The sequence below is a fragment of the Dyadobacter fermentans DSM 18053 genome (assembly GCF_000023125.1).
Lineage (GTDB): Bacteria > Bacteroidota > Bacteroidia > Cytophagales > Spirosomataceae > Dyadobacter > Dyadobacter fermentans.
Window position 1 is genome coordinate 3,806,321 of the sequence record NC_013037.1, and the last position, 57,671, is coordinate 3,863,991.

Here is a 57,671-nt window from a genome sequence, read left to right on the forward strand (position 1 = left end):
TCGGTGAGGACTGGGACGTTGGTTTTGGATACTGCGCCGTAGCCGCCTTCGATATTGACTACGTCGTCGATGCCGCGTGATTTGAGGATGGAGGCGGCGACCATCGACCGGTAGCCTCCGGCGCAATGGATGTGCAGCTTCCGGTCTTTCGGGAATTCGGGCATGAGGTCGTTGATATAGTCCAGCGGCAGGTTTCGCGCGCCTTGAATGTGCCCCGAGGCAAACTCGTCGGGCTTGCGGACGTCGATCACTTCCAGGTCACCCGCAGGGTACCGGTCGGCAAATTCTTCCGCACTGACGGACTCGACCTGATCAATTTCCTTACCGGCTTTTTTCCAGGCTTCAAACCCGCCATTGAGATAGCCGATTGTATAATCATAACCCACCCGCGCGAGCCGCGTCACTACTTCTTCTTCCCTGCCCGGCTCGGTCACGATGAGCAGCTGCTGTTTCAGATCGGGGATCAATGCCCCTACCCAGGGCGCGAAACTGCCTTCAATACCGATGTTGATAGAATTTGGGATAAAACCTTCGGCAAAATCGCCTGGCTTGCGGGTATCGAGGATCAATGCGCCGGTATTGTTGGCCTTCGCCTCAAATGCCTCCGGCGAAAATGCCTGATGCCCCCGTTCGAGCACGTCGTCGATGCTCTCGTAGCCGTCGCGGTTCATTTTTACGTTTTCAGGGAAATATTGCGGCGGTTCTGTAAGGCCGGCGGTGACTTCGTGGATGAACTCTTCCTTCGTCATATCGGCCCGCAATGCGTAATTGAAGCGCTTTTGATTACCCAGCGTGTCGGAAGTTTCCTTGCTCATATTCTTCCCGCACGCCGAACCGGCACCGTGTGCCGGGTAAACGATCACATCGTCGGGTAACGGCATGATTTTCGAGCGGAGGCTGTCGAAGAGGATACCGGCGAGGTCGTCCATGGTGAGGTCGCCCTTTTGAGCAAGATCCGGACGGCCTACATCGCCGATAAACAATGTATCGCCGGAAAACAGCGCTACCGGCCTGCCCGATTCATCCAGCAACAAATAACTGGTGGATTCCATCGTGTGCCCCGGTGTATGCAAGGCGCGAATCACGACGTCGCCGAGTTTGAACTCTTCCCCGTCGGTGGCAATATGCGCCTTAAAACCGGTTTGTGCGCCGGGGCCATACACGATTTCCGCGCCCGTTTTTTCGGCCAGGTCAAGGTGGCCCGACACAAAGTCTGCATGAAAATGCGTCTCAAATACATACTTGATCTGCGCCCCGGTTTTTTCGGCTTTCTGAATGTATGGCGCCACTTCACGCAATGGGTCGATGACAGCGGCTTCGCCGTTTGAAACAATAAAGTAAGCGCCCTGCGCCAGGCATCCGGTATATATTTGCTCTATTTTCATGTTGCTGATGTTTTATCGTGGTAAGGTAATGACGGGTAGTCGCCAGGTGTGATCAATAATAGTCAAGTTTTGCCACATATGAGTGGATTTTGGCTTAAAACATAGACCACACCCGACGTCTCCCTACTTGCGCCTCAGCATTTCGAGGCAATAACGTATCGCGATCAGACTATGCCTGAACATTGCTATTACAAAAAGACTTCCCCGAATAATTCCCGGCATAATCAGACTTTAACGACCTTCCATCCCCCAAGGCGGAACCGCCAGATGCCCAGCATCGCCAGCACCGACTCCGCAATAGGTACCGCAGCAAAAACGCCCACCGGCCCGAAATCCAGGATAACGGCCAGTACATACGCAGTCGGGATCTGTACCGTCCAGAATGCGATCAGGTTGAGAACCGTTGGGGTTTGGGTATCGCCCGCGCCATTCAGCGACTGGATCACCACCATCCCGTAGGCATAAAACCCGTAGCCCAAGCAAAGCACCCGCAATGCCAGTTTCCCGGTTTCGACCACCTGGGGCTGCGAGCTGAACAATCCGACAATCGCTTCGGCGCCGATAAACATGACCACCGCCAGCCCCGCCAGGAACATCAGGTTAAACGAAGCACATTTCCACACCGAAGCCTCTGCCCGGTCGGGCTTGTTTGCACCGAGATTCTGGCCCACCAGCGTAGCCGCCGCATTGGCAAGCCCCCACGCCGGCAGCAACGTGAACATGATCACGCGGATGGCAATGGTGTAACCCGCCACCACATCGCTACCGAATTCGGACAGAATGCGCGTAAGGAAAATCCAGCTCGCGGAGCCGATCAGGAACTGTACAGTGCCCCCAGTGGCTACCTTGACGATCGCCGTGATGGTTTCCATATTTGGTTTAAGATCCTCCCACAACAAACCCAGCGCCCGATTTCCCTTTACGAGCGAAAACAGCTGATAACCCACACCGATCGTCCGCCCGGTGGCCGTAGCCAATGCCGCGCCGGTTACGCCCAGCTCGGGAAACGGCCCGACGCCAAAAATGAGGAGCGGCCCTAAAAGCATGTTGAAACCATTGGCGATCATCAGCGAGCGCATGGCCGTTGCCGCCGCACCCGCGCCCCGCAAAGCGCCGCTCAGTGAATACAAAAGCACCACCACCGGACTGCTCAGAAACTGAATGCGCGCAAAATTGGTACCCGTTTCGATCACCTTCTGATCGGCGCCCATCATGCGCAGGATATCACCGGCCAGCCAGAAACCGATCAGCGCCGTGACAGAAGAAACCGCCAGCGAAATGAAAATGACCTGGCCTACCGCATGTCGGGCTTGTGCGGTGTTGCCCTCGCCGGTCCGGCGTGCAATGGTAGCCGTAGCGGCGGTACTCAAACCAATGGCTACGGAATAAACCAGCGTAATCACCGACTCGGTAAGGCCCACCGTAGCGACGGCCTCGGTACTTACTTTTGAAACAAAGAAAATATCGACCACCGCGAACAGCGACTCCATGACCATTTCAAGGATCATGGGTACTGACAGCAGGAATATGGCGCGGTTGATGCTTCCTTCGGTAAAACTTTCTTCGGAGCCACGAATAGCCTCACGAAGCAGTGTAAACCACTTTTTCATGGATAATAAAATTTTGCAATAATGGATAAAATAGAAATTGCACGACCGGCTATGGGGGTCGCAAAAGAGTGCCTGCTAAGCGGCGGAGAATGAGTGGTGGCTAAGTATTAGCCGAAGATGAGCACCAACATAGGCTTAAAGAATTTCGGCAAAGATACAAAACACTTTTTCGAAGAATCAAATAAAAAAATGGATTTGTTAAATGGTAAATGTAATTTCACGAATCCCTGCCGTGAACTTTTGCGCCGGACAAACCGTTGCAACTCTGCCCCTTTTCCGGCATGTGGGCATTGCTATTGCAGGATTGAAGGCCGGAACAAGTCATAAAAACACCAGTGCATGATTGATAAGAAAAAATTATATTCCACAGCCGCCAAAAAGGAAACCGCCGTACTGGTGGCTGTAAGTACTCAGAAACAAAACGCCGAAAAGACAAAGGAATACCTGGAAGAACTCGCGTTCCTGGCTACCACGCTGGGCGTGGAGACGGTCCAGACCTTTACGCAAAATCTCGAACGGACCGACATCCGGACGTACACCGGGAAAGGCAAGCTCGAAGAAATCCTGATTTACGTCACCGCCAATCCGGTGGACATGATCATTTACGACGACGACCTTACCCCGTCGCAGGTCCGCAACCTCGAGGCCGTTTTCAAGGACATCAAGGTGATCGACCGCAGCTTGCTCATCCTCGCCATTTTCGCGATGCGCGCCCAAACGGCCCAGGCGAAATTGCAGGTAGAACTCGCTCAGTACCAGTACATGTACCCGCGACTAACCCGCTTGTGGACGCACCTTAGCCGCCAGTCGGGCGCGGGTGTGGGGATGCGCGGACCAGGTGAAACCGAGCTCGAAACCGACCGCCGGATCGTGAAGGACCGGATTGCGTTCCTGAAAGAAAAGCTCGAAAAAGTGGACAAACAGAGCGTAACCCGCCGAAAAGAGCGCGACCGCCTCGTGCGCGTGGCCATAGTGGGCTACACCAACGTGGGTAAATCGACCCTAATGCGTAACCTTTCGAAAGCCGACGTCTTCGCCGAAAACAAACTCTTCGCAACCGTTGATTCAACCGTGCGGAAAGTGAACATGGAGAATATCCCTTTCCTGCTCACGGACACCGTCGGGTTCATCCGCAAGTTGCCCACGACGCTCATCGAATCCTTCAAATCGACCCTCGACGAGGTGCGCGAGGCGGATATCCTGATGCACGTGGTCGACATTTCGCACGCATCGTTTGAAGAGCACCTGGACGTTGTGAACAAAACACTCGAAGAGATCGGCGCAGCCAACAAACCTTCAATATTGGTTTTCAACAAGATAGACCTTTATAAACCTTCGTACAACGACGAAGAAGAGGAACAAGCCGCCGCGCCATCGACCCAGGAAATACTCGATCAGCTGAAACGCAGCTACATCGCCGAAAAAGCCGACCACGTCGTTTTTATTTCCGCGCAAGAGAAAGAAAACATCGACGAATTGAAGCGGACGCTATTCTCGCTGGTGAAAGAAAAACACTTCTCGATCTACCCGAACTGGCTCGACCTCGGTTACACACCAGTAGAAACGGAGGAATAATCATTTGTAATTCAAATGATTTTTTCCCAGTTTTGCACCCCGAAAACCTCGTTTTCGGGGTAAAATATGACTGCGTAGTTCAACGGATAGAATAGGAGTTTCCTAAACTCTAGATATGGGTTCGATTCCCGTCGCGGTCACGAAGCCAGGCATTTTGCCTGGCTTTTTTGCTGCCCACAAAGAATAGGAGTTTGTCGAATGCGACTCCTACCAAACTCTAGATATGGCCGGGGTCGCGGGCGACTTCGATTCCCATTGCGGTCACAAGCCATGCATTTTTTCTGCTTTTATGTGAGAGAAACATCGCCAGAGCGTGTAGCATATTCTTTTTGTTAATTCACGTAATTCAAGTTCAGGTCGACTTCACTCTGTAAGTATCCCGAAACGACAGACAGTTTGAAATTAGAGATTAAACCTTAATTTTAAACTGATGAAAAAGACCAGATTCACAGAGACGCAGATCGTTTCGATCCTCAAGCAGCAGGAAGCAGGCATCCCAACCAAGGAGATTTGTCGGCAGCATGGCATTTCTGAGGCCACTTTTTACAATTGGAAGAGTCGGTATGGAGGCATGGAAGCTTCCGACGTCAAAAGGCTTAAGGATTTGGAGGAAGAGAATTCCCGGCTCAAAAAGATGTTCGCGGACCTGAGCCTGGATAACCAAATACTCAAAGAGATTTTCGTAAAAAAGGGCTGGGCTCTGCCGCAAAAAGGGAATTGACAGAGGAGATTGTTCGCGAGCACGATATCGCTGTGAGCAGAGCCTGTAAAATCGTTAGCCTTGTTCGCTCTCAATATTATTACAGCAGTAAGAAGGATGATTCTGAGGTAATTGAGTCGTTGCAGGACTTGGCATTCAAACACCCTTCATACGGGTTTAGAAAGCTGTTTGCCTACCTGCGAAGATCAGGTAAGCCATGGAATCATAAGCGAGTTCACCGCATTTATCAAGTTTTGAAGCTGAATAAGAGGCGAAAGGGGAAGCGGCGATTACCCGATCGGGTTAGGCAACCTTTAGCTCAGCCAGCGCAGGTGAATGAAGTTTGGAGTGTCGATTTTATGAGCGACAGTATGGTCGGCAACCGCAAATTCCGAACGTTCAACGTCATTGACGACTGCTCACGTGAGGCATTGGCCATAGAAATCGATACTTCACTTTCCGCGAAGCGGATCATTAGGACTTTGAACCGTATTGGAGAAAGCAGAGGATTCCCAATGGCGATCAGATCGGACAACGGACCGGAATTCACTTCCGGAAATTTCACGATCTGGTGTGAGGAAAAAGGCATTGAAGCCAAATTTATACAGCCAGGCAAGCCAACGCAAAATGGCTATATCGAACGATTTAATCGACTGTACAGAGAAGCTGTATTAGACGCTTATTTGTTCTTCGACCTGGATCAGGTCAGGCAATTAACCGCGGAATGGATTGAAGAATATAACCAGCGACGACCACATGAAGGACTGGGCAATTTGACACCATTTGAATGGAAGGAATCGCTGGTGAAAAAGAAAATTCACCACCAAATGACTGTCTGAGAAACGGGGTACTTACAACTCCTCTTTGAGGGATCTTCTCCCAATCTCTTTCGATGCCGAATAATAAACTAGTGGTATCACACGAGTTTTATTTCAGTAGAAATTATCAAACTATTTCTTGGAGTGTTATCGTCAAACCACTCTTCACAGTAAAATAATCACTATTCAAATGGACTTTAAAGATCAAATTAAACAGTTCAGTGAGCGCGTAAGTAAACTAAGGGACAGCATCCATACGGAAGAGGCCACGAAGAACGCATTCATAATGCCATTCCTTCAAATTTTGGGGTACGATGTATTTAATCCATTAGAAGTGGTTCCCGAATTCATATGCGATATCGGCATTAAGAAGGGTGAGAAAATTGACTATGCGATTTTTAGAGACGGATCTCCCATAATTCTTGTTGAATGCAAGCACTGGAAGCAAAAACTGGATGTTCATGACGGTCAGCTACTAAGGTACTTTCATGTTTCCAAAGCGAAATTTTCAATACTAACTAATGGTACAGTCTTTCGATTTTACACTGACTTAGTAGAACCAAACAAAATGGACGAAAAGCCATTTCTTGAATTCAATATTGAAGAAATCAAGGATGGACAAATTGAGCAACTTAAAGAATTTCACAAAGCATACTTCGACGTCGACAATATCTATCAGTCTGCTAGTGAATTAAAATACATAAATGAAATTCGCCACCTAGTCACACAGGAGTTCAACGAACCTAATGACGAATTTGTGAAATATTTTGCGAGACAGGTGTATCCGTCCGTAATGACGTCGAAAGTTGTAGATGCGTTCAGAGCACTCGTAAAAAGGACAATCACAAACATAATCAACGATACAATTAACGAACGACTGAAATCTGCCATTGCGAAACACGATGCACCAATCCAGGAAGAGCCCGCGCCAGGAACAATGACCGTGGCAAATAGCAGCCCAGGCAATCAGGATAAGGAAATCGTCACTACCGACGAAGAGCTTGAAGGTTTTTACATCGTCCGCTCAATCCTGCGCCCTAAGATTCCAGCGGCTCGGATTACTCATCGGGATGCACTTTCGTATTTTGCTATTTTTGTTGACGACAATAATCGGAAGCCTGTTTGTCGACTATATTTGAACAGTCCAACCAAAAGGCACATTGGCGTTTTCGACTCCGACAAAAAAGAGACGAAATTCGAGATCAAAACAATTGACGATATCTACAATCACTCAGAATCGCTAACTAAAATTGTCGAATTGTATTTGGACACTAAGAAATGAGTATTACGCTAGCTCGCAAAAGCCAGGTATGTTTGCCTGGCTTTTAGCGCTCTGCCAGTCGATATGCTAACAACGCACTTACCTAAATCCGCTAAATCCAACCGGTAGATCATCTACCAACTAAACCATTTCTCAGAAACACTTAGTGCAAAGCACGCTTCAAGTATTGCGATCGTATTTCAGCAACAAACAGCTTTCCAATGAAAAAGCATTACGATGTCATCATCATGATGACTTCATTCTTCCTCATCTTCGTGTTTTTCTTCACTGGCGTTTGGGCGTTTTCAGAGAAGATCGGCGATGGGTCATGGAACGAGCAGATATTCATCGGAAGTGGAATCGGCGTTGTAGTTGCCATTGTTACATTTATCGTCTCGCTAATCTGGACATTTGTGAGAGGATGGAAATAATTGCAACTCTCTAAATACAAAGCAAGTAACCTCCCCCACCCGGCGACTTATTAGGACGCTTAACATTTTCCAGCGCCTAATTCCATGAAAATAAAACTCTTATCTACGCTACTTCTCATCACATTCGCGAGCGCGTTTGCGCAGCAGGCCGCGAACCGCCCGACGGTGGTAGCGGGCTTTCCCGTCAATTACAATGAAGATTCCGTCGGAACGTACACATTGCCGGAGTTGCTCAAAACGGCCGATGGTAAGCCCGTGACGACGGCCAGGCAATGGACCGAGAAGCGCCGGCCTGAACTGCTGCGGCTGGCGGAAGAGAATCAATTCGGGAAAATGCCGCCCAAGCCGAAGGATTTGTCATTCCATGCGTTCGATGACGGCACGCCGGCTTTCGATGGGAAGGCCATTCGCAAGCAGGTGACGGTGTATTTTACCAAGGACACGTCGGAGCATAGGATGAACCTGCTGATCTATACCCCCGCAAAGGCCGTGAAACCCGTGCCGCTGCTGATGAACATTTCATTTACAGCCTACAACCAGATTATTGACGATCCCGGCTTACGCGTGGGCGAGATTTGGAACAAGGAGGGCAAAAAAGTGAAGGCCGACAAGCCGACGCCATTTGGAAAACTGAATGTGGAGCAGTTTATCGACGCCGGGATCGGCTTTGCGACCGTGTATTACGGCGACATCGAACCCGATTTTAAAGACGGGCTGACGCATGGCATCCGCAAAACATACCTCAAACCCGGCCAAACGGAGCCGGCCGCCGACGAATGGGGCGCCATTTCCGCCTGGGCCTGGGGACTAAGCCGGGCGATGGACTATTTCGAGACCGACCGGCAGATCGACACCAAACGCATTGCATTGCAGGGCGCGTCGCGGCTCGGGAAGACGGTGCTGTGGGCCGGCATTCGCGATCCGCGGTTCAAAATGGTGATCGCCAGCATTTCCGGCGAGGGCGGGGCGGCATTGGCCCGGCGGAATTACGGCGAGACGATCCGTCACATTTCCGACCCGTCGCGGTACTTGTATCAATTTGCGCCCAATTACCACGGCTGGGCCGGGCGCGTGAACGACATGCCGATCGACGCGCACATGCTCGTGGCGCTCATGGCCCCCCGACCGCTGCTGCTGCAAACCGGGAGTACGGATTACTGGTCCGATCCGAAAGGAGAATTTCTGTCCGCCGTCGCGGCAGCGCCTGTTTACCGCCTTTTCGGAGAAACGGCACCGTCGACTTCTGCGACAATGCCCGCAGCTGGCGACACCGCTTTGCTCATGAACCGCCTCGGATATTTCATGCACGAAGGCGGGCATACCGTGCTGCCCGAGGACTGGCAGCTCTTCATACGCTACATGCAAAAGTATTTGTAAAAAGTCTTTGCAGGCTACTCAAAGCCGCGAAGCGTCGCCGGGCAGGCCGCTGGTTGCACGAATGATTCTTCGTGTAGCTCCGTGGGCCGTCCTACTATACTTCGTGGCTTTTTGATATATCTAAAATCAAACGAACGTGGTTCAATGCAAACGTTTGCATAAACTTGCATTTATAGTTGCTTTATCGGATTTAAATATTTTATTTTGGCTCAAATTCAGTCATTTCATATTTATTAAAATATTTTAAAATAATATTTTCATCATAAACTCAGATTATTAGAAATGTCAAATATTGATCAAAAGATAAAAGTGGCGATCGTGGGCGTAGGCAACTGTGCAAGTTCGCTCGTGCAGGGGGTTGAATACTATACACGCTATGCAGATAAAACCTCTGGCCTGATGGCCGACAACATCGGCGGCTACCACGCGGAAAACATCGAATTCGTCTGCGGATTTGATGTCGATGAACGCAAAATCGGGCTGGAATTGAAGGATGCCATTTTCACCAAACCCAACTGCGCGATCGAGCTCTATACTGATATTAAAAGTGAAGCGCCTATCTACCGCTCGCCAGTTCTGGACGGTGTTTCGCCACAAATGCGCTCCTACCCCGCCGAAAACCGCTTTGTGGTGAAGGATGAGTTAAAAGAAACCGATTTGCTCACCAGCGGTGAACGGTACAATGCGGAACTCACAGCCGGCATTCGCGAAGAAATCGTCGCCCGCCTGCAAGCGCATGAGGCGGAAGTGCTGATCAATTACCTGCCCGTCGGCTCGCAGCTGGCTACGGAATTTTACGCCGGAATTTGCCTCGAACTAGGCATTTCGCTTGTGAACTGCATTCCGGTTTTCATCGCCTCGGACCCGGAATGGGAGCAGAAATTCATCGACGCGGGCATTCCGATCATCGGGGACGATATGCGCAGCCAGTTTGGTGCGAGTATTTTGTCGCAAATGTTGCAGGAACTTGCCTTTGAACGCGGCCATCACGTGAAGGCGCACATTCAGCGGAATGTAGGCGGCAACACCGATTTCCTCAATATGGAAGACAAAAACCGCCTGAAATCGAAGAAGATATCAAAAGAGAATGTGATCCGCGCGCAAAACGACATCCGGGGGATTTCTACCGCCGACAGCTTCCTGCACGCCGGTCCTTCCGAATACATCGCTTTTTACGGAGATAATAAAGTAGCCAATTTCCGGCTGGAACTCGAAGGCTTTATGGGCTCGCCCGTAACGCTCGATGCCCAGCTTTCGGTGCAGGATTCGCCTAACTCGGCCGGGGTGGTAATCGACGCCGTGCGCTATGTGTATGTTGCGCGCGAAATGGGGCTTGTGGGCGCATTACGCGGACCATCGGCTGCCACACAAAAGACGCCGCCGCAGCAAATGATGTTCGCCGACGCCACTTACGAATGCCACGCATTAGCCAAACGCGAGCTTACGGCATCGACCCGGAAACAGCTCAAAATGAGCCCCGTAATGGCCGATAGAATGGATTAAAAACGACAGACTTACTTTCCTAAACCCTTACTTCCCCGCGACCAGCACCTTCACGCCACGGTCTTCAAGGGATTTGATGGCCTCGTCCGGGATGCCCGCATCGGTCACGATGTACTGCACCTGGTCGAGGTCGCAAATTTTAGCGATGCCCCGCTTGCCGATCTTCGTGTGATCGGCGAGCACCACCACATTTTGCGCCGTCTCGATCATCTTCTGGTTCAGGCCGGCCTCCGTCAGGTTGCTGATCGACAGCCCAAAGTCGAAATCGATGCCGTCCACGCCGATAAACAGCACGCCGCACGAGATATGGTCGAGAATGTACTCGGCATAGGAGCCGGCCACCGACGACGAGTTCTGGCGGATCAACCCGCCCAATTGCAGCACCTCCACGTTTGGCCGGTTGCTCAGTTCCAGCGTCACTTTCACGGCCGGCGTGATCACCGTAATCTGTTTCGTAGGATGCAGACAGCGCGCCAGCTCGAACACCGTCGTGCCCGAGCCGATCATGATCGAATCGGTTTCCCGGATCAGGCCAATCGCCTCACGGGCAATGCTCTGCTTTTCGTCGGAGTTAATAAATTCCTTCTCGTTGATCGGCCGCTCCACGGCATAGGGGTTGTTGAGCGACCCGCCTCCGTGCGTCCTGAACAGCAGATTTTTGTCTTCGAGCAATTTCAGGTCCTTCCGGATGGTTACCCCCGAAACCTGCATTTGCTCCGAAAGCTGTATGATACTCACCGTACCAGCCCTTTTGAGCTCCTGCAAAATGAATTGATGCCTTTCCGTAATAGTCATGTCGGTACACTTTGGAAGCAAGTATAACAATTGTTGGCCGAACGGGGAAAGCTTAGCAGTAAACTAGCCGCCCGCTCATCCCATGTGTATGGTTTTCCATTCTAAAACATCCTTCATAAAAGGCGCAAACCGGGCATAATACTACTAAACAGCACATATTATCATATCATTATCATTCATGCGCACAAGTTTCAAAAAGTTTAATAATGTTTAATTTTGTTTAAATAATTTAATTTCATTTTGTTTGTATGGCATTCAAACTTCGATATTTCCAATTCATTATGCCTGATATTCCTATTTGACCATCCCGACGCCGCTTGAATTCCTAAACCGACCCCACATGACACCGACTACACCGTTTGACCGCATCGGACTTCCCCGACATCTCGCCTGGGGTTACCTGGGCATCCTGATCTTCATGATGGGCGACGGCGTGGAGCAAGGCTGGCTCAGCCCCTACCTCCTCGACCGCGGCATGACCATCCAGCAATCCGCATCGCTGTTTACCGTTTACGGCATTACCATCGCGGTTTCGTCCTGGTTTTCGGGCGTGCTAGCGGAAGGGTATGGGCCGCGTAAGGCCATGCTGATGGGCATTTTGCTATACATTATCGGCACGGTTGGTTTTGTAGGGCTTGGGATGGGATCGCTCAATTATCCCGTGATGCTGCTTACCTATGCGGTGCGGGGATTCGGGTATCCGTTGTTTGCCTATTCCTTTCTCGTCTGGATCACCTACCGCACGCCCGGGCACGCGCTTGGCCGCGCCGTGGGCTGGTTCTGGTTTGTTTTCACGGGCGGGCTCAATGTGTTCGGCGCCTATTATTCGAGCTGGGCCATCGAGCGCATTGGTTACCAGAATACGCTGTGGAGTTCGATATTCTGGGTGTCGGTCGGGGCATTTTTTGCATTGGTCCTGAACAAAGACCAGTTCGTTCCCTCAGGGCACGCGGCCGGTAAGGCCAAGGAGCTGCTGAAAGGCCTCACGATCATGCGCGAGGAGCCCAAAGTGCTGATCGGAGGCATTGTCAGGATCATTAATACCACGGCGCAATTCGCGTTTCCCGTGTTTTTGCCTACTTATATGGCGGCGCACGGGCTTTCTACGCAGGAATGGCTGTGGATATGGGGCACTATTTTCACCAGCAACATCATTTTCAACCTCATATTCGGCTTTGTGGGCGACAGGCTGGGCTGGCAAAACACGATCATGTGGTTCGGCGGGGTCGGGTGCGGCATCAGCACATTGCTTTTCTACTATTCCCCGGCGCTTTTCGACGGTAACTTCTGGCTGATCCTCATTCCCGGCATTTTATGGGGCGGCTTGCTGGCTGGTTATGTACCACTGTCGGCATTGGTTCCTTCGTTGGTAAGGGAGGAAAAAGGTGCTGCCATGGCCATCCTGAACCTCGGCGCTGGCCTGCCGGTGTTCATCGGCCCGGCGATAGTGGGCCTGTTCATCGGCACGATCGGCAGCGAAGGCGTGGCGTGGACGCTCGCGATCCTGTACTTCGTCAGCGCGGTGCTCACGCGCTTCATCACGCTACCCGAACCGGACCATGTCGCCACCAGTGAATCGGAAACCGTCAGCAGTGGCCTTGGATAACCGGTTCCAAACCACTCCCGACATTGAAATACATTCCAATACCAAAGGAAAACGACCACACAAACATGAAAATCCTGATTACCGCGCCCTATCACGACAAAGCACAGCAAGTATTGAAAGAGCATTTCGGAGAGGTTATTTACAAACCGTGGAAATTGCAGGAGCGCGCCTACAATGAAGCTGAGCTAAGCGCATTGCTACGCGAAACCGGCGCCGATGCCCTCATTACCGAGCACGACCACGTTACACCGGCCGTGATCACGGCATTTCCCGGGCTGCAATTTATCGGCGTGTGCCGCGGAACGCCGTCCAATGTGGCCGTAGCAACCGCCACGTCACTGGGCATTCCGGTTTTCAACACGCCCGCCCGCAATGCGCAGGCCGTGGCGGAAATGTTCATCGCCAACCTGATCACCCTCATGCGCAACACACTTGCCGGCATTGCCTGGCTGAAAGGCGGGCATTGGGAGGCCGGCGCGCATACTTCCTATTTGCAGTTCAAAGGGAATGAAATTGCGGGAAAAACCATCGGGATGGTCGGTTTTGGGGCGGTTGGACAAACTATTGCGAACCTGGTGAAACATTTTCCGGCGCAAATCTTATACTATGATCCGTTTTACACTTCGGACGATCCTGACTATCAAAAGGTGAGCCTGGAAGACGTTTTCCGCCTCAGCGATGTCGTGTCCATTCATTTGCCCGTCACCCCGGAAACCGAAGGCATGATCGGTGCGGAATTGATTGGTTTGATGAAAAAAGATGCCATTTTCGTGAATACGGCGCGTGCCGTGGTAGTGCAGCGCGAGGTGTTACTGGCCGCTATCGAAAGCCATGCCATCCGCGGCGCGATCCTCGACGTTTTCGACCATGAACCGCCTGATGCACTGGATTATCGCCTCATTCATCACCAAAACGTGCTTGCCACGCCGCACATTGCCGGGGCTACTTTTGAGGTGGAAGATCACCACGCCGACATTATGAACAAAGCCCTGCTCGGCTTTTATAAGGAGGGCAACCGCAACGTCCGCCAGCTCGTGAACCGCGGGGAATTGTCTGCCAAAACCCATTAATTCCTAAATCCATGACATTGAAACCGGCATACCTCGTGGCCGACATCGGGACCGGCAACGTGCGCGTGGCCATCGCCGATACTTCCGGCACGATCCTGGGCGTAGCGAGCGGCGACATGCGGTACGAAAAGGATGTCCATTATCCAGAATCCATTTTTTTCGACCCTAATGCCCTCTGGGTACAGATCAAAAACCTCGCGAAGGATGCATTGGCCCAGGCCGGACCGGTAACCGTTACGGCCATCACCGCTACGAGCCAGCGCGAGGGCATTGTGGCGCTCGACGGAGCCGGCAACCCGCTCCTCGGCATGCCCAATATCGACCACCGCGGCCGCGAATGGGAGGGCGCCACACCCGACAAACACGAAATTTACGCCCTCACCGGCCGCTATCCTACGTCGCTTTTTTCGGCATTGAAACTCGTAGGGCTTCGCAACCGGCGCCCGGAGATTTGGCAAAAGGTGTCGGCGATCGTCAGCATCAGCGACTGGGCGCAATATATGTTCGGCGGGAAGCTGGGCTATGAGCACTCGCAAGCCTCGGAAACCTTGCTGTACGATGTCGCCAGAGGCGAATGGTCGGAACGGCTTTGCGCGAAATTCGGGCTGAACGCCTCGCTGCTGCCGTCGCTTGTGCATTCGGGCTCCATTCTGGGCCGGGTGCTTCCGGAAACGGCCCGCGAGTTGGGCATCGCAGATTCGGCTGTTGTGGTGGTGGGCGGCTCAGACACGCAGCTGGCCATTATGAGCATGGCGCCCTCCGTGGAAGACATCGTGATCGTTTCCGGCACCACCACGCCCATTATCAAAATTGCCAGTCACTACCTTACCGACCCGCACGAGCGCACCTGGACCAACCGGCATACCGACAACGCCAGCTTCCTGCTCGAAGCGAACGCGGGCGTCACCGGCCTGAACTACCAGCGCCTCAAAGAGATTTTTTATCCCAATGAACCCTACGAACAGATCGAAACCGAAGTAGCGGCCATTCGCGACACGCATTGTGTGGCTGCGCTGGGCTCGCTGCTTGCGGGAGAGCAGGCACCGCTGACCCGCGGTGGGTTCGTTTTCAACACGCCGGTTTCGCACCAGCTTAGCCGGGCCCATTTCGTGTGGGCTACCCTGTGGGACATCGCGTGCAGCATTGCCGAAAACTATCAGGTCCTGCGCGAAGTAGCCCGCCACGACCGGGACTACGTGTGGATGTGCGGCGGCGGCGTCCAAAGCAAGCTGCTCAGGCAATTTATTGCCAATTTGTTGGGTAAAAAAGTAATGATCCGCACCAACTACCGCCAGGCCTCGGTCTCGGGCGGCGTGGTGGTGTGTAACAATGCATCAGGCATTCCGAACAGCGCACCGCGAACGCTGGAAGTTACCGAACCGGACGGCGATGCGATTTATGCCGGGTGGTATGAAGACTGGAAGTGCGCCAGGCGTGCATTCAAGTCGTCGCATTGACATTAAACCCTTCATTTTCAATAATATCGTTCAATGCAGGCATATTTCATAGGAATTGACGTGGGCACGCAGGGTGTGCGGGTGGTAATGCTCGATAACACGGGCAGCACGATCGGCAGCAGCGAGCAGATTTTCCCGCTCACGCCAGGCTCGCGTGAGGAGCAGTCGCCGGCGGTATGGTGGGAAGCGGTGTGGGAATGCCTGCAAAAATTGCTGCATGCAGCCCGCGGGAACATTGACCTGAATGCGGTAAAGGCCGTTTCCGTCACATCCACATCCGGCACGGTAATCCCGCTCGGCGACAACCACGAACCCCTGCATAAAGCATTGATGTACTCTGACACCCGCCCTGCCGAAGAAGGAAAGCATTGCCGCGAGCTGGCACTTCGCTACCATGCGGAGGGTTACACGGGTTTCAATGCGTCGAGCGGTTTGTCAAAAATGGTTTGGTATTCCAAACATTACCCTGAAAACGCAGCGCGGATCAAAACCTGGGTTCATGCGGCGGATTTTATCATCGGGAAACTCTGCGGCGATTACTCAGTCACGGACTTCACGAATGCATTGAAATCGGGCTTCGACGTCGGCTCCGGTGAATGGCCGTCGTGGCTCACGGAGCATCTGCCGCTACACAAGGATTGGTTTCAAAAAGTGGTTCCTTCGGGTACGACCATCGGTAATTTGCTCCCGGACCTGCGTGAAAGTCTTGGCCTGGGCCCTATTCGCGTGATAGCAGGCATGACCGACGGCTGCGCGTCGCAAGTCGCTTCCGGTGCCGTGCAACCCGGCGACTGGAACACGACCATCGGCACAACGCTCGTAGTGAAAGGCGTCACGATCCGCGAGGTCCGCGATCCCGAAGGCCGCCTTTACAGCCACCGGCACCCCGAAGGCTACTGGATGCCCGGCGGTGCAGGCAATATCGGCGCCGATTGGGTGTCCGCCGGCTTTGCCGACGACCTGGCCGCGCTCAACACGGCGGCTGCCAGCCTCATCCCCACCGGACTGATCGCCTACCCGCTCCTGCAAGCCGGCGAGCGATTTCCGTTCATTGCGCCGCAGGCACGCGGGTTTGCACCTGCCGATGCCAGCCGGGAAGCTACATTCGCCGCCAATATGGAAGGCGTGGCATTTGTGGAGCGGTATGCCTACGAAATGATCGAAAAACTCTCGCGGGAAGTGGTGAAGGCAGTGTACACGGCCGGCGGCGGCAGCAACAGCGATGTGTGGCTGCGCATCCGCGCCAACGTCCTGAACAGGCCCGTACACAAATGCGGTAATGTGACCGGCGCGGCAGGAGCGGCGATTGTAGCCGCCGCAGGCTCGCATTTCGGGACGCTTTCCGAAGCCGCACGGGCGATGACACGCATTGAAAGCACCGTGTACCCCGAGCCCGCATTGGCAGAAGCCTACCGGCAGCAATACCGGAATTTTATCCAAACTTTAACCGAAAAAGGATTTATAGCAGGGCCTGTGCCCGTAACCCACTGATCATGCTTCAAGTGTATCTGCTCCGCCACGGAGAAACGTTCTGGAATGCCGACGGCAACCGCTACTGCGGCGCTACCGACATCGGTCTCACTCCCAAAGGCCTCGAACAGGCCCGCGAGGCCGCGACATTGCTTCAAAACATAGCATTCGACGCCGTTTACACCTCCCCGCTTCAACGGGCGCACCACACGGCTACCATCGCTTCGGGCCATTACCCTGGCATAATCGTAGATGAGCGGCTTACGGAGGCTTCGTTCGGGGAATGGGAAGGCAAAACGCGGGCGGAGTTCATTGCCGAAAATCCGGCACTCTGGGACGCCTGGGCGCAGGAGCCCGATTACGTGCGCGCCGGCGGCACCGGCGAAACGGCCGTAGAGATCGTGACGCGCGTGGATGATTTTTTTAATGAAATACTGGAAAAACACCCGAATGGCACCGTGCTCGTAGTGGCGCACAATGCGGTGAACCGCTTTTATATGGCCTGGAAACTGGGGATGCCGCTCAAAAATTACCGGCAGATCGTCCAGGAAAACTCCTCGGTGACTTTGTTCAGCCTTGATGCGCAAGGTGAATTCAGCCTTTTAAAACTCAACTGTCGCTCCTGATCTTATTGTTTTTATGAAACCAAAACTCCTTAATTACCTGGCGCTCACCGCAATGCTTACTCTTGCCAGTGCCGCGGGCGGCCTTGCGCAGGACCGGCTTAATGTTCTGAAAATCAAAACGGCGAAGGACCTGCATGCCTATTTCAAATATACAGGCAACGACCCGGTGCTCATTGCCGGGCACCGCGGCGGGATGGTGACAGGGTTTCCTGAAAACTCCATCGCCACCTTCGAAAATACGTTGAAGCACACGCCGGCGTTTTTCGAAATAGACCCGCGCCTGACGAAAGACAGCGTAATGGTACTCATGCACGACGCCACGCTCGACCGCACCACCACCGGCACGGGCAAGCTTTCGAACTATACTTACGAAGAGCTCAAAAAATTCAGGCTCAAAGACGCAGAGGGCAACGTTACCGATTTCCCCATTCCGACATTATCCGAGGTGATTGAATGGGCGCGCGGCAAAACGGTCCTTAACCTCGATCATAAGGACGTACCCCTGGCCATGACCGCCGCGCTGATCCGCAAGCACAAAGCCGATGCATTTGTAATGCTCACCGTGCACAGCGCCGCCGAAATGCAGTATTACTTATCTCAAAACAAAAACCACACCTTCTCCGCATTCATCCGCAACAGGAAGGAGTACGAGGATTACGAAAAAGCCAACGCACCATTCAGCCAGATGATTGCCTACATCGGGCCGCACGTAAAGCCCGAAAACAAGGCATTGTACGAACTGCTCAACAAAAAAGGCACGATGTGCATGATCTCCGCGGCATCGTCCTACGACAAACTGAAAACCGCCGATGAACGCAAGGCCGCCTACCAGGCGATTGCAAAAGACGGGGCGTCCATCCTGGAATCCGATTTGCCCATCGAAGCAGCCGAAGCCGTGAAAGAATACACACAAAAGGCGCATTCGAAACAGCGCTTCTTCGGCAAAAAGTAGTCCGATCCGCATTGACGCACGAGCGCTACCAGTCAAAATCCCTGTACAACGGCGGACGCTCCTGTCCGCTTTTGAACAGGGATTTTTGCTGAAACAGGCTCAAACTCAATGCAAATGACGTTTCAGATAACTGGCAGGATATTTTACATACAGAAATGGATTAAATAACCGCTAACCAATTCTCATGAGACGAAGCGATTTGGGTGAATTTGAAGAAATCGTATTGCTGGCTGTGGCCGCACTGGCCCCGGGCGCCTACTCGGTGAGCATTGCCGAAGAGCTCGAAAGCGAAACAGGCCAGACCGTGAGCACCGGCGCCGTACACGCCGCCTTGCAGCGCCTGGAACAGAAGGGTTACCTGCATTCTCATTTGGGCGAGGCCACGCAGGAGCGCGGCGGACGCCGCAAACGGCTCTTTACCGTTACCGCTTACGGCGGCAAAGTGCTCCACGAGGCACGCACCGTGCGAAACAGCCTCTGGAACCGCATTGCACCGACGGAATTATCCAAAATGGGCCTCGATTTTTCAAACAGCTGACCTATGCGACCACCACTCCCACCCCGCTGGCTCGATAAGCTGGCCACGCGCATTTGCGCCCCGCACCTGCGCGAAGAATTGCTGGGCGACCTGCACGAACGCTACGCCCTGCGCCACCGGCGTGGCGGCGCGCGCAAGGCGAATTTCTTTTTTGCCCGCGAGGTTGCCGCATTGCTCCGGCCCTCGATCATGAGGCGGAAACCGGCGGCTTATGGCGCGCCGTCTGCATTCAGCGGCGATATGCTGCGGAATTATTTCAAAATCGGTTCGCGTGTGTTGCTCAAAAACAGCGGCTATTCGCTGATTCACCTCACCGGACTTTCGATCGGGCTTTGGGCTTGCATGATGGTGGCTACGGTGGTGATCGACAGCCTTTCGTACGACCGACAGTGGAGCAGGAAAGATGATATTTACCGGATCGTCACCCGGAACAGTATGGGTACCGGGTTTTCTGAGCGCAATTCGTCTTCGCCCATCGGGACTGGCGCCGAAACTGCAAAGTGATTACGCGGAAGTGCAGTCATGGTCGTCGGTGGACACGCATGAGCGGCATTTCAAAATACAGCCGGGAGATGATGCGGCCGTTAATACGAGTTTGCTCACTGCCGACACGTCCATCCACAGGATCTTGGACCTGAAACTGCTTGCGGGTAGTTTTAAACACAGCACGGAGAATCAATGGAGCCTGCTCGTGACGCGGTCCTATGCCGCCCGGGTGTTCCCCGGCCAGGACCCGGTCGGGAAGGTCATTCACGACATCCCGACATTCAGTTCGGAGCCGACACCCTATGAAATTACCGGACTGATCGAGGACCTGCCTTACAACAGCCACCTTCGCGCGGAGGCGATCAGGTTCAAGGCTTCCAAGCCGGAAGTCCTTTCCAACACGGGATTCATGACATTCGGGCACAATTACATCCTGCTCAAACCCGGCACGGATATAGAAGCATTCACAAGCAAGGTGAATGCCTGGTACACGCGGTTTATGAACAACAATGGCCGCGAGCAGTTCGAATTCCAGCCCATGAAGGACATTTACCTGCATTCCGACTTTGCCAGCGGACAAAGCGTGAAAGCGAACATCCGCACAATCTACATTTTTGCCGGCGTGGCATTGCTGCTGCTCTTCATTGCCTGCGTTAATTTCGTCAACCTCAGCACGGCCAAAGCATTCGCACGGGTGAAAGAGGCCGGCGTGCGCAAGGTACTCAGCGGATCGAGGACGCAGCTTGTCATGCAGTTGCTGACTGAAACGCTGCTGCTGTTCGGTATATCGGTCGGCATAGCCGTGTTTGCCTACTATTTCACATTGGAGCTCGTCGAGAACTTCCTCGACCACCGGCTGATGCTCACTTTTACCTCCAACGCGGCGATGGCCGGCGGGGCGGTGATCATGTTCTTCCTCACTGGGTTACTCACAGGGCTATACCCTGCCTGGATCATTTCAGGTTTCAAACCTGCCAATACTTTACGCGGCATGTTCACGGTGTCGCTCGGGCAAACCGGCCTTCGCAAAACGCTTGTTGTGGCGCAGTTTTCCATTTCGGTCATTGTGCTGCTGGCCACCATTGTGGTATGGCAGCAACTCGATCTGATGAAAAACAAGGCACTCGGCTACGATAAAAAGAACCTGATCGGCATCGAGCAAATATCTTGGAACGGCAAGGGTGAAGCATTTAAAAATGAATTGCACCGCATACCAGGCGTGGTGCATAGCAGTTTGAGCATGTGGATGCCCACGGAGGGCGGCGGCTATATGCAGCGCAACGTCGACGATCCGGCCCAGGCAGGCCGCCACATCCGTGTCTGGTACATTGCGGGCGATGTGGATTTGCCCGTTACCCTGGGATTGAAACTTGTGAAAGGCCGCATGTTCAGCGACCGCTTTGCCGATGCGCTCAACGCCGATTCGTTACGAAAAGCGAACCCGGAGCAGTTCGAAAACGCCCAGATGAACCAGAATTCACTCATGACGGCCACAGCAGCCAAAATGCTGCGTATCAAACAGCTGGATGCCCACGCCAAAATCGCCAGCTCGGCACCCGTGGGTGTGGTCGGCGACTTTCACAACGAATCGCTTTATGAGCCGATGAAGCCCACGCTCATCCTCGCCCAAAAAGCCCCCGAATACGCGGGCATGCTGATCCGCATTCAACCCAACACCGAAAAACAGGTGACGGCGGGCGTTCAAAAACTCTGGAACCGGTTTTTTCCCGAAAAACTGCTTCGTATTAACAACATTGAAGACCAACTCACCCGACAATACGAAGCAGAATCCAAACTTCACGACCTCTTCCTCTTTTTCAGCGGCCTTACGATGTTTCTTTCGGCATTGGGCATATTCGGACTTGTCGTGCAGGCGGCTGAGCAGCGGGCGAAAGAAGTAGGCATCCGCAAGGTGCTGGGTGCTTCGGTAGCAGGTATTGTGGGGTTAATTTCAAAAGATTTTGTCAAACTGGTGGTCGTCGCGATCGTGCTGGCCTCGCCGCTGGCGTGGTATGCCTTGCAGCAATGGCTGAAAAACTATCCCTACCGGACGGAAATCAGCTGGTGGGTGTTTGCCGTCGCCGGCGTGGTGGTGGTCGCCGTGACGGTCGGGACGGTGAGCTTCCAGGCTATCCGCGCCGCCACGGCCGATCCGATACGGAGCCTTCGCAACGAGTAACCGGCATTTGAGTAATGCATTTAGGGAATTAAAGAACAGCGATGCCACTTTAATTCCCCATTTTTTATACTACAAACACTTTTCGAACGGTAGTTTTCAGTTAGCATGACAATTGCATAATCGCTGTCAGCACCAAAACTACATTCGTAATGCAAATGCTGTCCGGCCTGGGCAAAGCCCGATATGTACCCCTCCTGATCCTTTTTACGCTTGCCATCATGCAATCCTGCCGGAAAAACCCGAAGGAAATGACTAACGCGGAACTCGCGGAGGCCATCGGCAGCAAGGATACTTACCAGGAGCTCCTCACCGCCGCCGCGAAAGCAGGCGTAGACACGAGGAAATTTGAAGCCGGCAGCGGCACCGCACCCGTTTTCGCATTACTGGAAGAGGTTGCATTCGGCCACAAGCCAACCATCCGCTTCACCCAGAAAAAAGTAAAGGCCGACACGCTGCTGATCCGCAATGCGGCCGAAGATTTGGTAAAAGGCCAGTCGGTGGAAAAAGTGCTGGAAAAGCTGGAACCGGTATTTCCGGTTTACAACAACCTCAAAATCCATTACGACCGGCTTTTGAAAGCCCAAAAGAAGGATAGCGCCGCCTATGTGGCCCAAACCCTGAATGCATACCGCTGGATTCACCGGCAGATCCAGGGCTCACCGCGCTTTGTGCTTGTGAATATCCGCGGCGCATACCTCACCGCCATGGACTCGGCCGGACAGAATGTACTCACCATGCGCACCGTCGTAGGCAAGCGCGATACGCCTACGCCCACCATCGACACCTACGCGACGAGCATTGTAACGCACCCGTACTGGAACGTTCCCAAGAGCATCGCCATCAAGGAAATATTTCCCAAAGCCGCCGCCGACCCCGAATACCTGAGCAGAAACCGCATTCAGGTAATTGGTAAAGATGGGCAGGCAATTGATCCGCAGGAGCTGGATTGGGGCGACCTTACAGCCGAAAAATTCCCCTACCGCTTCCGGCAGGAGACCGGCGAGGACAATTCGCTGGGATTGCTGAAAGTGGAGATAAAAAACCCGCTGGCGATTTACCTGCACGATACGAATGCACGGTATTTGTTCAAAAGCGGCCAGCGCTGGCGCAGCCACGGGTGCGTGCGCGTGCAGTATCCGACCGACCTAGCCAATTACATGGCAGGTTCCAAATTGCTCGACAGTGATTTCATGACCGAGCCGGATTCCGTGTCGCACCCGCCGAAATGGCATAAGCTGCAAGTACGGATTCCCGTTTTTCTGCTCTATTTACCGGCAGACTGCAATCCGAAAGGCGACCTGATGTACTTCCCGGACGTCTACAAGCGCGAAACCCCCAATGCCTGAACATCAGTCACTGCTTCCATGCCCGCAAGCAATGCAGATTTTTCGAGGTAATGCTGGTCGCCGGAGTAGATAAAAAGGCCGGCGCCATTGTAAAGGAGATTGATCACCTTTTTGGAATCGGCGATGGAAACGGCGGGACAGCCGAGGCTGCGGCCGAGTCTGCCGGTGTTTTTGATAAATGCTTCGCTTACATAATCCGCGCCGTGCATGACGATGGCGCGTTCGAGGGCACGGTCGTTAATGCCTTTTTCGAGGCCTTCGAGGCGAAGCGAAAGCCCGTGCTTGCCCTGGTAGGTCCCCAAAGTTTTGTAAAAACCCAAACTCGATTGATAAGAGGAATTTACATTTGAAAAACGCTCAGCAAACTCGTTACCCGAGTTCCGGCCGTGTGCCACGTAAGTGTTATAAAGCAGCTTCTTTTTAAGTAAGTCAATGACATACAGCCGCTTATTACGTGACGATTGCGTAAAGTCGCAGATCGCCATGATCGGATTGTCGAGCTTCATCTTCTGAAACCCAAACCATGCATAATGGAATGCACGTTCCGACAACCCCTGTTTTTTAAGGTCCAGCGAATCATACAACGACATCCATTCAGGACGGGTATTGGCCGAATCGGCGTTAGCGACCGGCGCTTTTGTGGTGGTGGAGTGATTCGAAAGTGAGTCGGCCCGGTGCACACCCAGTGAAATGCCTGCTGCTATCAACACCGCTGCCAGAGCCCCATGCGCTTTTGTCATTTCTTATTGTTTTGTTAAGGTCAAATGCTTCAAAATCAATCAAGAAGAGGTGCCGTTAAACGACCCCAACTTAACAGCCCTGAAAACGCAAATGGTTCCGAAAAATTTCAGAACCATTTGCAACACGTTAATAATCAATAAGTTATTTCTTCTCAATTCCCGCCAAAACCCGCCCTATATCATTTGCCCGGGCCATATAAGAAAGGCTGGCATCGAAATCACGACCGTCGATGGCTTCTTTGAATTTTTTCAATAGCTCGATGTAATCGCCCAATGCCTTGGAAACGTTCTTCTTGTTCTGGTCGAAAATCGGGGCCCACATTTGCGGCGAGCTTTTCGCGAGGCGGACTGTTGAAGAAAAACCGGTACTAGCCATGTCGAAGATCGCGCGCTCGTCGCGCTCCTTGTCCAGCACCGTCATACCCAATGCAAATGAGCTGATATGGCTCAGGTGCGACACGTAGGCAAGGTGTAAATCGTGCTCTACGGGCTTCATATAATGGATTTTCATGCCCACATCGCGCAGGAAGGTTTCCACAAGCCCAAGCGAATCGGGATGACTTTTTTCCTTGTCGCAAATAATCACGTTTTTACCCTCCAAAAGCTCTCGGAATGCTGCGCCGGGGCCCGAATTTTCGGTACCGGCCATCGGGTGCGCGGCTACGAACTGGCCACGTTTCGGATGTTTATCCACGAGTTTGCAGATCAATTCCTTCGTCGAGCCCAGGTCGGTGATCGTCCGGCCGTCGGGCAGGTGATCGAGCATGTAGGGCAATAATTTGGTAATGGCGTCAACCGGCGTCGCGAGCACATTCAGCTCCGACACCTGCAATGCCTCGTCGAGCGTCAGGATCTCGTCCACGATCCCTTTCGCCAATGCTATTTTCTGATTAACCGACGAGTTGTCCACCCCCACGAATTTCACGTGCGGGTATTTCTCGCGCAGTCCCAGGGCAAACGACCCGCCCAGCAAGCCGACCCCTATGATACTGATTATCATTATTTTGAATTTAAAATATCAATCACTATTACCCTTTGATCCGCTCCACGGCTTCCCAAATCCTTTCTTTGGGCATGCACAATGACAAACGGATGTAACGCTGGCCCTTGGGACCGAAAATGAAGCCCGGCGCGATAAATACATGCTTCTCAACCAGCAAAGCATTCACCAGCTGCTCGGCCGACTCGGTCGTTTCGGGCAGCTTGCCCCACAGGAACATACCTTCCTGCTTGTTGTCCCAGGTGCAGCCCAATGCGCTCAGAAACGCCTCCGAAGCCTCCAAACGGCCCTGGTACACGGCATTGCGTTCGGCGTGCCACTCCGGCGAGTTGCCCAGAGCCGCTGCCGCAGCCTGCTGCATCGCGAAAAACATCCCCGAATCGACATTGCTCTTGATCGTCAGCACGGCACTGATGTACTCCTTCGCGCCTGCAATCCATCCGAGCCGCCAGCCGGCCATATTGTGCGATTTGCTCATCGAATTCAGCTCAATCGCCACTTCCTTCGCGCCCTCGACGGACAGCAGACTAATCGGCTCCTTTTTATTGAGGATCAGGCTGTAAGGATTGTCGTGGCACAGCAGAATGCGATGTTTTTTGGCAAATGCAACGGCCGCTTCGAACAGCTCACGCGTAGCAGGCGCGCCTGTGGGCATGTGGGGGTAATTGAGCCACATGATCTTCGTTTTGGGCGTAACGAGGCTTTCCATCGCATTCCAGTCGGGCTGCCAGCCGAAATCCTCGCGCAGCGGGTACTCCTTCACTACGCCACCCACCATCTGGCTCACGGCGCGGTAGGCCGGGTAGCCGAGCTCGGGCACAAGTACTTCGTCGCCCGGATCGAGGAACGTGAGTGAAATATGGGTAATGCCCTCTTTGGAGCCAATGAGCGGCAATATTTCGGTATTCGGATCGAGTGTTACGCCATAGGTACGATAATAATAGTCTGCTACTGATTTTCTGAAAGCGGGGGTGCCTGTATAAGGCTGATAACCATGCGCCTGCGGTTGATAGGCAGCGGTTGTCAATGCTTCCAGAGTTTCTACTGAGGGCATCATATCCGGGTTTCCGATCCCGAGATTAATGACGTCATGCCCTTCGGCAATCAGCTTGCGCACTTCGGCCAGCTTCACCGAAAAATAGTATTCCGATGTCTGCCTGGTGCGCTGTGCAGTTTCTATGATCATTATAATGATTAAATTGTGCTTTTAGCCCTTGGCTATCAGCGGTTAAAACGCCCGTCCGGAACAGCCCGGCGAAACGGGGCGCAATTTACGACAAATTCCCGACGCGACGCGATTTTGAAATAGCGTTAGAAGGTCGGCAGAACGTTTCGGCAGACAGGAGGCCCCGCCGGGGACCCTGCCCGACCACGGCGCCATTTATAACCCATTTTCCCTAAATTGCGGCATGAACAAACTGTACATCCTCGCCTTTTTTGTTGCATTGCTCGCCGGCTGTTCGAAACCGAGCGATAAAATCGTCGTCGCTACGGCTGCCAATGTGCAATATGTGATGAAGGAAATCCAGCAGGAATTCGAAAAGGAATCGGGCAAAAAAATGGAAATAGTGGTGGCGTCATCCGGCAAGCTCACCACGCAGATCCGCGAAGGCGCGCCTTTCGATGTATTCGTTTCGGCCGATACCAAATATCCGGAGGAAATCTACAAAAACGGCGGTTCCGACCAGAAACCGGAAGTTTACGCCACGGGCGCACTCGTGCTTTGGTCCAAAAACATCCCGGAAGCCGATCTCAAACCGGAAGCACTAACTGCCGAAAACATCAAAAAAATAGCCATTCCTAACCCGAAAACGGCACCTTATGGAGAAGCCGCTTTGCAGGTTTTGAATGCATTGAAAATTTACGAACAAACCGAAAAAAAACTGGTTTACGGCGAAAGCATCGCCCAAACCGCCCAATACATTACCACAGGCTCCGCAGAAGCCGGTTTCAATGCATTATCCATTGTATTATCCCCTGAAATGAAAGGAAAAGGCCATTACGTGATCGTCGATTCCAGCCTCTACACACCCATTCAGCAGGCGGCTATTTTATTAAAACACAGCGAAGATTCCCCAAAAAGGGAAGCCAGCGAGCAGTTCTACAAATTTTTGTATTCCGCAAAAGCAAAAGCCATCTTCAAAAAATACGGCTACAAATAGAACATCATTCACACATTCACTCATTCACACATTCACTCATTCACACATTCACACATTCACTCATTCACTCATTCACTCATTCACACATTCACTCATTCAAAATTGGACACCCAACCCCTCTGGCTCACCTTCAAACTCGCCGGCATTACTTCGGTACTGCTCCTGGTGATCGCGTTGCCGATTGCCTACTGGCTCGTTTTCGGGAAGTTCAAAGGCCGGGGCATCGTGGAGGCGCTCATCGGAATGCCCCTCGTGCTGCCGCCGTCGGTAATCGGCTTTTACCTGCTGCTGGCTTTCAGTCCATCGCATTGGTTTGGGGCCGTGATTGAGGAATATTTAGGACTGAGGCTCGTTTTTTCGTTTCCGGGACTGGTAATTGCCTCCATTTTATACAGCCTGCCATTTATGATCTACCCGATCCGCGCCGGGCTGCAATCGCTTCCGGCCTCGCTGCGCGAAGCGTCCTACACATTGGGTAAAACCGAATGGCAAACCTTCACACGGGTGCTCCTTCCGAATTGCAAACCGGCGATTTTGACGGCATTTGTCCTCACATTCGCCCATACGGTGGGTGAGTTCGGCGTGGTGCTTATGATCGGCGGCAATATCCCCGGCGTGACCAAAGTAGCATCCGTGGCCATTTACAATGAAGTCGAAGCATTGAATTACCCCGCCGCGAATGCCTACGCGATGGTGCTTTTTGCGATCACTTTCATTATTTTGCTGGTTGTGTATTCCATTAACAATCGCCTGCTCCGTGTCCGACAACCTGCTTGACGTCCATATCCGGCATACCCTGCACACCGCACACGGCGTCCTGCCCATGGAAGTGGATTTCGCATTGCCGGCCAACAGCATTCTGGCGCTCACAGGGCCATCGGGCGCAGGAAAAACCACGTTATTGAAACAAATAGCGGGCCTCTCGATGCCTTCCTCCGGTCGGATCATTTTTGGAAAAAACCAATGGCTCGATACGGCGAACCGCATGCACATTCCCGCCCAGCACAGGCACATTGGTTTTGTATTTCAAGACTACGCATTGTTCCCGAACATGACCGTGATGCAAAATCTGGAATACGCCCTGCCCCGCAACGGCGACGGGACATTGATCGGTCATTTGCTGGAAACCACCGGCCTGGCCCAGCTCGCAGGCCGCAAACCGCATCAGCTCTCGGGCGGGCAGCAGCAGCGCGTCGCCCTCGCCCGCGCCCTCGTACGCGAGCCGGAATTGCTGCTGATGGACGAGCCTTTCGCCGCCCTCGACCCGGAAATGCGCGTGCAATTGCAGGATTTATTATTGAAACTGAGGCGTGAACGGCCATTTACGGTCGTCCTGGTTACGCACGATATGGGTGAAATTTTCCGCCTCGCCGACCTTGTGGCTGTCATGGATACCGGCAAACTCACGCGCATCGGAACGCCCGCCGAAATGTATCTCGGAGAGGCCGTCCCGCCACAAGCGCTGCTGATTTACGGCGAGGTGCTGGCCTGCGAACGGCAGAGCGAATCGCTTTCGGTACAAGCGTGGATCGACGGGCGGGTCCGTCAGTTCAGCATTCCGTTGCATTGGGAAGCACAATTATCACCCGGCACGCGGTTCACAATGGAATATTCGGCCGGTCAGCCAGGGATCCGCATTCTGAAAACCTGACAAAAACCGTCCGTGAACAGATGAAAAGGGTAATTTCAAACAGCATTCGTCTTATTTCAAAATCCATACTTAACACTAAACCATGAGATTATTTTTCAAACTGCTGCAAATTGCCGTGATCACGGTTCCATTACTCGCTATGCGTGCCGACAAACCCCTGCGCGTCGTATTTTTCGGCGATTCCATCACCCAGGCGGGCGTAAGTCCGACGGGATACATTACCAAAGTAGGCGAAATGCTGAAATCCAAAGGCCAGGAAAGCCAATATGAGCTGATCGGCGCCGGCATTGGCGGCAATAAGGTGTATGACCTCTACCTGCGGCTCGAAGACGACGTGCTGGCCAAAAAGCCGGATGTCGTATTCATTTACGTGGGAATTAATGACGTATGGCATAAAGCATCGTCGGGCACCGGCACTGATCCCGATAAATATGTGAAGTTTTACGAAGCGCTGATCAAGAAGCTGAAAGCGCAGAACATCCGTGTGATCGTTTGCACACCGACCGTAATCGGCGAGCGTAACGACAATTCCAACCAGCAGGATGGCGATTTGAATCAATATTCGAAGCTCATCCGCGAAATCGCGACCCGCAACAACCTGCAATTGCTCGATCTGCGCAAGCATTTCCAGGACTACCTGGCGAGCAACAACCCGGAAAACAAGGAAAAAGGCATCCTGACCACCGACCGCGTGCACTTAACCGAAGCCGGGAACCAGTTCCTGGCCGAAAAAATGCTGGAAGCGCTCGTGCAGAAATAGGCATTTACATGCCAGATACTTCAAGCGAATCCCGGAAACTACTTACCGGGATTCGCTTTTTTTTGGGCTTATTTTCCGTTTGATAACCTATCACGTCACCTGATCATCGGTTTCACAAAGAGTTTGGGATAAGTACAAAATTGAAAACCTGGCTGGCCAGCCGCGTTTTATACACTTCTCAAATCCCAAATTTTCTATCATGAAACAGTCCGGTAACCTCCTGCCGCTTTCCCTGGCGACGCCCATTCTCACATTTTTCATTTATGCATGCTGCATTGGGTTTTTTCCAAACCCTACGACCAAAAAAGCGGTCATCCACCCAACCAGCAGCGTGCCGGAAACCAGCAAAAATGCTGCAAACCTCCCGGCCGGATTGGCGCAAACGATCGCCGAACGGGAGTACCACATTTCGTACGACGCTTCGGACCGCGTGCTGCAAAGCCCCAACCGCCGCCATAATCTGCGCACACACTACCGACCCGGGCAGGTTACCGTCCGCAACCGGACTTCCGGGAATCCGTTTTCGCTGGTACTCCAGAACGAAGGCATTTTTGCCGACGGCCGGCTAATCGGCAAGCCGGACGCGCATTCCCGTACCGAGCGAAATGAAAATCAGCTGCGTATTCATTACCAACGCTTCACCGAAGAATTTATCAACAATGAGGATGGTGTCCGGCAAAACTTCATCATCCGCGAAGCTCCCGCTCACGTCCGCCAATTGCAGGTGCACCTCAGGGCCAGCGGTATGCGCATGGAGAATGGTGCTGAAAACGAACTGCGCTTTTTTGCCAAAAACAATCCCAATCCGCAACTCATCTACCGCGATCTCAAATGCTGGGACGCAGCAGGCCGGACGTTGACAGCCAGCCTCACCGGCCGTGACCAGCACATACAAATTACCGTGAATGCCGAAAATGCCGCATTGCCGATCACCATCGACCCGCTTGTGGTGAATGGGAACCCCGGCAATGCCGAAGCGCTGCTGCAAGCGGACCAGGCTGATGCATGGTTTGGCTTTTCGGTGGCCTCGGCCGGGGATGTGAATGGCGACGGGTACAGTGATGTGCTGGTTGGTGCGCCGCATTATGATCACGGCCAAACCAACGAAGGCGCCGCTTTTCTTTACTACGGCTCGGCAGCAGGCATGAATACGCTCCCGCACCTTTTTGAAAGCAACCAGCCCGACGCTGCGATGGGCCACTCCGTCACCAGCGCAGGCGACGTGAATGGCGACGGGTTCAGCGACGTGGCGATCGGAGCGCCTTTTTACGATAAAGGACAAAACAATGAAGGAGCCGTTTTTGTACATCTGGGCTCAGCAATGGGCATCAAGCCGAACCCTGTGGCTACACTGGAAAGCAACCAGGCGGAAGCGCAATTCGGCGTTTCCATCGCCTTGGCCGGGGATGTGAATGGGGATAATTATAGCGAACTGCTGGTCGGCGCGAGCGCATTTGACCAGGGGCAGGCCAACGAAGGTGCTGCATTTGTTTTTTATGGTTCGCAAAATGGCATTATCACGAACAAGATTACAACGCTGGAAACGAACCAGGCGAATGCCATGCTGGGTACCTCTGTGGCGGGTGCGGGGGATGTAAATGGCGATGGCTTTGGCGATATGCTGGTGGGTGCGCCGTTTTACAGCCAGGGTGAGACGGAGGAAGGCGCGGCGGTTGTCTACCTCGGATCGGCCAACGGGCTTGCGGGCGGGCCGGTGGTTGTGGAGGGCAGCCAGGCCTACGCGCACATGGGCAGCGCGCTTGCATGCGCGGGGGACCTCAATGGCGATGGCTACTCGGACATTGCGCTCTCAGCGCCGGACTATGATGGCTTACATGAGGATCAGGGACGCGCCGGCATTCATTTCGGCTCGGCTTTTGGCATTAACATAAACCCTTCCAAAACGATTACCGGCACGCAAATGAAGGAAAAACTCGGCAGTTCGGTGGCCTGCGCGGGCGATGTAAATGGCGACGGCTACGCCGACCTGATGATTGGAAGCCGGTTCCTGGGCAAAGGCCCTGCGAACGAAGGTGGGGTAGCGGTGTATGCCGGAACCGCGGCCGGGCTTGCAGATTCGCCGATATCCGTGCTCAAAAGCGGTCAGGCGAATGCCTTTCTCGGCCTATCGTGCGCCGGTGCGGGGGACATCAATGGCGATGGTTTCAGCGATCTGATCGTTGGCGCGCATTTATACGACAACGGCCAGGCCAACGAGGGCGCGGCGTTCCTATGGCGTGGAAGCGCCACAGGGATCAATGCAGCCACGTTCACCGCATTGCTCTCCAATCAACCCGAATCGGCTTTCGCCTTTGCCGTATCCAGTGCAGGCGACGTGAATGCAGACGGCTATGACGATGTGATCGTAGGTGCCCCGAACTTCGACAACGGGCAATCCGACGAGGGAGCGGCGTTTCTTTTCACCGGCTCGTCGAATGGGATCAGCGCGATTCCGTCGGGTGTTCTGGAAGCGGACCAGGCTGGTGCGAGCTTTGGCAGGTCGGTATCCGCTGCGGGCGATGTAAACGGCGACGGTTTCGGTGACGTGATCGTAGGAGCCATGCATTACAGCAATGGCGAAAGCGAGGAAGGCGTCGCGCTGGTTTACAAAGGGTCACCGGCCGGGCTAGATCCGGCCCCCACGGTGCTTGAAAGCAACATGGACGGCGCATGGTTCGGCTGCGCGGTCGCGCATGCAGGCGACCTGAATGGCGATGGATTCTCTGAAATTCTGGTAGGTGCCATGAATTATTCAAATGGGGAAGCGCAGGAAGGCGCATGCTACATTTTCCCCGGCTCGGCGAACGGCCCGGTTACCGGCGGCAAACGCATCATAGAAAGCGACCAGGAAGATGCCCGGCTGGGCAACGCGGTCACCGGCACCGGTGACCTGAACGGCGACGGCCACGATGACATCGCGATGGGCGCTTACAGCGTGGGAGACTATGATTCGGGTGCGATATTCATTGGTTACGGCCACGGCAGCGACCTCAGCCAGCTCACGGTCGAAATTATCAAGAGCGCCGACGAGCAGGCGCATTTCGGGTGGGATGTTTCCGGTGCGGGTGATGTGAATGGCGACGGGTTTCATGATCTCATCGTCGGGGCACACGCCTATAACAATGGCGACGGCGCTGCATTTCTCTACTATGGTTCAGCATCGGGCATTACTTCCCAGGCCACGACCGACCTCTATTCGCACGAAACGGGAATGGCCGCCGCGATGGGCGAGTCCGTTGCCGGGGCCGGCGATCTGAACGGCGACGGATACAGCGACGTCGTAGTCGGCGAGCCCATGTACGCCGACCCTGACACGTGGATCATGACCGGCCTCGCGATGATCTACTACGGCTCTCCCGCGGGCATCGGCACCAGCCCGCAGCGCATGACAGGAAATCCAAACGACGAATTCGACTTCTTCGGCTGGTCGGTCGCCGCCGCAGGCGACGTCAACGCCGACGGATACAGCGATCTGCTCGTGGGCTCCCCCAATTTCAGCACCGCACAAACCGACGCCGACGCCGCATTTGTGTACTACGGAAACAGCAGTCTTGGATTAAAAAACAACCTCCGCCTCTACAATTCCGACCTCATAACCCCGCTGGATCACACTCAAAAAACAAAAAACGACTTCGGTCTCAGCCTAATGGCTAAATCTTTCCTCGGCCGCAGCAAAGGAAAACTGGTTTGGGAAACGCAACCGGAAGCGCAGGCCTTTCTGCAAGGCGGAAACACCCTGATTGGAACGAGCACATCATTCACCGGCAGCCAGAAGGGGTTCTCCGCGCTATCCGGCGCAGGTTCGGAATTGAAGGGTTTAGTTTTAAAAAGCGGCATTTCTACCAAAGTCCGCGCACGGGTCAAATACAGTCCGGCATTGGCGTTGACTGGACAGGCGTTCGGGCCTTGGCGCTACCTACCGGGCTATCTGGCTGGCGCATCGGCGGCGCCAGCGCCGGTGCCGGATACAATAAGCGGCGAGAAGGAATCGCTGGCAGGTGGTAGTGGTAAAAATTTAATCGTATATCCCAATCCGGTTGCAAACCTGTTGCGCATTCGGTATGCCGAACCTGAATTCATCCAGCGTGTGCAATTGCTCACGGAATGGGGCCGGAGTTTGATGTCCTTTGCCTATCCGGTAACGGCAATTGATGTGCGCGCATTGAAACCTGGCCGGTACGTCGTGGTGATTTTGTATAAAGATGGCTCACGCGTTTCGAGGATAGTTTTGAAATACTAGGTCGTGCACATATCGTCAACGACTGCCCCGGCACAAAGCCCGTGACCCAGGGCAGTCGTTGCACTTATTCCTTCTGATTATTTGACAGTTCCTGTTGCTCATCGGATTCTGTTTCAGCACGATGCATTTACGATGTTTGGGCCAGGCAAAATCTGTTGCCGCGAATCCTTCGCTTATCACCTTAATTCCAAGACTATGAAACACACTTACAAGAGATTTGTCCTTGTTGCCGTCGCTGTTGTAATGGCAATTGCTAGTATGGCTTACTGGGCCGACAGAGACCAGAAATCTAATCTCCGACCAGGCGCCGGTCAATCAGCGCACTCAAAAGACAAAGCTGTGCCGCAGGAGGCATTAGCTCAAATTCAGCAAAACCTAATTCAACGCGAATACCACATCAGTTACGACAGTGCAAAACATGTTCTCCAAAGCCCTAACCGGATGCAGGGGCTAAGAGCTTACTACCGTCCAGGTGAACTGACCATCGTCAACCGTAAGGATTCATCAGGGCACAACTTCGAATTAAAACTGATCAACAAAGGCATCTACGCGGATGGCAAAAAGCTGTTCAGCCCCCAGCGCTCTGCGACAAATGATTTGAAAAACAACCACTTGCAGATCGCACATGCCGGATTTGTGGAGGAATATATCAACGAGCCGGGTGGTGTCAGGCAAAACTTCATCGTTGAATCCGCGCCGGACGGTACTCGTGAATTGGAAGTGAGATTGAACGCCGAGGGCGCGCAAGTAAAACAAGTCGGTAAAAACGAATTAATTCTTGCAAAACAGAGCCTTGCAAAATTCTATTACCGCGATTTGCATTGCTGGGATGCCGACGGAGAGCCGCTCGAAGCCAGCCTCGCTTATGTGAATGGCGATATATTGATTGAAGTCGACGTCAAAAACGCTGCTTTTCCTGTCACAATCGACCCATTGGTGGTGAATGGCACTCCTGCTAATGCATCCACCCTTCTCGAAAAAGACCAGGCGCAAGCTGCATTCGGATACTCTGTGTCTTCCGCAGGCGACATCAATGGGGACGGGTATAGCGATGTGATCATCGGAGCCCCCAATTATGATAAGGGAGAAAGCAATGAGGGAGTGGCATTCGTTTACATGGGTTCGGCCAGCGGCCTGGCCACTGCACCAGACCGGACACTAGAAGCTAACCAGCCTGATGCCAAATTTGGAAATAGCGTAGCGAATGCCGGCGATGTCAATGGGGACGGGTTCGGCGATGTGATCGTCGGAGCGCCCATGTACGACAAAAACGAAAACAATGAGGGGGCCGCATTTGTTTACCACGGCTCAGGAGCCGGACTTAACGCAGTACCCACTACCACACTGGAAAGCAATCAGCCCGATGCAAATCTGGGCCAGTTCGTTGCGGCTGCCGGCGATGTAAATAATGACGGCCTCAGCGACGTGATCACAGGTGCGCCTATGTATGATAAAGGACATTCCAATGAAGGCGCTGCTTTCGTCTATCATGGTACACTGGCCGGGATATCCAATGTACCCATCACAACACTTGAAAGTAACCAGATCGATGCACAATTCGGCTGCTCGGTCAAAGGGGCCGGAGATGTCGACGGTGACGGATACAGTGACGTGATCGTGGGTGCATCGATGTACGATAAAGGCGAGAGCAATGAAGGAGCCGCATTCGTATACCATGGCTCGATAAACGGAATAGCAACAGCAGCCAAAACGACGCTGGAAAATAACCAGGCAGCCGCCTTTTTCGGCTTCTCTGCATCCACCGCAGGCGACGTGAACGGTGACGGCTTTTCTGATGTCATCGTCGGATCATTCCATTTCGACAACGGCCAGAACAACGAGGGCGGGGCATTTGTTTACCACGGCTCGGCGAATGGGATAAGTACCACAATCGCAAAACAACTGGAATGCAATCAGGCGGGGGCACAATATGGCGCTTCTGTCGCTTCGGCCGGGGATGTAAACGGAGACGGGTATGCTGATGTGATCGTAGGAGCCAACTTATTCGACAACGGGCAGGGTAACGAAGGCGGCGCATTTGTGTACGAAGGTTCCTCATCGGGCCTGGGCAACACATCCGCATCAAGCCAGGAAGGCAACCAGCTTAATGCCTACCTCGGCTCCTCCGTTTCCAGTGCGGGGGACGTGAATGGAGACGGGTATAGTGACATTGTCGTGGGTGGACAAGGATATGATAAGGGCGATGCGGATGAAGGCGTGGCGCTGGTGTGGCTGGGTGGCGCAAGAAGTATCAAGGAAACAGTAGTTACGCACCTGGAAATGAACGTCCCCGGCATTCAATTCGGCTGGTCGGTTGCGAGTGCCGGGGATGTGAATGGGGATGGGTTTGGCGATGTAATTATTTCAGCCAATAATTATGACGGTGGCCAGGCGTATGAAGGGGCTGCATTTGTGTTTCACGGGTCTTCGCAGGGGCTATCGGGCGTGCCCAGCTACACCTTCGAGGGTAATCAACAGTATGCAAGTTTGGGTTCCGTAGCTAGTGCTGGCGATGTCAATGGGGATGGGTTCGATGACGTAATCATTGGCATACCATTGTACGACAATGCAGCTGAAAATACAGGCAAAGTGTGTATTCTCTACGGGTCTGGTTCTGGATTGGGCATTGGCGGTGGTAATTTGCCTCAAACAACAATTTTAGGAACGCAAGAAGATGCCAGATTTGGGTCGGCTGTATCGAGTGCAGGAGATGTTAACAAAGATGGATATGCTGATATAATAATTGGAGAAACTGAATATGACATCAGTAGCCCATACACGGATGAGGGACGAGTCCATATTTACTACGGATCATCAAACGGTGTCAACCTAAATGCAAATCCAACAATCATCAATGGAAGTATTGTCGGCGTGTACTTGGGTTCTTCGGTTGCAGGTGGTAGTGATGTAAACGGAGACGGTTTTGGAGATATACTCGTCGCAAATCCGTACTATACGAACGGACAAAACTTTGATGGTGCCGTCTTTATTTACAATGGTTCACAAGCTGGTATCAATCCAGCAAATCCAACTATTCTGCACAATAATTTTAAAGGGGAGGATTTGATAGGCGTGGCCAATGCGGGCGATCTCAACGGAGACGGCTATACCGATGTTGTCGTTGGATCACCCAAATATAGTAACGGACAACTTCAAGAGGGAGCACTTTTCATATTTTACGGATCTGCCAACGGCATTAATACCGTGCCTGTCATTCTGGAGAAGAATGTTACCAACGGATATCTGGGCAAAGTTTCAGCGGCGGGCGATGTAAATGGGGATGGTTACAGCGACTTGGTGGTTGGTAGTACTGGCTTTTCAAATAACGAAGTCAATGAAGGTGCCGTTTACCTTTTCTTCGGGTCACCGGCTGGTCTAACAGCAGCTAATTGTTTGACAATCGAAAGCAACCAAAACAGCGCTTTCCTCGGCAATTCCGTCGCGGGCGCCGGCGACATAAATGGTGACGGTTACAGCGACATCATTGCAAGCGCTCACCAGTATGATAACAATCAACAGAACGAAGGTCGGGCTTTCGTTTATTATGGCAATAGTACATTAGGCACTCGCAACAACCTCCGCCTCTACAACTCCTCCGACTTAACCACCCCCATCAACCACACCCAATTCGCCCAAAACAACTTTGGAGCGGGCCTTTATGCCAAATCTTTCCTCGGTCGCAACAAGGCGAAACTCGTGTGGGAAACAAAACCGGCAAACCAAGGCTTCTCCAAAGGCAGTAACAACAGCATCACCAACAGCACCCAATCTACTAGCTCGCAAAATGCTTATTCGAATCTGGGCCTGGCCGGGATTGAATTGAAAAACGTGATCAACAAGCAGGGGGCTGGAACTAAAATGCGGGTTCGTGTAAAATACGATCCTGTGCTCGCACTGACCGGGCAAACCTACGGGCCGTGGCGCTATCTGCCTGTTTACCTGATGGGAAACAGTACCTCCCCTACGCCCGAGAACACGGAAGACAACTTATCACGAACAACTAAAAACAAAAATATGATAGACTTAAATAGATGGAGCGATCAGGTTTCGGTATTCCCCAACCCTGCTACGGACTATTTAAATATCGATGCCAGAAATCCCGAACAGGTAAAGGCTATTAAAATCCTGAATATCAAAGGCGTAGTGATATACCAAACTTCTGGGTTCGAATCCCCGATCGATTTAAAATCACTTGCCAGGGGCGTGTACTTTGTGATCGTTACCAACCATGAAGGCGTTCAGACGACGCGAAAGATTATGGTTGCCAGATAAGAGGATCTGTAAACAAAACAATTATGAATTGGGGGAATTCACCCACGCGCATGAAAGTCGTTTTAATTAGAGACCAATCTATCAAACGACATGGCAGTAGTAGAATTCCCCCAGCTCATAGCCCGAGGTTGTGGCCTGGATGTACACAAAGATACAGTAGTTGCTTCAATCAAAGGGACGGGAATCCAGGAAGAAACCCGGACCTTCGCCACCTTCACCAGAGACCTGGAAGATTTGTCGCATTGGCTTGAAGGCCATCAGATTACCCACATCGCTATGGAGAGTACGGGCGTTTACTGGCGGCCTGTGTATTATGTTTTGGAAGGCCGCTTTGAGATCATTTTGGTTAATGCCCGTCATATCAAGAACGTTCCCGGCCACAAAACTGATAAAAAGGATTCCGAATGGATCGCCAAGCTGCTGTTGAGCGGACTTCTTCGGCACAGCTTTGTCCCGGAAGGATGGGTGCGGGAGATAAGGACATTGCTACGCCACCGTAAGAAGCTTGTCAATGAGCGTAGCCGGGAGAAAAATCGGTTACAGAATATTCTGGAAGATGCCAACATCAAGCTCGGCAGCGTGGTTAGCGATGTGTTTTCCAAAACCGGACAGGGGATCGTAGATCTGCTTATGGAAGGAATTACTGACCCCGTGGTTCTCTCAAACCAGGCCAAAGGTTCGCTGGTAAATAAAAAGCAGGTTTTACAACAGGCGCTTTACGGCCGGTTCTGTGAGCGTCACCGCTTTATGTTAAAGTTGCTCACACAGACAATGGGCGCCCTGGAAAAGCTCATCGAACAACTTGACCAGCAGATTGAACTTTGCCTGGCCGGTAAGCAGGCCGAGCTCGCACTACTGCAAACCATCCCAGGCGTATCCAGGCAATCAGCTATTGGTATCGTTTCCGAGATCGGTCTGGACATGTCCCAGTTTATCTCAGACAAGCACCTGGCTTCTTGGGCAGGGGTATGCCCAGGCAACAACGAGAGTGCAGGAAAAGTAAGATCGGCAAGGACCACCCATGGCAACACCTATTTGAAAACAACATTGATCGAAGCAGCCTGGGCGGCAAGCCATACGATGAATACCTACCTGTCATTCAAGTACCACAAGCTCACCCAAAGACGGGGAAAGAAGAAAGCGGCAATGGCGATTGCCCACCACATACTCACAGCATCATACCATATCCTCCGGGATAAATTACCTTACAAGGAACCAGCCCTGAGACCAGAAATCCTGATCGAAAGAAGGAAAGCTGAAATCCAACGGTTAGAAAACCGCGTAAGGAAGTTGAAAATATTAGCGTCCCAATAGAAAGGTCGAGGCTTTTTTTGGTGGACTATACCCCGTAAACAAAACTGATAACAGACGCTAAGCACCCACAGCTGTTGCCATAGAGCACGTAGAAAAAATTTTTCTCTAAGAGGAAAAGCGCTTACATCGATCTGTGATCATCGGATTACTTTGTCTATACGGGTTTAGAAAAGACTTTCAGAAAAAAAAGCCCGGAATTTGTATTACAAACAACTTAAAAGAATACTGATATGGAATCAAACGTCTTCAAAGTATTAGGTTGTGTAAAATAGCTCTTAAAGACCGCCCCGGCAACAGGTTCCCGGCCGGGGCGGTCTTTGCCAAGTATGCCTTCTGATTGTTTCACACTTCCTGTTGCTCATCGGATTCTGTTTCAGCACGATGCATTTACGATGTTTGAGCCAGGCAAAAATCTGTTGCCGAGAATCTTTCTCTTATCACCTTAATTCCAAGACTATGAAACACACTTACAAGAGATTTGTCCTTGTTACCGTCGCTGTTGTAATGGCAATCGCTGGTATGGCTTACTGGGCCGACACAGACCAAAAATCCAATCTCCGACCAGGCGCCGGTCAATCAGCGCACCGAAACGACAACGCTGTGCCGCAGGAGGCATTAGCCCAAATTCAGCAAAACCTAACTCAACGCGAATACCACATCAGTTACGACAGTGCGAAACATGTTCTCCAAAGCCCTAACCGGATGCAGGGGCTAAGAGCTTACTACCGTTCAGGTGAACTGACCATCGTCAACCGAAAAGATTCAGCAGGGCACAACTTCGAATTAAAACTGATCAACAAAGGCATCTACGCGGATGGTAAAAAGCTGTTCAGCCCCCAGCGTTCCGCGGCAACTAATCTGAAAGACAACCACTTGCAGATCGCGCATGACGGATTTGTGGAGGAATATATCAACGAGCCGGGTGGTGTCAGGCAAAACTTCATCATTGAATCCGCGCCGGACGGTACTCGTGAATTGGAAGTGAGACTGGACGCCGAGGGCGCGCAAGTAAAACAAGTCGGCAAAAACGAATTGATTCTTGCAAAACAGAGCCTTGCAAAATTCTATTACCGCGATTTGCATTGCTGGGATGCCGACGGAGAGCCGCTCGAAGCCAGCCTCGCTTACGCGAATGGCGATATATTGATTGAAGTCGACGTCAAAAACGCTGCTTTTCCTGTCACAATCGACCCATTGGTGGTGAATGGCACTCCTGCTAATGCATCCACCCTTCTCGAAAAAGACCAGGCGCAAGCTGCATTCGGATACTCTGTGTCTTCCGCAGGCGACATCAATGGGGACGGGTATAGCGATGTGATCATCGGAGCCCCCAACTATGATAAGGGTGAAAGTAATGAAGGAGTGGCATTTGTTTACATGGGTTCGGCCAGCGGCCTGGCCACTGCACCAGACCGGACACTGGAAGCTAACCAGCCAGATGCCAAATTTGGAAATAGCGTAGCGAATGCCGGCGATGTCAATGGGGACGGGTTCGGCGATGTGATCGTCGGAGCGCCCATGTACGACAAAAACGAAAACAATGAGGGGGCCGCATTTGTTTACCACGGCTCAGGAGCCGGACTTAACGCAGTACCCACTACCACACTGGAAAGCAACCAGCCCGAGGCAAATCTGGGCCAGTACGTTGCGGCGGCGGGCGATGTAAATAATGACGGCCTCAGCGACGTGATCACAGGTGCGCCTTTGTATGATAAAGGACAATCCAATGAAGGCGCTGCTTTCGTCTATCATGGTACACTGGCCGGGATATCCAATGTACCCATCACCACACTTGAAAGTAACCAGATCGATGCACAATTCGGCTGCTCGGTCAAAGGTGCCGGCGATGTCGACGGCGACGGATACAGTGACGTGATCGTGGGCGCTTCGATGTACGATAAAGGCGAGAGCAATGAAGGAGCCGCATTCGTATACCATGGCTCGATAAACGGAATAGCAACAGCAGCCAAAACGACGCTGGAAAATAACCAGGCAGCTGCCTTTTTCGGCTTCTCTGCATCCACCGCAGGCGACGTGAACGGTGACGGCTTTTCTGACGTCATTGTCGGATCGTTCCATTTCGACAACGGCCAGAACAACGAGGGCGGGGCATTTGTTTACCACGGCTCGGCGAATGGGATAAGTACCACAATCGCAAAACAACTGGAATGCAATCAGGCGGGGGCACAATATGGTGCTTCTGTCGCTTCGGCCGGGGATGTAAACGGAGACGGGTATGCTGATGTGATCGTAGGAGCCAACTTATTCGACAACGGGCAGGGTAACGAAGGCGGCGCATTTGTGTACGAAGGTTCCTCATCGGGCTTGGCCAATACATCCGCATCAAGCCAGGAAGGCAACCAGCTTAATGCCTACCTCGGCTCCTCCGTTTCCAGTGCGGGGGATGTGAATGGAGACGGGTATAGTGACATTGTCGTGAGTGGACAAGGATATGATAAGGGGGAAGCGGATGAGGGAGTGGCGATGGTGTGGTTAGGTGGCGCAAAAGGGACTAACAACTATGTCCAGGAACTGAATGGGTCTCAGAATGCGGCGCAGTTTGGATATTCCGTTGCCAATGCAGGCGATGTGAATGGTGACGGGTACAGTGATATAATAGCAGGTGAATATGCGTATAACAGTGGTCAATCAAATTCAGGGGCTGCCTACATTTACTATGGCTCTAGTCAAGGTATAGTTTTAAATACGGTCACAAAAATCGATAATGTTTCAGGAAGTGGCCTCCTGGGTTACTCAGTGGCGGGCGCAGGGGATGTTAATGGCGATGGCTTCGATGACGTAATCATTGGAGACGTAAGTTATTTCATAAGCTGGGACGCCCAGAAGGGCTTAGTAGAAGGTGCAGCACTAGTGTATTATGGCTCTGCCCAAGGCCTCAATAAAAACACTTTTTCTGTGCTGAAAAATAATCAAACGCAAAGCTCTTTCGGCTGGACAGTTTCCAGCGCGGGAGATGTGAATGGTGATGGGTACGACGATGTTCTGGTGGGCGATCCAAATCATGATAAGGTATTAGACGAAGGAGCTATTTTCATATATCATGGTTCAGGCCAAGGCATTAGTACAGTGGCTGCGATTACTCTGGAAGGCACCACACAGGCGGAAGAACTAGGTTTAACAGCAGGGCGCGCCGGAGATGTTAATGGAGATGGTTTTGATGACATAATCGCCGGAACTCCACTCTACACCAACGGACAGACCTCGGAAGGGGCCGCTCGAATTTTTTACGGATCCATGACAGGGATAAACAATTCAGCTACTATAATTGAGAACAATGTTAGTCAAGCTTCGATGGGGCATAGCGTTTCAGGAGCTGGTGATCTAAATGGGGACGGATTTAGCGATATAGTGGTGTTCTGCGCGGTAACACAAGCGAACGAAGGAACAACATTGGTTTACTATGGCTCTTCAAGCGGTATAAACAGCAACTCTCCAAAATCGACGCTCACCGTTGGTCAACCGGCTTACTACGGAAATTCCGTTTCCAGTGCAGGTGATTTCAATGGGGACGGGTATGGAGACTTGATAGTCGGTGCGGTTAACTATTCCCCGATAAGCAGTGGAGCTGCCTTCATGTTCTTCGGATCAGCGACCGGATTGTACTCCCAAACTCCTGTTAAATTCGAAAGTAATGTAGCCAATTCCCAAATGGGTACATCCGTTGCTTGTGCAGGTGATGTCAACGGCGATGGCTATTCAGATATCTTGATTGGAGCGCCCTTTTACAATAGCAAAGGATCTGTATTTCTTTACAAAGGAAACAATGGCGCTGGCACTCGCAACAACCTCCGCCTCTACAACTCCAACCTAACCACCCCCATCAACCACACCCAATTCGCCCAAAACAACTTTGGAGCGGGCCTTTATGCCAAATCTTTCCTCGGTCGCAACAAGGCGAAACTCGTGTGGGAAACAAAACCGGCAAACCAAGGCTTCTCCAAAGGCAGTAACAACAGCATCACCAACAGCACCCAATCTACTAGCGCGCAAAATGCTTATTCGAATCTGGGCCTGGCCGGGATTGAATTGAAAAACGTGATCAACAAGCAAGGGGCCGGAACTAAGGTGCGGATTCGCGTAAAATACGATCCCGTGCTCGCACTGACCGGGCAAACCTACAGCCCCTGGCGCTATCTGCCTGCCTACCTGATAGGCAGCAGCACCGCTCCGGTGCCGGAACAACCAGACAATGACATACTCGAAACCACTAAAAAGAAAGCTACCATGGAATTAAACGATGAATCGAGTGAACAGATCGTAATTTATCCCAATCCGGCCTCCGATCAGCTGAACGTTAAAGTCAAAAATCCTGAACTGGTTCGGACCATGAAAATACTTGACTTTAACGGCACTGCGGTCTACCAAGCCACAGGGTTCAAATCTACCATCGATATTAGCAGATTTTTAGACGGCATTTACATTGTCCTCGTAATCAATCAGGATGGTACACATACTATGAGTAAAGTTCTGGTTCGGGAGTGATAAGGATCAAACGCAAAAGAGCCGTTACCACCCGGCAACGGCTCTTTTTGTTTCGATATTATGACCTCAATCCCACAACTTGCTTGGATACACCCCAGCCTCATGCAATGCATTCAGCGAGGCCTGCACCGATGGCTTGTCCTCCGGATAAGTAACCCCGAACCAGTCTGAAGCGATACGGAATACCCGGCAGTCGCCCTCGCCGCTTTTGATCATATGCGACATCACGGTGGGGATGTAGAACTCGGCTTTGGGCGTGTTGATATTTTCACGCGCGTATTTTTCGAAAAGGTCTTTCGTAATGGGGAACATCGACGGTTTGAAGCCCCAGAAATTCATCGAGACGGGGGTTTCAGGTGCAAGCTCCGTACGCGTCTCACCTTCCTCATAGTATATGACCCCGTTTTCTTCGAATATTTTAGTCCGTTCCACCACGGAATCCAGGTTGTGATCTTCGCGCTCCACGCACACACCACGCGACACCGTGCCGTTTTCCGAAAGCGTACGTTTCAGCTCGTAGCCGATCATGGCGTGTTGCCGGTCGTTGGTATCGTTTTGCAGAAAGTTGGCCATGGTTTCAAACGCATCGCGACCGTAGAAATCGTCGGCGTTAATGACGGCGAACGGAGTATCGGTTTTATCCCAGGCACAAAGCGTAGCGTGGCCGGTGCCCCAGGGCTTCGTGCGCTCCACCGCGCCGAGGTCTTCGGGCACATAGGACTGGATTCCCTGGATGGCGAAATCAAAATCAATCTTGCCTTTCAGTTTGGGAGTAAAAACGGCCTCGGCATTCTCCTTGATTTCCTGGCGTACGATAAATACCACTTTTCCAAAACCTGCGCGAATGGCGTCATATAATGAATAGTCGATGATGGTTTCTCCGTTGGGGCCGAACTGGTCGAGCTGCTTGATACCTCCGTACCTGCTACCGATGCCGGCAGCCAAAATCAAAAGAGTTGGTTTCATTCAATTGGATTTAAACGTTCCCTGATATGGTGTGTAAAAGACGGTTCAAATTAAATCCATTCAAAACGATAAAAAAAACGCACTCCGGGTTTCGGAGCGCGTTTTTTCAAAATAAAATATTTTAATAATTTAACTATACCGCGAAGCTTTCGCCGCATCCGCAGGTACGAGTGGCATTCGGATTGATGAACTGGAAGCCTTTTCCATTCAAACCATCGCTAAAATCAAGGGTTGTCCCTGCAAGGTAAAGAAGGCTCTTTTTGTCTACGATAATCTTCACTCCCTTGTCTTCAAAAACCATATCATTGGGCTTCGACTCGGAGTTGAATTCCAGATTGTAGGTCAAACCTGAACAACCACCTCCCAAAACGCCGACGCGGATCTGATAATCTTCTTCAAAACCGTCAGCCTTACGGAGTTCTACAATTTTATTTTTGGCTGAATCGCTTACCGTAACCATTTTTCTAATGTTTTATTACCTGCACCAATTAACGTTTTTACAGAACCTGAAAGTTCACATTGTGGTCGAAAACACGTAATCATTCATCATTCCCCTTGTTTAACATCGCGTTGTTCAGCCATACCATTGAGTGCCCCACAACAATAGTGGTTTCAAGGAAAGGAATCGCGTAGCGATGTAATATTGGTAGAAAGAACGCCATACCAGCTATCGAAATCCCATCAGGGATGCAACAACAGATGGAATGTCGCCGCTGACGGTGCCTTTACGTTACATGCCCAATGGCATTTTCGTAAAATTGTAAATCTGCATTTTTGCTACCAATGTCACATGCCTAACGGCATTTTCCTTGTTCACCATTCAATCATTCCCCGTTCAAGAGCGGCTCATTCAGTCATTCAAAATCACAAAACAACCGCCCCGCCCTGGTTGATGCCCGAAACATGCACCGCAGAGTCGATTCCCGCGCTCGCGAAGCGCTCCTGCATGGCTTTTCCGGCGTTTTTCGCATTCTCGATGCCGCGGCTCAATGCAAACATCGAGGGTCCGGCGCCTGAAATGCTGCAACCGAGCGCCCCATTTGAAATGGCCGCCTGTTTCACATTTTTGAACTCGGGAATCAGGATAGCGCGGACGGGTTCGATGATCACGTCCACCATCGAGCGGCTGATCAGGTCGTAATCTGCTTTCATCAAGCCTGCAACGAGCCCGGCCACATTGCCCATTTGTGCGATTGTATTTTTCAACGACACTTCATTTCGCAAGATGAAACGCGCGTCTTTGGTATTAATCTCAATATCGGGGTGAACGAGTGTGCAGCAAAGGTCGTCTGGCACCGGTATCGTAAAGATATCCAGCGGGTTATAGCTGCGGATCACCACAAAGCCACCCAACAACGACGGCCCCACATTATCCGCATGCGCAGAGCCCGAGGCAATGCGTTCTCCTTCCATGGCAAATGGCAGCAGTTCTTTGCGGCTTAGCGGATTGCCTAGCAGCTCGTTCATCGCCACTACGCCTGCCACGGCGCTCGCCGCGCTGGAACCCATTCCGCTGCCCAAGGGCATGTTTTTACGCAAAACCACCTCGCAGCCAAGGTCGCTGATACCCAGGTGTTTCAGCAATGCGAGCATCACCACCGTCACCGAATTCTTCTCCGCCTGCCGCGGCAACCGCCCTTCATCGCCCGTAATATCCGTGATTACAATCCCCGGCTCATCCCGTTTGTACAACTCCACGGTATCCCCCGGCTCCTGAATGGCAAACCCGAAAATATCAAACCCACACGACACATTAGCGACTGTCGCCGGCGCAAAAGCTTTTACTGAATTCACTGTAAATGGTTGTTTTCTATCCCAAATAGCTACTGATACTCATGATATCCGCGAACACGCCTGATGCGGTTACTTCTGCGCCGGCGCCCGGGCCTTTGATCACCAGCGGGCGGTCTTTGTAGCGTTCCGTGGTGAAGGATACGATGTTGTCGCTGCCCGAAAGGGTGAAAAACGGGTGCGATGCGTCCACCGTTTTGAGCTCGATCGTAGCTTTGCCGTTTTCGAGCGTGGCAATGTAGCGCAGCTTTTCGCCACGGGCGTCGGCCGATGCCTGCATGTCTGCAAAGTAGGCATTGGAGATTTCCAATTCTTCGAAGAATGCATCCACCGTCGGCGCGTTGAGGCAGTTACCGGGCAGGATTTGCGAGATTTTCACTTCCTCCGGTTCCAAAGCTACCCCTACTTCCCGCGAAAGGATGAGGATTTTACGACCAACGTCGGCTCCGCTAAGGTCGTCGCGCGGGTCGGGTTCGGTGAAGCCTTTGGCTTTTGCTTCTTTCACCACGTCCACAAAGCGGTTGTCGCCGCCGAAATTGTTGAATATATAAGACAGTGTTCCGGAGAGGATCGCTTCGATTTTCAGGAATTTATCACCGCTCGCCATCAGGCCCTGGATCGTGTTGATGATCGGCAGACCTGCCCCCACATTTGTTTCGTACAAGAACTTCACGCCGCGCTGCAAGGCCGTGCGCTGCAAGGCAATGTATTCCGAATAGCTGCCCGAATTGGCGACTTTGTTCGGAGTGACGACGCTGATGCTCGCATCGAGCAGCATATGGTAATATTGTACAATATCCTTGTCGGAAGTACAATCCACAAAAACGCTGTTCGGCAAATTGAGCTCGATCATGCGCTGTACAAATGCCGGCAGACTCGTTTTCACGCCCTCGTCCATCACCCGGTCGCGCCAGTTTTCGGGTTGGATGCCGTCCGGATCGAGGAGCATTTTTTTGGTGTTGGACAAACCCGCGATATTAAGGTTGAGCAACTTTTCCTCTCGCAGGTATTTGGTCTGGTTGCGGATTTGCTCGATGAGCGTGCCGCCGATCAGCCCTACCCCGACGATAAACAGGTTGAGCGAGCGCGTTTCGGATTGGAAGAAAACACCGTGAATGGCGTTCAATGCTTTGGAAAGGTCGCTTTTGGCGATTACCACCGAAATATTCAGCTCGGAAGAGCCTTGCGCGGTCGCTACGACATTGATACCGTTTTTACCGAGAGCCGAGAAAAGTTTGCCGGAGATACCGGTGTTTTTCTTCATCCCTTCTCCCACAATGGCGACGATCGAGAGGTTTTTTTCAACCGAAATACCGTCGATGTGTCCCAGCCCGATCTCCGTCGCAAACTCCTTTTCCAGCACATCAATGGCTTTCTGCGCATTTTTTGGATCAATGGAAAAACAGATCGAATGCTCCGAAGATGCCTGCGAGATGAGGATCACGCTGATGGCATTATTGGATAGCGCCGTAAACAGGCGCCCGGAAATACCGGCCACGCCGATCATGCCGCTGCCCTGGATGTTCACGAGTGCAATTTCGTCAATCGACGAGATACCCGTGATCGCATATTCCTTACCGTTGGCCGATTTCTGAACGTACGTTCCTTCGAAGCCGGTGTTGAATGTATTGAGGACTTTAAGCTTGATATTTCTTGCAAATGCTGGCTGTAAGCTCGGCGGATAGATCACTTTCGCGCCGAAATGCGATAGCTCCATCGCTTCCGCATAGGAAATGGATGGTATCGTGAACGCGTTCGCCACTTTGCGCGGATCGGCGGTCATCATCCCGTCGACGTCCGTCCAGATCTCGATCGAGTCGGCTTCCAGCGCTGCGCCGAGGATCGACGCGGTATAGTCGGAGCCGCCGCGGCCGAGCGTGGTGGTGACGCCCTCGGCGGTAGATGCGATGAAGCCCGTGACGCATTGCAGCGCCGTGCTTTTCGCGAAATGTTCTAAAATCAGGTGATTGGTTGCTTCAAAATTGACATCGCCCATGCCGTAGGTTGCATTTGTGCGGATGATCTGACGCGCGTCGCAAAATTCCGCAGCTACGCCTTTGCTTTTGAGTATTTCGGTGATGACCATCGTCGAAAGCCGCTCCCCGAAGCTCATGATGAGGTCGAGCGTCCTTTCGGACAGCTCCCTGATCCACGAAACACCCCTTAGGATGTCTTCCAGTTCATTAAATAGGCCTCTTACGGCGGCAAAAGTGCTGCTTTGGTTCTTAACCGGGATCAGCCCGCGCACGACGGCAAAGTGCCTTTCCTCGACGCCCTTCAAAAATTCGACATATTCCGTATTGCCGGCGGCCGCCATTTTCCCGATTTCGATCAGCCTGTTCGTGACCCCGCCCATGGCAGAAAAAACGACCGCGATGCGTTCGCCTTTTGACAGATTTTCTTCGAGAATACCGATTACTGTTTTAATACTGTCGACCGATCCGACAGAGGTGCCGCCAAATTTAAGAACCTTCATTTAAAGCTATATTCGAAATATGCGAATGTGAACGGCAAAGGGCCGCTCATTTTGAACAGAATGCAAATATAACAATTCAAACGCCGCTTAAAACGAAATCCCCAATCCCGCACCGATATTCGCTACACCCACGAAACGCTTTTCATTGATCGGGATGCCCACTTCGGGATAGTTACCGACGCGCACATTCACCGCCACGTTTTTCAGCTCGGCTTCGGTAGCGATGAAATCGCCGGAAAGATGGAAATACAGCGGACCGGCGATGGGCAGGCGCAAACTCGCACCGGCACCCAGACCAAAACCGCTCGTAGAAGCAGGGCTCAAATGCACAAGAATCTGGTTTTCACCGGATTCGAACCGGCCCGTCATATCCACCGTGGGAGAGGTAACCTGCACATAACCACCCTGAATGTGGCCTTCGAGCTGTACGCGGTTGATGTTGAGGAAGATCGAAGGCCCTACCATGATCGCATTGAACTTCCAGCGCGATACATTCGTGTCCCAGGTATGTGAGGTGGTTTCGTTGATAATGCCCTTTATTTCCGCCACGCGCAGGTCGGCAATGTCCACAATCGGCTGCGGGCGCGTTGTGTTTTTATTCATGCTTCCTGAAAACTTCAAGCCGAACCAGCGGGCAATGCGGAAGTCGTAGTTGATCTGTCCATAATATCCCGAGCCCGTAAGACCCGCGAATGGGTCGTTCAGTTTTTCCCTGGCCAGCTCTCCTACCGGTAAGCTGTATCCGGCGGTTACGGAAAAGAAATTCCTGTTATCGTTCTGAGCCTGGCCGTCGATCTGCACAAATAGGAAAAGTGCAAAAAAGAAGATGATGAAACGTTGGCGAATGTTCATGAATATGGCTGGTTTGTGAGAAGAACTAGTATGGCAAACGAAATTTCCAGCTAAGGTAACATGAAACGTCCCCGATTTATTACATTTTTGTTTGACTACTTAGTTTGGGGAAATTTTATCAACAGTATGTTATATAAATCACTCAAAACCCGGTAAATCGGCGCTGGTATGGAAATGGTAGGGTTTATTTCAAACTAAATCATTAAACCCATGAACAGGCAAGAAACAGACAGGGAAGCAAGAGCCACCAAAAACGTGAAAAACGTTTGGAAATGGATCGTCGGTGTCGGTATCGTACTTTCGCTGATCGCCTGGTTTGGCGGCTTCTTCAACCATGATCAAAACCTGGGACAATCAGATAATCCCGCCGACCGTGGTGCGGCTACTGCCGACAGCGTGGCATCGGATACAGGTACAAGTTTGCGTCCCGACACGGTTTACGAACACGTCCGCGGCACGAACTAGGCTTATTTGATAAGCGCATCATACAAAATCTCGACCGGATGCATGGCAATGCGTCCGGTGCCATCTTTAATCTGATGGCGACAACTCGTTCCCGCAGCGGCGATAATTACGTCCTCCGGCTGCTGGCGGACGGTCGGGAACAACACCAGTTCCCCGATCTGCATCGAAACCTCAAAATGCTCTTCTTCATAACCAAACGACCCGGCCATTCCGCAACATCCCGATGGAATGAGCTGAACATGGAAATTTTCAGGCAATTGCAATGCTTTCTTTGAAGCTGTCATTGTAGAAAGCGACTTCTGATGGCAATGCCCATGCACTTTAATCAATTGATTTTTACTGATAAATGCATTTTTCTGAATGCGCTTATCATCCATCTCCCGCGCTATAAATTCCTCAAAAAGTAAGGCATTCGCGGCGACTTTCTGGGCATCGGCCCGCTGGTTCTCACCAACCAGATCCACATATTCGTCCCGGAACGAGAGGATAGCTGATGGTTCAATGCCTATCAGCGGCGCGTCATAAGTGATTTTGTCTTTCAAAAGGGCCACATTGCGGATCGCCAGCTTCTGAGCTTCTTTTACAAAACCTTTGGACAAATACGAGCGCCCCGATTCCACATGATCCGGGATAATGACCTCGTAGCCGAGCTTTTCGAGCAGCAAAACGGCCTTTTTACCCACTTCGGCATCATTGTAGTTGGTAAATTCATCGCAGAACAGATATACTTTTCGCGAATGTGTCGTTCCGGCCGTTTTCCTGCGTTGATGCTTTTCCCACCAGGTTTTCAGCGTCTCGGCGTCCAGTTTGGGCATGGAGCGGTCGGGATGAAAACCGACCATTTTGTTGGCAATTTTCCGCAATGCGGGCGTTCCGAATAGGCCGTTAAACGCCCAGGGAGCGATCGACGCCAGTTTCATCTGGTTCGAAAAATTGGCGATCAGTTTGCTGCGCATTGGCACGCCGTGCGTCTCATAATATTGCTGCGTGAATTCCGCTTTCATTTTCCCAATGTCCACGCTCGAAGGGCATTCCGACTTACAACCTTTACACGAAAGGCACAGGTCGAGCACTTCTTTTACCATTTCCTGGCTGGTGGCGGGGGCAGTTTCAGGAGTAAGATATTGGCGAAGGATGTTCGCGCGGGCACGCGTGGTGTCGCGCTCGCTGCGCGTAGCCATGTAGCTCGGGCACATGGTTCCGCCGGTAAGCTCGGTTTTCCGACAGTCGCCCGACCCGCTGCATTTTTCGGCGAGGCGGAGCATGCCTTCCTGCCGTGAAAAGTCGAATACGGTGTCGATCTGCGGGTTTGGCTTATCCTGTCCATAGCGCAGAAATTCGTTCATCGGAGGCGTATTTACGATTTTGTTGGCATTAAAAACGCCCTCCGGGTCCCAGATCCGCTTCACCTGCCTGAACATTTCGTACACTTCTTCACCCATCATGAATGGAATGAATTCCCCGCGCAGGCGGCCGTCGCCATGCTCGCCCGACAACGCACCATTATATTTCCTGACCAAAGCGGCGGTATCAGCCAGCACATCCCGGAATTGCTGCTTGCCCTCGCTCGTTTTGAGGTTGATCATCGGTTCCACATGCAGCTCGCCTGCGCCCGCGTGGGCATAGTACGACGCGTGCAGGCCATGTTTTTCAAGCAAAACTTCCAGTTCTTCAATATATGCGGGCAAATCCTCCACGGCCACGGCGCAGTCCTCGATGAGGTTCACCGGCTGCGTGTCGCCGGGCAGGTTGCGGATCAGGCCCAGTCCTGCTTTGCGAATGTCCCAGGCCTTGGCGGCATCGTCGCCGAACAGGAGCGGGTAGGCATAACCGAGGCCCTCCGCCTTCAATTGGGCAACCAATGCGGCGGCTTTTTGCTCGACTTCCTCCTTGGCGATTCCCCAAAACTCCACCATCAGCATCGCCGCCGGGTCGCCTTGCATGAAAAACCGGTTTTGAGAATACACATTATGGTTTTTGGTAAAGTCCATAATGTATTTGTCCACCAGTTCAGATGCCTTCGGATCGTGCTGCATGGCCACGCGGTTGGCGTGCAATGCTTCTGCTAGGGAGTTGGTATGCACGCACACCACGCCCACGGCAGCGGGCGGGGCATCCACGAGGGCGATTTTGGCCTCGGTAACAAAGCATAATGTGCCTTCCGAGCCCGCAATGAGGTTACATAAGTTGATATTACCCTTTTCAAAATTCCTGACAAGCGCGTCGAGGGCATAGCCGGAGTTGCGGCGGGTGACGGTTGGTTTGGGGAACTGCTTTTTGATTAAATCCTGGTCAATGGGATTGGATATCAGCCCAAACATCCCAGCCAGGATCGATTGCAGCCGCTGGCCTTTAACCTGCTTTTCGCGGATCGCGGTGGTGAAATCGGCAATGGATTGTTCGCTAAAAACGGCTTCCGAGCCATCGGAAAGCAGCACTTTCACTTCCAGCAGGTGATCACGCGTGGCGCCCCAGGTAATGGAATGCAGCCCGCACGAGTTATTCCCGATCATCCCGCCGATCATCGCCCGGCTCGCCGTGGAAGTTTCCGGACCGAAAAGCAGTCCGTAAGGTGCGAGGTGCTTGTTCAGGTCATCGCGGATGACGCCCGGCTGCACCCGCGCCCACTTTTCAGCGGCATTCACCTCGATAATCTTCCTGAAATGCTTTGAAATATCAACCACAACCCCATTTCCTACCACCTGCCCGGCCAGCGACGTCCCGGCGGCACGGGGAATGAGCGTCACCTTGTTCGTTCTCGCGAATTCGATGAGCGACCTCAGGTCGTCGACCGACTTCGGCAGCGCCACGGCCAGCGGCATTTCCTGGTAAACGGACGCATCGGTGGCGTAAACAGCGCGTTGCGCGGCGTGCAGCGTGGAATCATCATGATACAACTCGCCATCGAATCTGGCGCGAAGCGTATTGAACTGGAATGTTGAAACGCGGGTCATAGGAACAATCGATATGCGATGGCGAAGTTAAGGCAGTTGGCCTATTAATGCGCTGAAAAACTGCATTAATGTACTGGCGGGCAACGCTCAGTAAGCCACCGGATCAGATACCGCTGTGAGTTACGTATATTGGCACAATTTTTACACCCACCTGTTTTGGTAAAAAACTGTTTTCCCTTTCGATCCCATGAGAAACATAAACATTCTGATCCTCACACTATTCAGCTGCATTGCATTCAGCTGGGTTTCATTTGCTCAAAATACCGCCAATATCACGCTCACGGCTTCCAAACAGGCCCCGGTGACTGTAACGCTCGTGCTGGAAGATGTACATTTTCACCCCAATCTGGGCACGGGCCTTGCCGATGCAAAGCTCGATGCGGTGGCGTCGGTAAATTTTGCCGAAAAAACCACCGAAAAGACGGTTATCCAGCTCAATGAGCCTAAAATGATGCGCTTGCAATATAGCGGTGGCGGCGTGAATAAAACCTGGATGTTGTTTCTGCAACCCGGCGATGACCTGACGGTGGCCGTGGGTGAGAATGCGGATGTGACCTTCACTGGTAAGAATGCGAATTATCAGACATTCCTGAAAAACTATTTCCTTGAAAATCAATACCAATACCTGCCCGTTTTTGGCTATAAACCGTCTCAGATCGATAACAAAAGCGTAATCCAGCAAAGCGACAGCCTGAAAAAGGCACGGCTCGATGCCTTCGAAAAATTCAAAATGGCCAACCCCGTGGTGCCTGCATTCGAAGCTTATGTGCTGGCTACAACCGCTACCGAGCCTTCGCTCACCCGGCAGCTGATCCAGGAAAAGATCATGCGCCGAAACCGCGTGGCCAAACTCGACGCCACCCAGCGTAAAGAGTTGGAAGATTTCACACTTACCGATTTCAAAATCCAGCCCGACGACGCATTACTGAGCCAGGCCTACCGCGACGAGCTCCGCAACTGGGCGCTCATTCCCTCCACCCGCAAGTTCCCGCTCGAATCGGAAACCCGTTACGAAATCAGTCCCGAGGCATTGAAGGATGTATACGCATTCAGCAAGGAAAAACTGGCCGATTATCCTAAACAAAAGGAATACCTGGCCACTTACTGGCTCAATTACGCCGCTACGGCCATTCCGAATGTCGAAACCGCCAAAACGCTGCTCGCCGACTATAAAACCACATTCCCGCAATCACCTTATACCGAGTACATTTCCAACCTGATCCAGACCAAAGAGGCATTGCAGCCGGGTGCTCCAGTGACAGATATCACGCTCCTCAATACGGACAGCGCTGCCGTAGCCGTTTCGTCGTTGCAGGGCAAGCCGGTTTTGATGGTGTTCTCGTTCAGCATCGGCCAGCACGAGCCCGGTTTGAAGGTTTTGGAAGATAAATATGCCGATAAAGTGACGTTCGCCTACGTGTCCGTTGCCACGGGCATTCCGCTGGGGACGTGGAAACAATACGTGAAAACGCGGCCTACTGCCAAACATTTATGGGCTTCGGACGAGAATATCGAAGTTTTGAAAGAAAAATACGGCATCGACATCCGCTATCCGTTCCTCGTGATCGACGGTTCGGGCAAGATCGTGAACCGCTGGATTCCGCAGGAATTCCCTAATAACAAAACGCTGGAAGCCGAATTGCAGAAGGTAGCCAAATAATGCAACAGGTGCGGAGCAGGCGCTCCGCACTATTCTGTAATACGAATGGCGTGAATCGGCTCGTGGTATTGATAGGAAATGCGCAAATCGCAATTTTCGCAGATCTGCTTCACAATCGCCAGTCCGAGCCCCAGCGACTCGGCGCCGGTGGATTCCTTCTTGAACCGCTCGAACAATCGCTCGGGATCACTTTTCAATGCATGACCGGTGTTGCTCACCTGCACATAATCAGCACCTGATTCCAGCCTGAGCTCCCCGCCCGGATAATTGTGCCGGATCGCATTGTTAATCAGGTTCGTAAGCAGAATGTCGGCCAATGCAGGCGACATCAGTTTCCGGAAACTGCCGGTGGATCGCACCACGACACGAATTTCCTTATGCTGCAAAATGTCCTCGAAATCTTTGAGTTTGTTCAATGCGAGCTCCGAAAGATCGAGCTCCTCCTGCTCGGTAAACTGCTGGTTCTCAATTTTTGCCAACAATAACAATCCCTGGTTGAGCCTCGACATCCGCCGCGCGGCATGGTAAATTTCCTCGATCCAGTAAGTATGGTTTTCGCCGAGATCGCCGGATTGAATGAATTGCTCCACACGTGCATTGATAAGCGCCAGCGGCGTCTGGATTTCGTGGGACGCATTTTCCGTAAATTCGCGAAGGCTCCGGTAATCGTGCTGCATTTTGGAAGCCATTTTCTCCATCACATCCCCCAGCTCGTTAAACTCGGTAATCTCGCTGCGGACGGTTTCGAGCGGCTCGTTTTTGGTCCAGTCAAAATCCTTGATCCGCGCCAGCGAATCGTAAAAAGGCTTCCAGAGCTTGCCGGACAGCACCCGGTGAAACAGGAATGTGCTCACCAGCAGCAGGCCTAAGAAGGCGATCATCGCCACCGAAATGGCTTCAATGAGCTTGTAAGACTCGATCATCGACTTCCGGATGGCCACGCGGTAGGGCGATCCGCCGATTAATGTGTAGAAAGTGAGCTGCCGGAACGGGTCGGCGGTTTCGTCGTAGCGGTTGCTGATCAGCGTGTCGGTGAATGCGACCTCGTTTTTGAATTTCCCGTACACCGGCACCACTTCAATTTTGTTTTCGACAAAATAGGAATTGTTGGACCAGGTGTCGTTGCTTCGGACATAGGCTTCAAAATCCTGCTTTTCGACCATCAGCCGGCTTTCCACCTCGTCGTAGATCATGAAATTGATGATCCAGTAAAAAGCGAAACCCACGGCCGCGTAAATCAGCAGCGAGGCCATCAGGTAAATGCGGCTGGCTTTTTCGAGAAGTTTCAAGGTGCGGTAAATTTATATCCTATCCCGTAAATCGATTGAATGTAATCTTTTCCGCCCTTCTCGACGATCTTCCGGCGCAAGTTCTTGATATGCGAATACACCATATCCAGCGAGTCCGCCGAATCCATATTATCGCCCCACAGGTGCTCGGCGATGGATTCTTTCGTTAATGCGACGTCGATATTGGACAAAAAATAGAGCAGCAAATCGTACTCTTTTTTCGACAGCGTGGTTTCAATGTCTTTAATAAAAACCTTCCTGGCAGGCAGGTTCACCCGGATATCTTTCCAGGTCATATCATTATTTCCTCCAAAATTGCGGCGGCGGATCAGCGATTTTACCCGTGCATTCAACTCGGAAAGATGGAATGGCTTGGTCATATAATCGTCCGAACCTATTTCGAGACCTTTTAGCTTGTCTTCCAGCGTATTACGGGCCGAAATAATGATAATTCCCGTCGCGGCGGCGATCTTTTTCAAGGTTTGGATAATGTCAAAACCATTGCCATCGGGCAGCGTGAGGTCTACGATCGTGCAATCGTACTGGTACAGGCTGATCTTCTCATCGGCTTGCCAGAAAGTGTTTGCCACTTCGCACACGAACCCTTCGCGGGAGAGATAATCCGTGATACTTTCGGCCAGCCCTTTCTCGTCCTCCACAACTAATATTTTCATTCCGCTATTAAAAGATACTTTACAAAAATACATCCGGAATCTGGAAACATTTAGGAAGGATAAGCTGGTAATAAACAGCCCTTTGCAAGTTTCCGTTTCCCAAATGTTTCCAGAATTGGGCTCTAATTTCGGCTAAAAATATCTTTAACCCGAATTATGAAGCACTCCCAGTATCATTCCGTTTCCCGCATTTTTCCGCCGGGAAATGTGCATTCACCGGCAAGGCTCGTGCGCCGGATTTTCGAATGCAGGTCCCATTGGTTCACAGTTCTTTTAGTCGCTTTCATGAGCGCGCAGGCCGGCGCCCAGCAGCTCCGACTGCACGAGGCATTGGAGCAGGGCAAAGGCAATTTCCCGTTCCTCAAAGCCAAGCGTGCCGAAATCCACAGTGCGGAAAGCCGCATCAAATCCGTTAAAACCGACTATCTGCCCGCATTCATCGTGCAGGATCAATATACTTACGCCACCAGCAACAGCGTGGCCGGCGCATTTCTGCCCAACGAGGGCAGCGCATTGTCGCCCTCCGGCGGCATTCGCCCCGAAAACCATTACACCCCCACATTCGGCAGCTTCACCACGGCGATGGTCGACTGGAAAGTGTTCAATTTCGGAAAAGTGAAAGCCCAGGTCAACGCTGCCAAAGCCGATCTCGCCCGCAGCCAGGCCGACTATGAGAATGAGCTTTTCCAGCATCAGGTTAAGATCATCGATGCCTAC

Annotated in this window: 41 protein-coding genes and 1 tRNA gene (2 of these 42 running past the window's edge); 28 read left to right on the top strand and 14 right to left on the bottom strand. The window is 52.2% G+C overall.

The features are described from left to right. Both DFER_RS15435 and DFER_RS15440 read right to left on the bottom strand, forming a co-directional pair. A protein-coding gene (locus DFER_RS15435) for an MBL fold metallo-hydrolase (protein WP_015812581.1) crosses the window boundary here: on the bottom strand, positions 1 to 1,385 show its 5' portion. 7 nt of this gene lie to the left of the window's left edge; 1,385 of the gene's 1,392 nt are visible here — the first part of the coding sequence; its start codon is at positions 1,383 to 1,385; its stop codon lies off the left edge, out of view. 224 nt (positions 1,386 to 1,609) lie between these two features. Beyond that, positions 1,610 to 2,995: an MATE family efflux transporter gene (locus DFER_RS15440; RefSeq protein WP_015812582.1), complete on the bottom strand. Its 1,386-nt coding sequence runs from the start codon at positions 2,993 to 2,995 to the stop codon at positions 1,610 to 1,612. A 339-nt stretch (positions 2,996 to 3,334) separates the two neighbouring features. Here DFER_RS15440 and hflX point away from each other — a divergent pair, with 339 nt between their 5' ends. The 7 genes from hflX (at position 3,335) to DFER_RS15480 (ending at position 10,660) form a co-directional block, all read left to right on the top strand. After that, positions 3,335 to 4,570: a GTPase HflX gene (gene hflX, locus DFER_RS15445; RefSeq protein WP_015812583.1), complete on the top strand. Its 1,236-nt coding sequence runs from the start codon at positions 3,335 to 3,337 to the stop codon at positions 4,568 to 4,570. Between the two features lie 68 nt (positions 4,571 to 4,638). Continuing rightward, positions 4,639 to 4,710: transfer RNA gene (locus DFER_RS15450), tRNA-Arg, on the top strand. Between the two features lie 290 nt (positions 4,711 to 5,000). Continuing rightward, positions 5,001 to 6,109 (top strand): IS3 family transposase gene (locus DFER_RS15460; protein ID WP_222837289.1). Its coding sequence is split into 2 segments (ribosomal slippage): positions 5,001 to 5,250 and positions 5,250 to 6,109, totalling 1,110 coding nucleotides; the frame shifts between segments, so codons are not numbered across the junction. Between the two features lie 169 nt (positions 6,110 to 6,278). After that, complete coding sequence (locus DFER_RS15465; RefSeq protein ID WP_015812584.1) at positions 6,279 to 7,370, top strand: type I restriction endonuclease; 1,092 nt, start codon at positions 6,279 to 6,281, stop codon at positions 7,368 to 7,370. A gap of 200 nt (positions 7,371 to 7,570) precedes the next feature. After that, complete coding sequence (locus DFER_RS15470; RefSeq protein ID WP_015812585.1) at positions 7,571 to 7,780, top strand: hypothetical protein; 210 nt, start codon at positions 7,571 to 7,573, stop codon at positions 7,778 to 7,780. 84 nt (positions 7,781 to 7,864) lie between these two features. Continuing rightward, the gene (locus DFER_RS15475) at positions 7,865 to 9,157 is read left to right on the top strand and encodes a glucuronyl esterase domain-containing protein (protein ID WP_015812586.1); all 1,293 of its coding nucleotides are present in this window, start codon (positions 7,865 to 7,867) and stop codon (positions 9,155 to 9,157) included. 282 nt (positions 9,158 to 9,439) lie between these two features. Beyond that, on the top strand, positions 9,440 to 10,660 hold the full coding sequence (locus DFER_RS15480; protein ID WP_015812587.1) for an inositol-3-phosphate synthase: 1,221 nt from the start codon (positions 9,440 to 9,442) through the stop codon (positions 10,658 to 10,660). Between the two features lie 27 nt (positions 10,661 to 10,687). Here DFER_RS15480 and DFER_RS15485 read toward each other — a convergent pair whose 3' ends face one another. Further along, complete coding sequence (locus DFER_RS15485; protein ID WP_015812588.1) at positions 10,688 to 11,455, bottom strand: DeoR/GlpR family DNA-binding transcription regulator; 768 nt, start codon at positions 11,453 to 11,455, stop codon at positions 10,688 to 10,690. A 340-nt stretch (positions 11,456 to 11,795) separates the two neighbouring features. Here DFER_RS15485 and DFER_RS15490 point away from each other — a divergent pair, with 340 nt between their 5' ends. The 10 genes from DFER_RS15490 to DFER_RS15530 all read left to right on the top strand — a co-directional run bounded on the left by DFER_RS15490 (position 11,796) and on the right by DFER_RS15530 (position 23,185). After that, positions 11,796 to 13,061 (top strand): MFS transporter, encoded by a 1,266-nt coding sequence (locus tag DFER_RS15490; protein WP_015812589.1) that lies wholly within the window; start codon positions 11,796 to 11,798, stop codon positions 13,059 to 13,061. Positions 13,062 to 13,126: 65 nt separating this feature from the next. Continuing rightward, complete coding sequence (locus DFER_RS15495) at positions 13,127 to 14,131, top strand: 2-hydroxyacid dehydrogenase (RefSeq protein WP_015812590.1); 1,005 nt, start codon at positions 13,127 to 13,129, stop codon at positions 14,129 to 14,131. Between the two features lie 11 nt (positions 14,132 to 14,142). Continuing rightward, the gene (locus DFER_RS15500; protein WP_015812591.1) at positions 14,143 to 15,588 is read left to right on the top strand and encodes an FGGY-family carbohydrate kinase; all 1,446 of its coding nucleotides are present in this window, start codon (positions 14,143 to 14,145) and stop codon (positions 15,586 to 15,588) included. A 33-nt stretch (positions 15,589 to 15,621) separates the two neighbouring features. Beyond that, positions 15,622 to 17,079: an FGGY-family carbohydrate kinase gene (locus DFER_RS15505; RefSeq protein WP_015812592.1), complete on the top strand. Its 1,458-nt coding sequence runs from the start codon at positions 15,622 to 15,624 to the stop codon at positions 17,077 to 17,079. Between the two features lie 2 nt (positions 17,080 to 17,081). Continuing rightward, positions 17,082 to 17,684 carry a histidine phosphatase family protein gene (locus tag DFER_RS15510; protein WP_015812593.1) on the top strand — a complete coding sequence of 201 codons (603 nt, stop codon included), beginning with the start codon at positions 17,082 to 17,084 and terminating at the stop codon, positions 17,682 to 17,684. Between the two features lie 13 nt (positions 17,685 to 17,697). Further along, a complete protein-coding gene (locus DFER_RS15515) occupies positions 17,698 to 18,636 on the top strand; it encodes a glycerophosphodiester phosphodiesterase family protein (protein WP_015812594.1) in 939 nt (312 codons plus the stop codon). Positions 18,637 to 18,820: 184 nt separating this feature from the next. Beyond that, positions 18,821 to 19,174 carry a PadR family transcriptional regulator gene (locus DFER_RS15520; RefSeq protein WP_015812595.1) on the top strand — a complete coding sequence of 118 codons (354 nt, stop codon included), beginning with the start codon at positions 18,821 to 18,823 and terminating at the stop codon, positions 19,172 to 19,174. Between the two features lie 3 nt (positions 19,175 to 19,177). Next, positions 19,178 to 19,678, top strand: coding sequence for a permease prefix domain 2-containing transporter (locus DFER_RS30555; RefSeq protein WP_229206013.1), 501 nt, complete (start codon positions 19,178 to 19,180; stop codon positions 19,676 to 19,678). Continuing rightward, positions 19,578 to 21,839 (top strand): ABC transporter permease, encoded by a 2,262-nt coding sequence (locus DFER_RS15525; RefSeq protein ID WP_229206014.1) that lies wholly within the window; start codon positions 19,578 to 19,580, stop codon positions 21,837 to 21,839. Before DFER_RS30555 ends, DFER_RS15525 begins: the two co-directional genes overlap by 101 nt. 149 nt (positions 21,840 to 21,988) lie before the next feature. Beyond that, on the top strand, positions 21,989 to 23,185 hold the full coding sequence (locus DFER_RS15530) for a L,D-transpeptidase family protein (RefSeq protein WP_015812596.1): 1,197 nt from the start codon (positions 21,989 to 21,991) through the stop codon (positions 23,183 to 23,185). On the opposite strand, the gene DFER_RS15535 is transcribed toward DFER_RS15530, so the two are convergent. The 3 genes from DFER_RS15535 to DFER_RS15545 form a co-directional block, all read right to left on the bottom strand. Continuing rightward, the gene (locus DFER_RS15535; RefSeq protein WP_015812597.1) at positions 23,158 to 23,925 is read right to left on the bottom strand and encodes a murein L,D-transpeptidase catalytic domain family protein; all 768 of its coding nucleotides are present in this window, start codon (positions 23,923 to 23,925) and stop codon (positions 23,158 to 23,160) included. The two genes, DFER_RS15530 and DFER_RS15535, sit on opposite strands and share 28 nt — an antisense overlap. Positions 23,926 to 24,067: 142 nt before the next feature. Next, positions 24,068 to 24,925, bottom strand: coding sequence for a prephenate dehydrogenase (locus tag DFER_RS15540; RefSeq protein ID WP_015812598.1), 858 nt, complete (start codon positions 24,923 to 24,925; stop codon positions 24,068 to 24,070). A 28-nt stretch (positions 24,926 to 24,953) separates the two neighbouring features. Continuing rightward, positions 24,954 to 26,111: a pyridoxal phosphate-dependent aminotransferase gene (locus tag DFER_RS15545; RefSeq protein ID WP_015812599.1), complete on the bottom strand. Its 1,158-nt coding sequence runs from the start codon at positions 26,109 to 26,111 to the stop codon at positions 24,954 to 24,956. A gap of 223 nt (positions 26,112 to 26,334) precedes the next feature. Here DFER_RS15545 and modA point away from each other — a divergent pair, with 223 nt between their 5' ends. The 8 genes from modA to DFER_RS15585 all read left to right on the top strand — a co-directional run bounded on the left by modA (position 26,335) and on the right by DFER_RS15585 (position 43,827). After that, positions 26,335 to 27,087, top strand: coding sequence for a molybdate ABC transporter substrate-binding protein (modA, locus tag DFER_RS15550; RefSeq protein ID WP_015812600.1), 753 nt, complete (start codon positions 26,335 to 26,337; stop codon positions 27,085 to 27,087). Between the two features lie 102 nt (positions 27,088 to 27,189). Then, positions 27,190 to 27,864 carry a molybdate ABC transporter permease subunit gene (gene modB, locus DFER_RS15555; RefSeq protein ID WP_015812601.1) on the top strand — a complete coding sequence of 225 codons (675 nt, stop codon included), beginning with the start codon at positions 27,190 to 27,192 and terminating at the stop codon, positions 27,862 to 27,864. Further along, positions 27,845 to 28,738 carry an ABC transporter ATP-binding protein gene (locus tag DFER_RS15560; protein ID WP_041735181.1) on the top strand — a complete coding sequence of 298 codons (894 nt, stop codon included), beginning with the start codon at positions 27,845 to 27,847 and terminating at the stop codon, positions 28,736 to 28,738. Before modB ends, DFER_RS15560 begins: the two co-directional genes overlap by 20 nt. 82 nt (positions 28,739 to 28,820) lie before the next feature. Continuing rightward, complete coding sequence (locus tag DFER_RS15565) at positions 28,821 to 29,498, top strand: SGNH/GDSL hydrolase family protein (RefSeq protein ID WP_015812603.1); 678 nt, start codon at positions 28,821 to 28,823, stop codon at positions 29,496 to 29,498. 199 nt (positions 29,499 to 29,697) lie between these two features. After that, the gene (locus DFER_RS15570; RefSeq protein ID WP_015812604.1) at positions 29,698 to 33,738 is read left to right on the top strand and encodes an FG-GAP-like repeat-containing protein; all 4,041 of its coding nucleotides are present in this window, start codon (positions 29,698 to 29,700) and stop codon (positions 33,736 to 33,738) included. A 195-nt stretch (positions 33,739 to 33,933) separates the two neighbouring features. Next, positions 33,934 to 38,010, top strand: coding sequence for an FG-GAP-like repeat-containing protein (locus DFER_RS15575; RefSeq protein ID WP_041735184.1), 4,077 nt, complete (start codon positions 33,934 to 33,936; stop codon positions 38,008 to 38,010). A gap of 90 nt (positions 38,011 to 38,100) precedes the next feature. Further along, the gene (locus DFER_RS15580; protein WP_015810681.1) at positions 38,101 to 39,324 is read left to right on the top strand and encodes an IS110 family RNA-guided transposase; all 1,224 of its coding nucleotides are present in this window, start codon (positions 38,101 to 38,103) and stop codon (positions 39,322 to 39,324) included. Positions 39,325 to 39,780: 456 nt separating this feature from the next. Continuing rightward, the gene (locus DFER_RS15585; RefSeq protein ID WP_015812606.1) at positions 39,781 to 43,827 is read left to right on the top strand and encodes an FG-GAP-like repeat-containing protein; all 4,047 of its coding nucleotides are present in this window, start codon (positions 39,781 to 39,783) and stop codon (positions 43,825 to 43,827) included. Between the two features lie 66 nt (positions 43,828 to 43,893). Here DFER_RS15585 and DFER_RS15590 read toward each other — a convergent pair whose 3' ends face one another. The 5 genes from DFER_RS15590 to DFER_RS15610 all read right to left on the bottom strand — a co-directional run bounded on the left by DFER_RS15590 (position 43,894) and on the right by DFER_RS15610 (position 49,912). After that, positions 43,894 to 44,793, bottom strand: a complete 900-nt coding sequence (locus DFER_RS15590; RefSeq protein WP_015812607.1) for a nucleotidyltransferase family protein — start codon at positions 44,791 to 44,793, stop codon at positions 43,894 to 43,896. Positions 44,794 to 44,926: 133 nt separating this feature from the next. After that, a complete protein-coding gene (locus DFER_RS15595) occupies positions 44,927 to 45,253 on the bottom strand; it encodes a HesB/IscA family protein (RefSeq protein ID WP_015812608.1) in 327 nt (108 codons plus the stop codon). A 404-nt stretch (positions 45,254 to 45,657) separates the two neighbouring features. Then, positions 45,658 to 46,587, bottom strand: coding sequence for a homoserine kinase (locus DFER_RS15600; RefSeq protein ID WP_015812609.1), 930 nt, complete (start codon positions 46,585 to 46,587; stop codon positions 45,658 to 45,660). A gap of 16 nt (positions 46,588 to 46,603) precedes the next feature. Beyond that, positions 46,604 to 49,060: a bifunctional aspartate kinase/homoserine dehydrogenase I gene (thrA, locus tag DFER_RS15605; protein ID WP_015812610.1), complete on the bottom strand. Its 2,457-nt coding sequence runs from the start codon at positions 49,058 to 49,060 to the stop codon at positions 46,604 to 46,606. A gap of 87 nt (positions 49,061 to 49,147) precedes the next feature. After that, entirely contained in the window at positions 49,148 to 49,912 is a 765-nt protein-coding gene (locus DFER_RS15610; protein WP_015812611.1) for a hypothetical protein, read from the bottom strand. Positions 49,913 to 50,122: 210 nt separating this feature from the next. Between DFER_RS15610 and DFER_RS15615 the strand changes: the two genes are divergently transcribed. After that, positions 50,123 to 50,377, top strand: a complete 255-nt coding sequence (locus DFER_RS15615; protein WP_015812612.1) for a hypothetical protein — start codon at positions 50,123 to 50,125, stop codon at positions 50,375 to 50,377. 2 nt (positions 50,378 to 50,379) lie between these two features. On the opposite strand, the gene DFER_RS15620 is transcribed toward DFER_RS15615, so the two are convergent. Next, the gene (locus DFER_RS15620) at positions 50,380 to 53,331 is read right to left on the bottom strand and encodes an FAD-binding and (Fe-S)-binding domain-containing protein (RefSeq protein ID WP_015812613.1); all 2,952 of its coding nucleotides are present in this window, start codon (positions 53,329 to 53,331) and stop codon (positions 50,380 to 50,382) included. Between the two features lie 187 nt (positions 53,332 to 53,518). Here DFER_RS15620 and DFER_RS15625 point away from each other — a divergent pair, with 187 nt between their 5' ends. Continuing rightward, entirely contained in the window at positions 53,519 to 54,991 is a 1,473-nt protein-coding gene (locus tag DFER_RS15625; RefSeq protein WP_015812614.1) for a TlpA family protein disulfide reductase, read from the top strand. 29 nt (positions 54,992 to 55,020) lie between these two features. Here the strand turns inward: DFER_RS15625 and DFER_RS15630 are convergent, their stop codons facing one another. Together DFER_RS15630 and DFER_RS15635 are read right to left on the bottom strand one after the other, a co-directional pair. After that, positions 55,021 to 56,280 (bottom strand): sensor histidine kinase, encoded by a 1,260-nt coding sequence (locus DFER_RS15630; protein ID WP_041735187.1) that lies wholly within the window; start codon positions 56,278 to 56,280, stop codon positions 55,021 to 55,023. Continuing rightward, entirely contained in the window at positions 56,277 to 56,954 is a 678-nt protein-coding gene (locus DFER_RS15635) for a response regulator transcription factor (protein WP_015812616.1), read from the bottom strand. The genes DFER_RS15630 and DFER_RS15635 overlap by 4 nt, the downstream gene beginning before the upstream one ends. A 156-nt stretch (positions 56,955 to 57,110) precedes the next feature. On the opposite strand from DFER_RS15635, the gene DFER_RS15640 reads away from it, so the two are divergent. Further along, positions 57,111 to 57,671 carry the 5' end (the start) of a TolC family protein gene (locus DFER_RS15640; protein ID WP_083769126.1) on the top strand. 906 nt of this gene lie beyond the right edge of the window, so 561 of the gene's 1,467 nt are visible here — the first part of the coding sequence; its start codon is at positions 57,111 to 57,113; its stop codon lies beyond the right edge, outside the window.

Excerpts from the sequence above, each read along its gene's own strand:
- DFER_RS15440 (WP_015812582.1), bottom strand. The coding sequence starts at position 2,995 with ATGAAAAAGTGGTTTACACTGCTTCGTGAGGCTATTCGTGGCTCCGAA.
- hflX (WP_015812583.1), top strand. The coding sequence starts at position 3,335 with ATGATTGATAAGAAAAAATTATATTCCACAGCCGCCAAAAAGGAAACC.
- DFER_RS15465 (WP_015812584.1), top strand. The coding sequence starts at position 6,279 with ATGGACTTTAAAGATCAAATTAAACAGTTCAGTGAGCGCGTAAGTAAA.
- DFER_RS15470 (WP_015812585.1), top strand. The coding sequence starts at position 7,571 with ATGAAAAAGCATTACGATGTCATCATCATGATGACTTCATTCTTCCTC.
- DFER_RS15475 (WP_015812586.1), top strand. The coding sequence starts at position 7,865 with ATGAAAATAAAACTCTTATCTACGCTACTTCTCATCACATTCGCGAGC.
- DFER_RS15480 (WP_015812587.1), top strand. The coding sequence starts at position 9,440 with ATGTCAAATATTGATCAAAAGATAAAAGTGGCGATCGTGGGCGTAGGC.
- DFER_RS15485 (WP_015812588.1), bottom strand. The coding sequence starts at position 11,455 with ATGACTATTACGGAAAGGCATCAATTCATTTTGCAGGAGCTCAAAAGG.
- DFER_RS15490 (WP_015812589.1), top strand. The coding sequence starts at position 11,796 with ATGACACCGACTACACCGTTTGACCGCATCGGACTTCCCCGACATCTC.
- DFER_RS15495 (WP_015812590.1), top strand. The coding sequence starts at position 13,127 with ATGAAAATCCTGATTACCGCGCCCTATCACGACAAAGCACAGCAAGTA.
- DFER_RS15500 (WP_015812591.1), top strand. The coding sequence starts at position 14,143 with ATGACATTGAAACCGGCATACCTCGTGGCCGACATCGGGACCGGCAAC.
- DFER_RS15505 (WP_015812592.1), top strand. The coding sequence starts at position 15,622 with ATGCAGGCATATTTCATAGGAATTGACGTGGGCACGCAGGGTGTGCGG.
- DFER_RS15510 (WP_015812593.1), top strand. The coding sequence starts at position 17,082 with ATGCTTCAAGTGTATCTGCTCCGCCACGGAGAAACGTTCTGGAATGCC.
- DFER_RS15515 (WP_015812594.1), top strand. The coding sequence starts at position 17,698 with ATGAAACCAAAACTCCTTAATTACCTGGCGCTCACCGCAATGCTTACT.
- DFER_RS15520 (WP_015812595.1), top strand. The coding sequence starts at position 18,821 with ATGAGACGAAGCGATTTGGGTGAATTTGAAGAAATCGTATTGCTGGCT.
- DFER_RS30555 (WP_229206013.1), top strand. The coding sequence starts at position 19,178 with ATGCGACCACCACTCCCACCCCGCTGGCTCGATAAGCTGGCCACGCGC.
- DFER_RS15525 (WP_229206014.1), top strand. The coding sequence starts at position 19,578 with ATGATATTTACCGGATCGTCACCCGGAACAGTATGGGTACCGGGTTTT.
- DFER_RS15530 (WP_015812596.1), top strand. The coding sequence starts at position 21,989 with ATGCAAATGCTGTCCGGCCTGGGCAAAGCCCGATATGTACCCCTCCTG.
- DFER_RS15535 (WP_015812597.1), bottom strand. The coding sequence starts at position 23,925 with ATGACAAAAGCGCATGGGGCTCTGGCAGCGGTGTTGATAGCAGCAGGC.
- DFER_RS15540 (WP_015812598.1), bottom strand. The coding sequence starts at position 24,925 with ATGATAATCAGTATCATAGGGGTCGGCTTGCTGGGCGGGTCGTTTGCC.
- DFER_RS15545 (WP_015812599.1), bottom strand. The coding sequence starts at position 26,111 with ATGATCATAGAAACTGCACAGCGCACCAGGCAGACATCGGAATACTAT.
- modA (WP_015812600.1), top strand. The coding sequence starts at position 26,335 with ATGAACAAACTGTACATCCTCGCCTTTTTTGTTGCATTGCTCGCCGGC.
- DFER_RS15565 (WP_015812603.1), top strand. The coding sequence starts at position 28,821 with ATGAGATTATTTTTCAAACTGCTGCAAATTGCCGTGATCACGGTTCCA.
- DFER_RS15570 (WP_015812604.1), top strand. The coding sequence starts at position 29,698 with ATGAAACAGTCCGGTAACCTCCTGCCGCTTTCCCTGGCGACGCCCATT.
- DFER_RS15575 (WP_041735184.1), top strand. The coding sequence starts at position 33,934 with ATGAAACACACTTACAAGAGATTTGTCCTTGTTGCCGTCGCTGTTGTA.
- DFER_RS15580 (WP_015810681.1), top strand. The coding sequence starts at position 38,101 with ATGGCAGTAGTAGAATTCCCCCAGCTCATAGCCCGAGGTTGTGGCCTG.
- DFER_RS15585 (WP_015812606.1), top strand. The coding sequence starts at position 39,781 with ATGAAACACACTTACAAGAGATTTGTCCTTGTTACCGTCGCTGTTGTA.
- DFER_RS15590 (WP_015812607.1), bottom strand. The coding sequence starts at position 44,793 with ATGAAACCAACTCTTTTGATTTTGGCTGCCGGCATCGGTAGCAGGTAC.
- DFER_RS15595 (WP_015812608.1), bottom strand. The coding sequence starts at position 45,253 with ATGGTTACGGTAAGCGATTCAGCCAAAAATAAAATTGTAGAACTCCGT.
- thrA (WP_015812610.1), bottom strand. The coding sequence starts at position 49,060 with ATGAAGGTTCTTAAATTTGGCGGCACCTCTGTCGGATCGGTCGACAGT.
- DFER_RS15610 (WP_015812611.1), bottom strand. The coding sequence starts at position 49,912 with ATGAACATTCGCCAACGTTTCATCATCTTCTTTTTTGCACTTTTCCTA.
- DFER_RS15615 (WP_015812612.1), top strand. The coding sequence starts at position 50,123 with ATGAACAGGCAAGAAACAGACAGGGAAGCAAGAGCCACCAAAAACGTG.
- DFER_RS15620 (WP_015812613.1), bottom strand. The coding sequence starts at position 53,331 with ATGACCCGCGTTTCAACATTCCAGTTCAATACGCTTCGCGCCAGATTC.
- DFER_RS15625 (WP_015812614.1), top strand. The coding sequence starts at position 53,519 with ATGAGAAACATAAACATTCTGATCCTCACACTATTCAGCTGCATTGCA.
- DFER_RS15635 (WP_015812616.1), bottom strand. The coding sequence starts at position 56,954 with ATGAAAATATTAGTTGTGGAGGACGAGAAAGGGCTGGCCGAAAGTATC.